The organism is Paenibacillus senegalensis JC66, from assembly GCF_000285515.1.
Lineage (GTDB): Bacteria > Bacillota > Bacilli > Paenibacillales > NBRC-103111 > Paenibacillus_L > Paenibacillus_L senegalensis.
Genome location: NZ_HE610958.1, coordinates 663519 through 721189 on the forward strand (window position 1 = coordinate 663519; position 57671 = coordinate 721189).

Below are 57671 nucleotides of genomic sequence, written 5' to 3' on the forward strand. Positions count from 1 at the left end.
CTGGGCACGCCGCACAAAAAAAAACGGGGCTGTTCAGAAAGCCTGCTTTCCTGGCTTTCTGGACCCCCTTCGTATTATTTGGGGCTGTCCATTACTTCTGGACAGCCCCAATTCGCTCCAGCACGCTGATACGCAATTATATGCGGTTTTTCGCATACATTTCGCATCGGGCACGCGGCGGCCATTGTATGCGGTTTTTCTGTGAACACTGACTGCTCCTCCTTAATAGCTTAAAGCCCTGCATTTGTACGATTTGTCATACAAATTTCGGGCAGTCGTACCTCAATCACATGCATTTGTACGATTTGTCATACAAATCTTAGGTAATTGCCCTTCAATCCCCTGTATTTGTACGACGTTTCATACAAATCTCCGGTATTCGCTCTTCAACCGCATGATTTGTACGAGATATCGTACAAAACGCAGGCAACAAGCGTGCGCAGCCCTCGAACCCCGCCAACCTTGGCTATTTTCATGCTGGAGTTGTGCTGAGAATTCAATGGTATGACGGGCTTTCGCATACCACACACGTCGGCGGCGGCCATTGTATGCGGGTTTTCGCATACATTGCCGCACACAGCTCGCTAAGAGCTTCGCGCAGGTATTCTTAATCCAAATCGTCAGCCAGCCGGATTCCGCTGAACTGCCAGCGCTTATGCGGGTGAAGATAGTGCCGGTAGCTTGGTCTTACATGACCTTCCGGGGTTATGCAAGAACCTCCCCGCAATACCATTCGGTTGCTCGTATATTTGGCGTTAAAGGTGCCCATTTCTCCATGCGTTCCTTTATTGCCGGGATACGGCATATGGGGGCTCATCGTCCATTCCCACACATCACCGTATCCTTGCTGGAGCAGTTCCCCGTGAGTGCTGCAGCAGGGAGCCGGGTGGTAGAGACGGGAATCGGCAAAATTGCCTTTTGTCTCCTGATTGGCAAAAGCCAGCTCCCATTCCGCCTCGGTCGGCAGCCTCTTGCCGGCCCAGCGGGCATAAGCGGCCGCCTCATAGTAGCTGACGTGACAAACAGGCTCATTCAAATCAATTTCCCGCATACCGCTTAATGTAAAATAGCACCATTTTCCATCCTTCTTTTCCCAGTAAAGCGGCGCCTCCCATTTTTCCTTCCTCACCCACTCCCAGCCCTCATCCAGCCAAAAACGGGCCTGCGAGTATCCCCCGTCCTCTATAAACTGCAAATATTCACCGTTCGTAACCGGCTGCGAGGCCAGACGATAAGCGTTCATCCATACTTTATGGCGGGGAGTTTCATTGTCGAAGCAAAATTGCATGCCCTCATATCCGATCTCCGCCGGGCCTTCTTCGAATTTATGCCAAGTCAAGTAAGGCAGGGCATGCGGTCCGCTTTCTTTTCGCGGCTGATATACGGGCCTCATCGGATCAACGGAAAAGTTGTATTTGATATCCGCAAGCAGTCGCTCCTGATGACGTTCCTCATGATGAATACCCAGCTCCATAAACGGCTTGATCCATTCGATCAGTCCATCATTAGCCTCTTCTAGCAGCTGCATAATATGCTTGTTCACATAAGCCCGGTAGCGCTTGATCTCTTTAACCGTCGGCCTGGCAAAAAGCGGCGGCAGCTGATCTGTCCTCGAAACAAGAGCCGAGCAAGAGCGGAACAAGGCTTCATAATCCCGGTGAAACGGGCGATATCCGGGAGCATAGCGTTTCAGAACAAAGGATTCGAAAAACCACGTGGTATGAGCCAAATGCCACTTGGGAGGACAAACATCCTTCATGGCCTGAATGACGTAATCTTCAATTTCAAGCGGGGCAACCAACTGCTCCGTTGCCTCACGGACCAGGGCAAAACGGTTCTGCATCCACCTCTTGGGCCATTCTGCGGAATCGCTGCCTTGCGCAATCTCCATGTTGCTACCTCCTGTCTTTGCTATAAGCGGATAGGAACCGCCGAACCGCTTTTTTCTCGCTTTTTACACTATTGTGCCGCACCAGGCGTTCAAGCCGGGCGATATGGTAAGCATAATCATACATTGCAGCAGCAATTAGGATCCGGCCGGTGAACTGCTGATCCTCAGGGTCCCATGAACCTGGCAGGATCCACTCTTTCTCTGTATTGCTGCTGTTCTTGCTATCAATCGCCAATCCCGCAAATCGGAGCAAAGCCCATTCATGCTGCTTAACCAACCGTTCCAATTGACTTTCCAGACGATTATCCGGACAGTCACGGTGTAGGATCGAGCTTTCATGACGCCGAATGACCTCCAGCAAAGCGAGCCCCTTACGGAGCGTCTCCAGCATTTCCTTATAGACGACCAGAAGCCGAACCCTGCTCAGTTTGCCTCTGTTCAGCTTTTGTCTCTCTTCCTCGAAAATCGTATATTTGTCTTCCAGCTTATGCAGCGACCTTTTAAGTTCTTCCTGCTGCTTACGAAAAACAGGCTCTTTCATCATGTCTGTAAGCGAGGCGCGCATAAGGAGGGAAAATTTATTAAACACATCGTTAACCTGCTTAAGGAATCTTTTCTCATGCTGCGGCGGGAAAAAAGCAATGTTCACCAGAAAGGCGGAGCCAATCCCCAGAAGGATAACCAAAAGCCTATTCAAGGCGAACGTCCAGTGCACTGCAGCATCCCCTGCCACATCCATTACCGCTATTACGGTAACTAAGGTCAATCCGATGGTAGATTCCATTTTCAGCTTGATACAAATCATAATGACTACAATACAAACCATACCAATCGCGATTGGTTCGTTATTGAACACCATTCCGGCCATTAAAGCCAGACTGGCGCCAAGCAGGTTAGTTTGCAGCTGATCCCGAATATGCCGCCAGGATCGGTATATAGACGGCTGCATCGTAAAAATCGCTGCGACTGCTGCAATAATTGCTGGAGTCCATTCCAGCAAAGCACATAAGTATAAGGCAAGCGTAACCGCTACACCTGTTTTTAGCACTCTGGCACCTAGCTCCATCTACGACTAACCCTCCTACTCCCATATTACACGCTTTGCCGTTCACATTGCAAAACAGTGCCCAAACCCGGCACCCACAGTTCTCTGCTGCCATTTCCGTACTTATGCTGAGGACGCACACGAAACAGCGCAGCCGACAGTCGGCTGCGCCAGTTGAAACATCCTTATAAACAGATGGTGGATAAGTTAAATCCGGCTGGTGGATGCATTAAATCTTGATGGTCGATAAGTTAAAACTGGATGGTGATTCGTTAATCTTCAGATTTATCCTCGGCCTTTTCTTGAATAGGATCAGCAACCAGTCCCTCTTCATTAAGCTGCTGATTGGTTTTCATGCTGTCCATAGATCTGCCCAGCTTCTTCATTTCTACAAAATCGGGTGCCATAGAACCGTTAGTGACTTCATCAATTCTTTTCTTAGTCCCGTACTGCATGTCCCTTTCATAACGGGCAACCGTCTTCAAGTCTTCATTTTTATATAATTTGCTCATAATATCAGCCTCCTCCATCGTACAGTCCAGCTTTTGGCGTGTTTAATCTTCTTACCCAGCTTCAAGGCTATTTAATCAAATTTTCAGTTAGCGCTCCCAATCCTTCAGAAAAAATCCGACGCCAATACGATACCCGAATGTATAAAATTTGAAATGGTTAAGCACTCTAAGTAGTACATCCTCAATGACCAGCTCTATTGTGGTCAAATTTCGAAACTGAAGGCGGAGGGGTAAGTATGAAGGGATTAAACCTGCTGGCCTGGACTCTATTGATAATAGGCGGATTAAACTGGTTGTTAGTGGGCCTGTTTCAATGGGATTTGGTTGGAGGCATCTTCGGTGGGATGGATACCGTAATGTCGCGAATCATCTATGTCCTAGTGGGATTGGCAGCTATTTACTGCATCGGCCTCTATAATCGCATTGCGGACGAGCAGCGCCAGTCAGCACGCTAACAACGGAGTCTAAAGCTGGACAATGGCAGCAGCCAAAGAAGGGGCTGTCCATCAGTCAGTGTAAACTGACTGATGGACGGCCCCATTTCACTTCTGATTGCGCTGCGGAGGCAATTGTATGCGTTTTTTTGCATATCATTCGCATCCGCGCCCCGCTCGGCGGCAAACGTATGCGGTTTTTCTGTGAAAATAACCCCCCTCGTCTACTCACCGCATGATGAGCAATCTCGGGTAATCGTACCTCGATAACATGATTTGGAGCTTGTACGAAATTGCGTCTGAAACATTGACTGCAGTTGACTGCAGCTCCTTCGTAGCTTAAAGCCCGTGCATTTGTACGATTTGTCATACAAATCTCGGGCAATCGCCCTTCAATCCCAGGCATTTGTACGATTTGTCATACAAATCTTGGGTAATTGCCCTTCAATCCCCTGTATTTGTACGACGTTTCATACAAATCCCCTGTAATCGCACTTCAACACCATGAATTTGTACGACATTTCATATAAAACGCAGGCAACAAGCCCGAACATCCCGCGAATCCCGCGAGCTCGCGAGCCTCAACGAATCCCGCCAACCTTGGCTATTTTCATGCTGGAGTTGTGCCTGAGAATTCAATGCCATGACTGTTTTTGCATACATTTCGCATTCAATTTCGCATACAACTTCACATACATTTCGTATCGGGGCCGCTGCCACGAGGCCGCTGCCTTTGCCCGCTGCTTATTCTAACTATCGGACTGCACGGCCACTTTTCGCACAGTCCCTTCTTTCACAGTCCCTTCTTTTTTGCAGCGTTCCGGGATTATCCTTCGTCCAATACTTCAACCGAACCACGGCTTTGCCGGAGAATCCTCACGATATCCTTATATTCCTCTTCCTTCACCTCTGCGGAAAGGACATAGTTAAAGTCCTCGACAGACATTTCTTCAACTTCTTCCTCATCATAAATCTCATGGGGATCCCGCTCGTCTTCCAGCATGTTGTAAGCTGCTACAGCACCGATCCCTCTTTCGCCTGCAACACCGGCTCCCATTCCTGTGGGGGAAGAATAGCCGGACGTGGTGCCTGCAGCATAAGGGAAAAGCAGAATACCCCGTGTGTCCAGCGTGCCGTCAAGCTCTCCGACTTCCAAATTTTTGGTTTCAAAGGTCATCAGTTTAATTCTTGCACTTTCCGCATCATCTTCCGTTTTAAAGTATGCCTGGATAATTTTGCTCATTATAGTTCCCCTCTCTGTAAGGATTAATGACCAAAGTTCTTACTATTGTGTTACCCAAAAAGAGGATCGCGTAATCATCAGCAGGCGAACTTACGGTCAATCGCGAGGCTGGATTATTCTGACGATGACATACGGGAAGAACGGAATAAAGCGGATTCCCGCCACTTGCGGTACCAGGAATATCCAAGAAGCCCAAGCATAAGAGCAAGCTCCAGCATAAACACCGCCCCGTCCCAAAAGACAGCACTCTGCCATGGCGCTGCCAACTTGGGCAGACTCAAATAGACAGCATGAACGGTCTGCGGGAGCAAATACCCGATAAACAGCAGGAAGCTGACCAGAAGACCGCTCAAGTAAAACAAGGCATAACGCCGTACAGCTGGTTCTTCTCCATGAAAAATCACTTCGTCCTTAGACGGAGCGAAGGGCAAGTAACGGCTAAGCCAAGCCTTGCTGCTCTCCATCAGATTGTAAACCCCGGTGGCATTTTCAATTACGTAGTACAAATCCGTTTTCATAAAAAACAATAATTGATATCCTAAATTAATAAGCACACACAGTCCAACCAATGCCCCGACATGGTCAACCCAAGGCAGTGCCTGTCCCCATAGCAGCCGGGCCGCTGTAGCAGCAAACAGCAGCACAATATCGAAGCACATCCCCCCCAGATACGGGATATAACGCTGCTTGGCCGGCAGTCTCCACACCCCGCTCATTTCGGTCTCGAACACGACGAGAAACAAGCGGTGTCCGATACCCAGGCGGGAGGTCACTCCGCGGGAGCGAACAGCCAGGAAATGGCCGGATTCATGAATGAGCACGATAAGGAGTGAAAGAACGAGCCACATGATGGAATTGGCCACCATCCATTCACTTACGAACAGATCCGTATAATGGGGAAACAGCCACGGCCTGGCTATCCACAGAGCGAATGTGGCTAGCATCATGGCTCCATAACCGGCAAGCGCCAGCGGGCTGAAGAGGAGCCGGGCCAGAAAGCCTGTGAAGGGTGAGGGCTCCTGGGCTTGCGAGGGTCCCCGCGCTTCACTTGTCCGCCGCAAAGCGCTTCCGTTTATAGCTGTCACAAGCTCCAGCTCAATAAGCTGCCTGGCAAAGGACAGCATATCCACCTCTTCTTCCGGGTAAAGCTGCTGCAGCTGACTCTCCACTTCCTGCAGGGTTAAGCCCTTCTCCAGCAAGCGAATGGCCTCAATACAGAGGAAGGGCATTTCATAAAATTCTCCCGATACGGTATCCTCAACGATATAATGCTTTCTTTTCTCATGCAGCTTCAAGCTGCTTAAGGTTAGTTTGCTGCTCGAGCTTAACTCCATGATTGACCTCCCCCATCCGCCGGACTTTTGAACAAAAGCGCCTGAATAATTGTCGCTTAAAGCCAAGATAAAAAAAGGATGCTACCAACCATTAGCATCCTTTTTTTACCTCTACATTATCATTATCTCTTCCAGGCACACCACCAGCAAGTCAATTTAATTTTGCTCAATTTACGAATTTTCATCTCTATCACCTCCCTCCCAGGGTTTCCCCAAAGATAAAGAGAACTATGTAAATCGGTTATTTCTTGCGGTGCGCAGGACTATCTGCGTAGTATTGAGCAACCCAGAGAGGGAAAACTTCCGTAAAAACCTTGACCATCTCCGGATCAAACTGAGTTCCGCTCTCTTTAACTATTCTTTTGTAAGCGACATCCAATGACATTGCGGGCCGGTAGGACCGGTCTGTAGTCATCGCATCGAAGGCATCTGCAATCGCGGTGATTCTTGCCAATAGCGGGATTTGCTCTCCGCTCAGCCCCTCGGGATAGCCCTTGCCGTCCCAGCGCTCATGGTGATAGCGGATCACATCGATACTGTCGCCCAAGCCTTCAATATGCTGTACGGCATCGGCCCCCAAAGTGGGATGCTGTTTTATAATTCCGTATTCCTCGTGAGTCAGGCTGGATGATTTGGTCAATATGCTGTCAGAGATGTGAACCTTGCCAATATCATGCAGCAGACAGGCGTAATAGTAGCTCTTTAATTCTTCTTCACCGAAAAGATTAAGCTTCCGCGCAAAAATTACCGCATAATTGGCGACCCGCTCGCTATGTCCTCTGGTATAAGGATCCTTCAGCTCCAGCGCTGCAATGATACCGATTACAATGCCCTCCAGTTGGCTGCTAAGCGATTGCCGGATTGCCCCAAGATAGGTCTGAAAGCGGTGCAGCAGTAAAAAGGAAACTACCGAAAGACAAGCAACAATCAGAATAGGCAGAAGCACCTCGGGATTTTGAATCACAAGTCCAACGATTAAGTACTTCAAAAGAGTACCGATGGAGACAAGCCAGCAAAACGTTTTGTTAATGAAAATTGCAGAAAAAATGACCAGAAACAGCTCGAAGATATTACCGCTGCTGTATTCACTGCCATCGGCATAGATGATAATTTCACCAATAGTGTTCGTAAAGGTATATACAATAAAATATATGTATTTAATCAGATCGGGACGATTGATTTTGAATAACCGCCAGGCTACAAACAATAACAGAAACCGTATGACATATTCACCAAAGCTTACACTGTTGTTCTCAAACCCATACCGGGTATCTGTGATAAAAAGCGGAAGGAAGTAGTAATACACCAAATCGTAAGTTACATTGATAGCATAAAATAAGATCAAAAAAAGCTTGGCGGCTTGACGCTCCTGATTAAGCAATGCACTGCCGAGAAATCCCTTTTGCATATGTATATACCTCTTTAGGCCTAGAAGTAGAAAAGATTAGCTTCTGCACATTGTTCAATATTCGGCATAAGAATTGCTTTTTCCTTCCGTATTTTTCTAATAAAACTATCATCTTTGCTAAATATTTTTGAAATACGATGGATTTTGTCGGAATAGGGGGAAAAACAACCGAGGCAATGGAAAAGGACCCGCCCGTAATCTCTGGAAGCGAGTCCTTCATGCTGTATTTAACGTCCTGTCACGTCTAGACTAAAGAAGCTTCATCTTGTCGAGCCAGAATGGCTCTGGCTTTTTCTACATCATTTTTGTGAACCATTACCCGGTACTGAGCTGTTCCCGGGTATTCCCCTCCCGGAGCCATGCCAACCGCAGCACCTTGTGTATCCATGGATTTAAGCTTACAGCGTACACCTTCATCCTTCAACAAATTGTATTTATATTGTGCTGCCTCTGCCTGAGGACCTGTTCCTACAAACAAGGTGGTCCAGGACTGTTGAATCCTCCAAATAACCAGACCAACGACTGCAACAGCAAGTAAAATCCACACCCAAGCCATAGTTACACCGCCTTTTATAAGGTTAGTTTAAAAAGCCCTCCCGTTAAGCCCGGGAGCCTTTTCCTCTCAGAACCTTAACTCGTCTGGATAGCGCACATTCCAGTACTGCAGGTTCTTGTTACGGTCATCAGCTTTAGCTTCGATAAGTGGAGTTAAAGGTTCTCGAGTAAGATTACCCCCGCAGACCTTGGCTGAAACACGTTGGCAGAGAAATAATAGCAGGCATTCGAACGATTTTTATAAATTCCGTTGCCAGTACCCGATCATGGAAAAATAAACGGCCTCCCTCCCCCGTTTTGTTTGTCTATTTTAACCTCGCCAACCAAGCAAACATCGCCTGGCAGACCCACGTTATATTATTCATATGCTTTGGCGTCTAATCTAATAACCGGTGTCCGCCTTGACGAACGGATTCGGCCATTCCATAATAGCGGCGTAATTAAGCGATTCCGCATCCTCCAAATATTCGGCTGCTACTCCAACAGGCTGTCTCCCGCAGCGCAGCAGAAACGTAATGACCGGGTCCTGTATGCTTCCCGTGATCACTTCGTTCAAATATTGCTCAGCACTCATCTGGCTAGCCATTTTGTGGTACCCGGACATTCGCCCGCCGCCTACTAGGCGCTGCAGCTGCTGATGAATAACCAGTTCATACATCGATTGCATCAAGGACTTCCCAAGCCCCAGCTTTCTTCTGGACGGTCTTACGCTGATATCTACGACGTACAGGCTGTTGCCTGCAAAATCGTGATTGCGAATATAGCCGTTGTCCGTCACTTCCGCCCACGTATGCTGCCAATGATCGCGATCGAAGTTCACCTTCAAGGCAGTCATGGAGCCAACCAGTTCCCCCTCGACTTCCGCACAAAGCGCCCCTTCGGGAAATCGGGTCACGTGCTCGGTCAGCTGCTCTTCATTCCACCACAGCTCCGAAGGAAACGGCGGGGGAAAGCACTCCCGCTGAATATCGATTAGTTGGGCAAAATCTTCCTTCCCATAGTTACGGATAGTCACTTTTACGGGTCTCTTCCCCCTGCCCTCATAGGCAAAAAAGCTTTTGCAATATCGATCCATGATACTCTCACTCCCCTTCCATAGTCACACCGGAGCAGTCTCTTCCCAAGTATAGCAAAACGGGACGCCGCAGCGTATGGATGTTTTTCTTTTGTTCCGCGACAGCTTCTGGTAAAGTAAAATAGACGCTCTATCGATTACTGAAACGTTTTGGAGGAACTTTGATTATGAACAATCCTGTAAGCTTGCACTTTAATCTGGCCATTGAGCATATAAACCGGGGGGCACTAGGTGCCGCGTCCAATCTCTTTTACCGGACCATGCTGCTTGATTCCAATCACTACAAGTCATGGGTAAGCTTAATATTTTGCCTCGGGATTATGAAGGATACCCCTGCCCAGCAGGTCCTTCTAGCCCGCTATGCATTGCGGCCGCTGCCCTATGTGAAAGACTTGATCGGCTCAGCTTTGAAGGCCTACCGCTACCAGCCTCATGCCTTGGCGGAATGGTTGAAAATCTACTCGGAGAAGCCGGAGTGTGACAATAAAGAAGCGCTTGAGACCATCATCGCCGACATTGAGCAGATGCTGGCGCGCAACGAAGAGCAAAATTCCCAGGAGAAAAAACCTCCGATTCTCTCTATTGAAGAGATTTCCAAGAAAAAAATTTACCTGGATTGGATAGCCGAGAAGAAATCGGAAGAGATTTTCAACCTGGTGGAGCCTATGCTGGAGCGCCCGGAACAGATGCTCGCGGGCCTGCAAATTCTTACGTTTTTTCCCGGACTTCGGGGAGAGAAAATGCTTAGAAGAGTGTGTCGTAATGAGGAGGCCAGCAACAAGGCCAAAACGCGTGCACTGATCAATCTGCACTGGCATGGCGTTAAAGGAAATGCGAAAATGACCAAATTCGGCGATTCCTTCGTCGTGAATTTAGAAAAGCCAGAGCCCAGGCTTGAAGCCGTACTGCCCAAAGGATTCCAGGCACTCATAGATTGGGTTGTAGTATGGCTTGCTAAGGAACAGGGGATTGCCACGGAAGAGGATTTGCAAGCAGCAACCGCAGGCTCCGCAGCGATATCCGCTTCACTCCGGCAGCAGATTGATGCCACCCTGCCGCCGGTCATTCAAGCTTCCGCAGAGTCAATCTTAAGAGAAACCTATCTGCATTACTATCCCCGCATCCCTCCTATCGTTAATGAAATCGAGGAGTGGGGGGCAGCGATCCTGCATATTCTTGAGGCGTTTTCACGCAATTGGGGACAGCCGTGGAAATATCAGGTGCCTGAGCTGAACAACAGTGCTACCGTCAAACGCGAATGGCTGTTGAAATCTCTGGAAGTCAAAAAGCAAGAGCCTGCAGGACAAGCCGCTCAGCAAAGCGGAGAGCCTCACGTTTCCGGGGATGAAGCTAACGAACAGCCAAATGAAGCGGAGGCCAGCGATGCTATTCATTCCGCTGGAGAGCAGGAAGCCGATTCATCCGAACGGTAATTTTTATAAAGCATTTCACCTAGAGCCTTTAAGCTTCGCCGCCGGCTAATTCATCGTTTCCAGATGACAGCCGGTTCGCGAAGTTTTTTTGTCTGCACGTTTAGGATAAGTTCTATGAGAGTTTTACCAGCAAGATCTGCAGGCCGAACGCTTAAAGGGGAAAATTACCTTGCGAGGAATCGATTTCAATTTGCGCAAAAAAGTGAAATAAGATAGACTATGGAGAAACAGAACATACGTTCTTTTCGATTCGTCATTATTTCACTACTGTACTGGAGGGGACATTTATGTCCAGCCGTATTCAATACGAACCTATGTCAGCCAAGCAAATTCTTAATCCGGTAAGCGCTGCCTCCATGCCTTTTTCCTGGTCCATTAATCCATATCGCGGCTGCCAGCACGGCTGCAGCTTCTGCTATGCCCGCAGCACCCACAGCTTTCTAGGCGTTCAAGCAGATGATTCTTTTCAGAACCATATCTTCGTCAAGGAAAACGCTGCTGAAGTGTTGGAGAAGCAGCTAGCCGCCCACGCCCGCTCACGCAAAGGCCTAAAAGGGCTAGGTAGTATAGCCATCGGCACCGCCACTGATCCTTATCAGCCGGTAGAGGCCAAAGCGAAGCTGACCCGGCAAATGCTGGAGCTATTGGCCCAGTACCGGGTTTCGGCATCGATTACAACCCGCTCTCCGCTCATTCTCCGGGATTTGGACATCCTCAGGCGCATTCCGGGACTGACTGTCAATATAAGCATCAACACTTTAAACACGAAGGTATGGAAGCAGACGGAGCCGGCTACCCCGTTCCCAATTAAACGGCTGGAGACAGTCAGGGAGCTTGTCGGTAACGGAATCGACGCGGGCATTTTCGCTGCGCCTCTGCTTCCGTATTTGACCGATTCAGAAGAGGAATTGGAACGCTTGCTGTCCACAGCCGCCCGTTACCGCCCCCAGTTCGTGGTGCCATCTTTTTTACGCTTAAGCACATCCGAAGTAAAAAGCTGGTTCTTCCTTATGCTGGAGGAACACTTTCCTGAATTGCTGCAGCGGTACGCTAAGCTCTACGCACGAAGCGGAACTGCTGAGCATAGCTATCGCGATCAGGCGATGAGACGGGTGCAGCGGCTCATGCAGCGCTACGGGCTAACGGCCCGGTTCCGCCGTGAACCGGAAGCCGGCTCCGCGGAGGATGGCGCCGGTGCGAAAGCCGCTGAGACCCGGACTGAGCCGGTCCAGCTCAGCTTTCCGATATAAGACCGCTCCCAGGCTGTACGCCCTGCGCGATCGCTAATTCCTCGCCGGCTTCTTCCGGAAGCGCCCAATCAACAGGGCTCATTCCGCATTGCTCGAGGAATGCATTGGCCCGTGAGAACGGTCTGCTCCCGAGGAAGCCACGATGCGCGGAGAACGGGCTCGGGTGGGGGGAGCGGATGATGCCGTGCTGCTTAGCCGTTATCCGGGCTGCTTTTTCCTGGGCATATTTGCCCCAAAGGATGAAGACCATCGGCTGCTCCCGCTCATTCAACACCTCAATGACCCGGTCGGTAAACACCTCCCACCCCATACCTTGGTGTGAGTTTGCTTCTCCCCGGCGCACCGTAAGCACTGAATTAAGCAGCAGCACCCCTTGCCCGGCCCATTGGCCGAGATAACCGTGCCGGGGAATCGGGCAGCCCAGATCGTCATGAAGCTCTTTCATGATATTCTGCAGAGACGGTGGCGGCTTAATGCCCGGCCTCACCGAAAAGCTTAATCCGTGGGCCTGACCCGGGCCATGATAGGGGTCCTGGCCGAGCACAACCACCTTCACCTTGTGATAGGGAGTTAAATGCAAAGCCGAATAGATATGATGCATATCGGGATAGACCACCCGGCTGCTGTATTCCTGTTTCAAAAATTGACGCAGAGACTGGTAATAGGGCTTCGTAAATTCATCATTTAATAGCGGAGCCCAATCATTCGTTAAAATAGCCATGCTTCATCATCCTTATTATTAATGCAGTTAGCTTTTTACTAGAATTGTAACATAGTGGGCGGCAGAGGTCTTCCCTATAGAGGACACTTTCCCCTTTGAGCTATGGAATACTTCTACCTGGCAGGGGAGTTATTTTCACAGAATGCTCGGCGTAAAGTGGAGGTAGAAAGCGTGTCCGGTCACCTCAAGGGCAATCGGTCGTTCCGACGGTTCTCCTTACGGGGACTGGACAAGGTTCACGTTGACAAGGTTTTCGTTGAGTTTGGGATTGTGGCATTGGCCCACAGCCTACTGAAAATAGCAGGCATCCGCCTCGCTACTATCTTACAGTAACAACATGACAAAAAAAGCTGGACGGAAAACATTATGTTTTTTCCGCCCAACCTTTTATTTTGGTGAACTTATGGAACAGCCCTATTCGATATGGATGCTGCCATTATAAATTGGTCTGGTTAATCGCTTAGAGCAGTTCTTTCCGCAATTGCTCAGGGGATTTCGGAGACAGGTAGCCGAATGGAACATCGAATACCGTCTTGGCACCGGCTTGTCCTTCCTGAGCGAATTTATGGACGGCTCTCGCATAGGCTACCAGCACGCTGGCTGTGAACTCCGGATTGCTGTCCAGCTTCAGGCCAAATTCGATAATTTGCGTATGCTTGCCCCCGCCTGTTTTGCCGGAACGAAGCACCAGTCCTCCATGAGGCATAGCAGAATGCTCCTCTTTTAATTGTTCGGCAGAAATAAAATGAACGATGGTTTCATAATCGGAGAAATAATTAGGCATCGTTTTGATCTCTTGCTCAATACGCTGCAGATCAGCACCTTCCTCAGGAACGACGTAACACTCGCGAATATGCTTGTCCTTTGTTTCCAAAGTCGGGTTAAGTCCCGCCCGCACCTTATTCACAGCCTCATCGCTCGGAATCGTATACTGGACTCCGCCGGCGACGCCAGCGACTCTGCGGATTGCATCAGAGTGGCCCTGGCTGACTCCTTTGCCCCAGAAAGTATACTCCAGCCCTTCAGGCAGCACAGCCTCCGCCAACATCCGGTTCAGGGAGAAGAGACCCGGATCCCAGCCGGTAGAAATCACGCTAACCGTCCCGGCTTGCTTTGCGGCCTGATCAACTTTGTCGAAGTATTCCGGAATCCGCGCGTGAGTGTCATAGCTGTCCACTGTGTTAAACATGGCAGCAAACTGCGGGCCCTGCTCAGGCAGATCGGTTGCGGAGCCTCCGCACAAAATCATCACGTTGATCTCATCACGATAGTCTTCTGCTTTCGAGATATGAACCATTTTAGGATGGCCGCCCGCTTCTTTGGGCTCCCTTCTGGTAAAAATCGCGGTCAATTCCATATCCGGATTCTGTTCAAGAGCCAATTCTACTCCCCGTCCCAGGTTCCCATAGCCTACAATACCTACTTTAATTTTAGAAGTCATCTCTATTGCTCCCTCTCCACATAAGAATTGATTGGATTAGCTCATAAAGAATATTATAGCAGGAAAGCTAATTAGATAACATGCGTTGTTAGAGAAATTGAGCTGGTAAGCTTTGCTTCCTCTGGATGAACAGATCCTATAAAAGCTGCAAAGATTTTTTCTTTTCGTCTGATAGCTGTTAATCTAGTCAAGCATTTAAGAGTTTAACGATTAGGATAAAGTTCCTGACAATATGAAACGGGTCTTTCACGGGCAGAGCGACAACTTTGTTTAGCGGTTCACCGCTCCGGTCCCGGATTTGAATCCATTCGCGAATGCTTTCATCGCGGTTAGGGAACGTTCTAAAGCAGTATTCTTCGAACAGCCCATACCATTCCATGAATCTTTCCTCGCCGGTCAGCTCATAAAAAAGCAGCAAGCTATACAGCGCTTCGGAGTGCGGCCACCACAGCTTCAAATCCCAAGTTTCCACAATCAGCTTCTCATAAGCATCTCCGCTTTTTTCACCGCTAGGCTGCCCGCCCTCAAGATCAACAAACCGCAGCAGCCCCCCGTATTCCTTATCCCAGCCAAGCTCTACTGCTTTAAAGGCAACCTGCGACAGCTTTTGGATTATCTGTTCTTGCTGCTGTTCCTCCCAATGCTCTAGGCTGTGAAGCTGGAACCACAAGGATTCGAGAGTATGCCCTGGATTAACGTGTCGGCCGAGCAAGGTTTGCTGTTGTTCGGAAGCAGCCGCCGTTTTGAGCTCAATGATCCTTCCATCTACGGTTGTATGCTCATAAAGAATCCGTTCCAGCAGCGCTTTTACATCATATCCGGCGACAGCCGCATAATCCGAAGCAAACTGCTTCGCCGCTGCCTCCAATTCCTGTGCCACATTAAGCTGAATCATCGATAAGGAGTGGGAAGCGAAGCCTTCCGGAATCGGATAGGGCTCTGTCCTGAAATTCCCGGACGAAATCCGCCGCTTAATCGTTTCATAAACATCTTTGGCTAATTCAAAAGCTTCCGGCTTCCCGAAAACACCGGCATACTTGTTAACCCCAAGAACCAGAAAATAATCGGCATAGACACTTATGTCTTCCTGTCCTTCTATAGGCCGCCCCTCTCTGGTAAGCGCATATAAAGCATGGAGATCTTCCGTTAATGTATAAGTTTTCAAGTATTGATAAGTCTGATCGGCAATTTCTCGCAGCCGGGCGGCATCCAATTTCACGATCCCTGAATCAGCCAAAACGTACAGCTCGCTAACCATCCATAGAAAGCGGCCCTGTGACCAAGTGTATTTGGTCGTACTGACCAGCTCTGATCCCTCATTGTTAAAGCAAGTATATACCCCGCCGTATTCTTCATCCAATGCCTTCTCCCAGAAAGGCCAGAAATTCGCTTCCAATTCATGTGCATAGAAGGCGGCAAGCTTATCTTTATTCATCGCGCTACACTCCTCGTTTCTCCTCGTTTATAATACGCTTGCTTTTACTCCCAACCTTTCATTAATAACTTTCGTAATGATGTATTACGGCATGGGCCGCACCTAGAGATTGGGAAAAGGGTTTATCGTTAAACCATAGTGCGGTTCTGGAATAAAGCAAGGTCAAAGCATTTTCGCTTAAATGTCTTTTTACGGCATCCTGAAAAGCGGAATATACATTATATGGACTGTCAATAACAATTTTATCAGGGTTTAGCAGATGGATGACATTAACCAGGGAAATACCGAGATACGTTCCATATACAGCCATCTCCACTTCCATTCGCTGTTTAAGTTCTTTTTCGGATAGCGGCTGGCCATCAGTTATTTTCAACCAAGAGTTATAAGTTTTCAGACCAATCATTCGCTCCAAGCAGCCCTGCTGTCCGCAGCTGCACACAGGGCCGCGGGCATCTACCGATATATGGCCAATCTCCGCTGCAGCTCTGCCTGTCTCCCACCATTGGGCGCGTTCACCCAAGTAAGCGCCCCCGATCCCTTCGCCTACGCGAATATAAAAAAGACTGCCTCTCTTCCCATCTGCTAGCTCAAGCGAGCACAGTGAAGCCATGTTTACGTTATTCTGAATAATGATCGGGAGATCTATCGATTCACGCAACAGTTCATAGAGCTTTACATTGTACCATTTCAAATTTGTCGATTCACTGACGATCCCTTTGAAAGGATCGACAACTCCGGGCACACCGACACCTATTCCCAAAATCGCATCATACCGTGTTTTTAAATCATTCATCTTCTCTACTATAATGGCAGACACTTCCCTGCCGCTTTTCCACGGATTCGTGAGCGTGCCTTCCTCTAATATGTTTAGGAAATAGTCGGTAACCATATACTCGATTTTATTATGGTACAAGGTGAATCCAACCGCTTGAAACGCTTGTTGATTCATTTCTATCAGAATGGTAGGCCGCCCTGCCCTTCCCGGATCCTCTACCCCGACTTCCTTTATTACCCCTTCTTTAATAAAGTGATCGACAATAAGCGACACTGTATTTCGGCTAACCCCCATCTTCTTGACCAGATCTTTTCTAGAAGTGCGCTTTAGCCGCCGAAGCAAAGCCAGCAGCTTCTTCTGATTTTGTTCTCTTAAAATGCGTGGGCCTTTCACCGACACTTGTCCTCACCACCTAAATCAACCAATTCCCACAAACTTCTTTCCCTTAGTTAATGATACCTCATTTCCCTTATTAAAGTTTTAGCAAAAAAAACCGCGAGGGATCTGGAGATGCTCCCCCCGCGGTTTGTCATCCATTCCCGAATCATGTACAGCTTGAAGGGAAGGATGAAATTGTTAATTAGAGCCAGCCGCAGGCTCTTCCTTCTTGCTAACGGCTTCAAGCATATCTAAAATTTCCGGCTTCACTTCTTTATCTCTGGACAATAATCCGGCTCCGATGTAAATGATCGCAGAAGTGAAGACAGGAGCTCCGACTTCAGCAGCCAAAGGAACATCGATGAAATACTTCGTTATCACAAACATTGCAAGTCCTGCGATGAGCGAGGAAATAGCAGCTTTGGAGCCACTATGCTTGAATGCTGGAATTAATCCCAGCAGCATCGGAATCGCAATCGGACCAACGAGGGCACCGAACCAGGAAATTAAGAGCCCCAATACACCGCCAAAGTTTTCCGAGAATATCCCGATTACCAAAGTGATCGCTGTAAAAATGAAGGTCGTAATACGTGCGACGTTCAACGATTTGCGCTGCCCCATGTCTTTAAATTTCTTAAAGCAAATCGGTAAAATATCCCTGGTAATGACCGCTGAAATGGTGTTCGCATCCGAAGACGTCATCGACATCGTTGCAGCAAACAACGAAGCCAAGACCAGCCCTATCAGACCCGCTGGCAATAATTCTTGAGTCAGAAGCGCATACGACTGGGTTGGGTCTTCCAAATTAGGCAGAATCAGTGGTGACGCCCACATCGGATAAAACATAATTAAAGGCCAGATCAAGTAAAGGACGGCTGACAAAATGCCCGCTTTTCTGGCATCCCCGCCGGAAGGTGACGAAATGTAACGGGTAGCCAGGTTCCAGGTTCCCCCGTTATAGCTGAGGAACACGATGAATACATAAACTAAAACATAGGTTAATGTATACGGATCGTTAAAGAACTGACTGTTCTGCTCGGGCAATTGGTCCCATATTCCCATAAAACCTTCAAACCCGCCGCCAAAGCGGTTCAAAACGATAAAGAACATTACAAATCCGGCAATAATGGTTACGGCAAATTGAGCCACGTCTGTCCAGATGTCAGCCCACAGCCCGCCGATCGTAATGTACACCAGCGAAATAATACCGGAGATTAGAATACCGTAAATAATAGGAATTCCGGTAAACACATTAAGCAATATCCCGATTGCCGCCCATTTAGCCCCTACATCAAGCAGCTTAAGCAGCACTCCGCTCCATGCGATCAGCTGCTGGGTCGGGACATTATATCGCATGGCCAAATATTCAGTAGGCGATTCAATTTTAAGCTTGGTGCGCAATCTGGACCAGCGAGGCGCCATAATAAACGCACCTGCCAGGACCGCAATGAAAATAGGCAGTGCCCACCATACATATAAGCTAAATCCGTGGGTGTAAGCAAGACCGGCATAAGCAACAAAGACAGCGCCGCTGTATCCGGATACATGGTGGGAAACCCCGGATAGCCACCAAGGCAGCTTGCCTCCTGCCACATAGAAGTCATCGGAGCCCTGTACCTTTTTGTACGAGGCAAAGCCGATAACGACCATTAGAACAAAAAAACAAGCAATAGTAACCCAATCTAATGTGTTCATTTTTAATTCCTCCTGCTCTTAGTTGACATCACGTGTAAGTAACCGCTTTCTTTGTATGCAAAAAAAATAGATCCGCTGCCTCCTTCAATTATTCATATTATATGATTAATTTAAAAAACCACATATTTTTCGTTCACGCAATTGGCAAAATCTAATTATAGACAAAAATTAGACCGCGTATGCAGAAGTTTGGGTAAAAAGAATGGACTTCAGCACTGCACAGGTATCAGTACCGAAATCCGCTTCATTCTTTTATTCTATATTGTTTCATTCCGTATTATTCTTACCAACTCCATCCGAGTCCTTCAATTGCTCCAGCTCGATGGTGATCCTTTCTATCATCTGGACAAATGACGCCAATTCCTGGGAGCTCGTAGATTGGTTTTTGGCATACAGGGAAGTCTGTTCCGACTCCTGCTCTACTTGCTGCAGAGATGCGCGTATCGAGCTGAGCTTCTCCTGCACCTGATCAAGCGATTCCTTAGAGCGGGCGGCAAGCTTACGCACCTCATTGGCTACGACTTCAAATCCCCTGCCTTCCTCTCCTGCTCTGGCTGCTTCAATAGCCGCATTCAGGCCAAGCAGATGGGTTTGATCTGAGATCTCCTGCATCATCTCCCCCATCATATGTATATCTTGAATTTCATGATTCAAGCTTTCTAGCAATTGATTCGCTTTTTCCTGTGAGTCTACCGTATTATTAGCCATCTCCGCGACAGATTGACTGCTGCTGCTTAGTTCGACCATCATGGCGACTAGGTCCTGCACAGAGGAGCTTATTCCTTGAAGCAGCTTCTCCTGCCCCTCGGCTAGCTCTTCCACTCTTGCTTTTTCGGAAATCTGGTACGCCTCCAGTACGAGCTGCGAATCCAGGTTAAACATTTTGGTCAATACATGAATAACTGGCACCCACTCATTAGGGAGCACTTTCTTGAAATGAGCAGCGGCTATGTCCAGATACAGAGCATAGGTCCCCAGATACCAGTCACTGGTTAAGCCGATTCGGGAATGAACCTGACCGATATGAAGCCTTTTCTCGATAAACTCTTCATCGATAACTCCGGAAGCAAGTGTCAGGAAATACCACCGCTGAGTTTCCTTCAGCCTGTCCACATTACTATGCCGATCAATAATATCCTTTAATTGCGGCTGTCTTAATATTTTATCATAGAGCTCATCCACGAGCTGATCGACAATGCGTTTGAACTGTTCTTCCTTGCTCTGCAGCAAAGCCAAGTCTTCCTCTGTAATTCCAATATAATCAAGCTGACTCCTGCGCTCATCCGTTAGCTGTATCATTTAAGTTCCCCTTCCCACCCCGTGCTAGTAGATCATCTATTAATATATCGGAGTTTACCACGTTAATTTTTATGATTTTGTGATATTTGTCACAGTTATTTTTGTTCTGCTTTATTCATTTATCAGCTTCATCAGACCCTGCAAATGCTGCAAAGTGACAAATGGGCTGGAATATTGCCGGGATCGATCTATCATGCTCTGAAAAAGATGGAAAAAGAACATTTAGTAGAGCTGGATTCTGTGGAGCAAACCGGCCATAGCTCCAAGGCGATCTATCGAATTACCCCACAGGGCGAGGAAGAGTTGAAAAAACTGGTTTTGGAGTCGCTAAGCTCTTCTTCTATGGCCTTCCCTGCCGTTCTATATTCAGGACTGTCTTTTCTGGAGCAGATACCGACTGATGAGGCCATAGCTGCCCTGGAAAAGCAATTAGCAGAAGTGAAGCGTGAATATGCTGAATTGATGGACGGAGAACGGCAAAAGACCGCAGCCGTCGGCGAGCTTCCCATGCACGTGCGGCTCTCCTTTGACAATATGTACGATCAGTTTGAGCTCCACCTAAGCTTTTTAAACAAGTTGAAAGCGGCATTATCTGAACAGCAAGCTACGCAAAGAGCCTGGGAAGTAAGTGACAATCATTCGCCGGAGAAGGAGGATTCCTGATGAACAAAGCTCTGTTGACCGAAACCTTGTTGGAAGCGGAAGGGCTGATTAAGCGCTATGGAAAACGCACGGCAGTCAACGGTATCGGACTGGAAATTAGGAGAGGGGAAGTCATAGCGGTCATTGGACCGAATGGGGCAGGAAAATCCACTACTCTGGATATGCTATTGGGTCTAAAGCAGCCGGACGAAGGGCGCATTGCCTACTGGTGCAAAGACTATCGCAGCCAGGTAGGGGTGCAGCTGCAGAACACCCCCTTCTTTCCCGGGCTTACGGTCACGGGCAACCTGAAGCTTTTCGCAGCCTTTTACCGGCGGCGGGCTTTTGCGAGAGCAGAGCGAGAAGCTGCTGTGCTGGGCCGGTTGGCAGGAAGCAGCACAGATTGAGGCTGCACGTTTGTCCGGAGGCCAGCAAAAGCGTCTCGCCATCGCACTCGCAATGGTCCATGAGCCTAAGCTGCTTTTTCTCGATGAGCCCACGGCAGCTTTGGACCCGCGAGCAAGAAGGGAAATCCATGCATTGATTCGCCAATTGTCCAGTCAAGGCACAGCTGTTGCGTTTACTTCTCATGACATGGAAGAGGTTGGGCGGCTGGCAGACCGGATTGTGTTAATTCATCAAGGAGTCCTTGTTGCGGAAGGCTCCCCGGAGGAGCTTTGCCGCCGCTATCAATTCGATTCGCTCGAAGACCTGTATATGGCAAAAACAGAGGAGGCTGCCATATGACAAGAACTATATTTGCAGCTATGCTAAGCTCTGCGCTGAAGGATAAAATCACGCTGTTCTATTCCCTCATTTTCCCGCTAGTCCTTTTTATCGGTCTAGGCATATATTTGGATACACCGGAGTATCAGGAAAGGCAGCCTTCACCCTCCTTATAGTTGCACTGGCGGTCGCCACCTTTCGCTGGGACAGCAAGGAAGCACCTCTCCCTTGCAAAAAGGGCTGTCCGAAAAGCGGCCGTTCAGCCCGATAGCTAGAATAAGCAAACCCCAAGCAGCCAACCCGAGGCCAGCGGCCCCGAGGCGAATTGTTTGCGAAAGTTTATGTGTAATTGTTTGCGAAAACAGTCATGCCATTGAATTCTCAGGAACAACTCCAGTATGAAAATAGCCAAGGTTGGCGGGGTTCGTGGGCTGCGCGGGCTTGTTGCCTGCGTTTTGTACGATATGTCGTACAAATGCATCCGGTTGAAGTGCGATTAGCGGAGATTTGTATGAAATGTCGTACAAATACGGGGATTGAGGTGCGATTACCCAAGGTTTGTATGACAAATCGTACAAATGCAGGGGATTGAAGGGCGATTGCCCGAGATTTGTATGACGTATCGTACAAATGCACGGGCTTTAAGCTACGAAGGAGCTGCAGTCAACTGCAGTCAATGTTTCAGACGCAATTTCGTACAAGCTCCAAATCATGTTATCGAGATACGATTACCCGAGATTGCTAATCATGCGGTGAGTATACGCGGGGGGTTATTTTCACAGAAAAACCGCATACAATCGCCGCTGCAGCGGGGCCCAAGGCGAATTCTTTTCCTATTCTTTTCCTATTCTTTGTCTATTCTTTGTCTATCTTAGGCATCCATATCCGTACGGACCTCCTGCATAAAATCGCGGGCAATCTTTTCCCCCTCCGCTGCGGAAGGCAAATTGCTGATCAGGCAGGAGCCTGTTGTGTACACATGAATAAGACTGCGCTTCTTCTTGAGCAGCACTCCTTCGCTTTGCGTCAGCTCCAGGCCGATCCCGTGGCTGCGGCAGTATTGCACAAACTGCTTTACCTGATCCCGCATCTCATCGGCGGGCTCGGCTCGCAGCGTATAGCTGTCGGTTTCCGAGCAATAACGCACGACGTGAACCTCTTTCAGCAGCTCGTTTCCAGTCTGTTCCGTTGCGGGGAAAGCTTCGGAAAATGCCAAGTCCATGGCAGCCTGGCGGGGATTATCCGCTTCATAGATCGAGCGGCCAATAATCCCGTAATCGGCACCAGCCTGTACCGCCGTCTCCAGCGTCCCTCCTTGGGCGCCAATTCCGCAGGCGATGATGGTCATATCCGGGCCGACCGTGTCCCGCAGCACTTGAATCCGGTCCGGTCGCGTCCCCGGAGCTTGAATGCCGAAGCAGTCAAGATAGGCAGCCATGCGGGCAAAGGGCTCCGAGAAGGAGCGGGTAAACTCCAGACCGCCGGGATGCGTCAGCTCGGTTACGACGAAGATGCCCATCTCTTCCTTGGCGACTTCTTGGATTTCCATGATGGCATCAGCGCCAATAAAACCATGGACCATAAGAGCATCCACACCGGCATCCTTCGCCATCCGCGCTATGCGGTTATTGGTCACCGGGGCATCGGCCACCTTAAAATCCGCGATCAACGGCAAGCCGTACTCCGTTTTAAGCTCGGAGATAAAGCCCAGCCCTTCAGTGAGTACAAGCGGATAGTTAATTTTGATGGCGTCCACAATATCGGCGCATTGCTCCATAACCCGATGGCTGCTTCGTTTATCCGGTGTATCCAAGGCGAGAATAATGCGTGACTTAGGTGGGTTAAGAAACGATTTGCCCATGGCGACTCCTTCTTTCCCTGATATTGTTGCAATTCCAAATCCAATCCTGCAAAAAGCAAACAATTCGTGCATGCTTCAAAGTCGCTTATTCCACATTAATGTTAAAAAAAACGATCCGCATGTTGAGTAAAACGATCCGCAGCTCCTGCGGCATTTTTTCACTTCTTCGACTAAACGACAACGCCGCCTATCAAGTCCCGGACACTCGTAATGCCATACTGACGCATGTAGGCTTGAATTTCATCCAATATATCTGTCAGTGCCGTCGGTTTGATGAAGCTGGCAGTGCCCACTTGAACGGCTGTAGCCCCGGCCAGCATCATCTCGATGACATCTTCTCCGTTCATCACGCCTCCACAGCCAATAATCGGCAGCTTCGTCACCTGGCTTACTTGGTAGATCATTCTCACAATGATCGGCTTTACCGCCGGGCCCGATAAGCCGCCCATGACATTGCCGATTTTCGGACGGCGGGTATGCACGTCAATCGCCATCGCGAGAACGGTATTAGCCACATTCAGTGCGTCTGCTCCCCCCTGCTCCGCGGCAAGAGCAATCTCCTGAATGCTCGTCACGTTGGGAGACAGCTTGACAATGATCGGCTGGCTTGTGGCCTGCTTCACTTGGCCTACCAGCTGGCAGGTGATCTCCGGATCCAATCCGAAGGCTTGGCCGTTGCCTTTCAAGTTAGGGCAGGAAATATTCAGCTCCAGGCCGGACACACCCGCCCTACTGCCGATCACCGCCGCCATCTCAGCAAACTCCTCTACCGAATCTGCCGATATGCTGGCAATAAGCGGCACATCATACTGCCGGTAATATGGAATCGTATGCTGCAAATAATAATCAATGCCTTTGCTCTGAATGCCAATCGAGTTGATCATACCTGCAGAGGTTTCGCACACTCTCGGTGTAGCGTTCCCTTTGCGCGGATGCTTAGTTATGCTTTTGGGCACAACAGCACCCAGGCGGTTAAAGTCAACTATAGTATCCATATCCTCGCCAAAGGCTCCGGAAGCCGGCATAATCGGATTGGACAGCGTTAAGGAGCCAATCCGTACCTCCATATCCAATGCGGGCAATGGAGATTCCTGCTGATGTCGTTTCGCATTCATGCCAGCACCACCTTATCGAGCGGAAAGACCGGGCCTTCCCTGCATACCCTGACAGTCCGGGTCTCCCCTTGATCCAGCACATCACATACACACGCAAAGCAGACGCCCATGGCGCAGCCCATGTGCTCTTCCAACGCGATTTGCGCCGGAATGCCTTTTTCCATTGAAATCTCCTGCATCAGCCTGGACAATCTTTTGGAGCCACAGGTGAAAGCCGCCTTAATCTCATGCTCTTGAAAAATATTATTCATCAGCAGCCGCACATCATCCACACTGCTGTTTCCGTCTTCCTCGGTAACTTTATATACCTTTGCTCCAAAGCCTTGAAGCAGCTCAGCAGCCAGGAGATCATTCCTTGACCTGGCGCTCAAGATTGCGACGCTGCGCACATTGTTGGCGGCAGCCTCCTGCGCTAGCGCCGCCAAGGTGGCGATTCCCACACCCCGGGCCAGAAGAAGAATCGTATCCCAGCCAGGCTCCAAGGAAAATCCGGTACCAAGAGGGCCCAGGAGATCAATCTTCTCCCCTGCCTTCATTGCCGTCATTCTTTGTGTGCCTAAGCCTTTGACGAGATAGAGGAACTCCAGCGTCTTCCGGTCCGGGTTGATCCGGTAAATGCTGAAGGGACGCCGTAAAAAAGGATGGAGCTGATCGCCGCAGCGGACATTAAAAAACTGTCCCGGCCGGACCTCGGTATTCAAGGCAGAGGCGTCTACGACCATATGCCAATAGCGGTCGCTGACTTGCTCGTTAGATAGTATCGTTGCCATAATCGCTTTCATGAAATCCTCTCCCATCTTTGCGGACACTGCTGTTCGGAACCGCAGGGCACAGCCCATTCAATCAAGGCTTCTTCCAGCAGCTGCGTTCCTTTGGCAATATGCTCTATGGAGGTATATTCTTCCGGATGATGACTCAGTCCGTTAGTGGAGGGAATAAAAATAAGACCGGTCGGGCAGAAGTCTGCCATGTTCATCGCATCATGCCCGGCACCGCTGTTCATATATAAATAGGATAACTCCAGCCGCCTGCAGTGATCAGCCAGCGAAGCCGCAGTTTCTTCGGCAAGAAGTACTGGCATTTCCTCGCTAATCACCCTGGAAGCAATCTCAAGCCCCCTTCTGTCCCTGATGCTGCCAAACAAAGCAGACAACTGCTGTACTACGGCCCGCTTGGATTCTATTACGGTCCCCCGTATATCTATCAGGAGCTGAACCGATTCGGGCACCACATTCATCGCCCCGGGCGACACCTCGCATACGCCAACAGTAGCCACCGTTCCCCTGTCAGCTTCAGACAAAGCAGCTCGCTCGACTCCCGCAATAATTTCAGCAGCCCCGAGCAATGCGTCCTTGCGCAGCATCATAGGCGTTGTGCCGGAGTGCGAAGCTTTGCCCTGGACAGTCACTTCCAGACGGGTTGGTGCAGAGATGGCGATAGCGATCCCGATGTCCTTCTGTTTATTTTCCAGTAAAGGGCCTTGCTCGATGTGGAGCTCGAAGAACGCTTTCAGCTCCTCCGGCTGTCGGCGTGCAGATTCCACCTTCTCCATGGATAAAGAACAGGTCTCCAGCGCTTCCCTGAAGGAAATCCCGTTTTTATCCTTCCAGCCTTCCGCCTCCGCCTTTACCCATTTTCCTGTCATCGCCTTGCTGCCAATCGTAGATACGCCGAATCTTGCCGATTCCTCACAAGCAAACGAAATAATTTCCAGCGGATGCCTCGTTACTACCTGCCGATCATTAAGGCTGCGAACCACTTCCAGAGCGGCAACCACACCTACAGTACCGTCATAGCGCCCTCCTTGCTGGACCGTATCCAAGTGGGACCCGCATGCCACGGCTGGCAGCTCCGGCTCCGCCCCTTGCCGTCGGGCGATAACATTGCCGCAGGCATCGATTCTCACATTCATTCCTTCTTGCTTGCATAGCTCTATGAAATAACGGTTCGCCTCCGCATGCTCGGGTGTATAGGCAAGCCGGGTTATGCCCTTGCCGGAAGCAGCACCGATTTGGTTAAATTGCTCTAATGTTTTTTCTAAACGGATCTTATTCATGGTTCTCACTCCATCCAAAACCTTACCTGTGTTTCTATTATACTTGGCTTGCGAAACAAGATCGTTGGCTTGTAGGACAAAAAAACCTTTGATTTATTGGCTCATAAGACAAAATAGAATCGGACTTGTTTACAAAACTCACCTACGAGACAAATCCGGGACGTGAGTTAAAGCTTCCGGAAAAGAAATCACCATCTACAAAAGATCTTTTCAATGAAGGAGTGAGGCTTGTCTCCATTGCCAGCTTAATGTAGATGGTGAGCTTGCTTGTTGTTTTACAAAACGATTTCTTGGCTTTCGTGCCAGTGCAGCAGCTTCTTTTCCAGGAAATCGGTCAACAGGTAGAGGATCAGCCCCGTGACGCTCAAGAGCAGAACAGCTGTTAAAATAAGGCCAATATTGTACGTCTCGCTTCCCAAAATGACAAGATAGCCGAGGCCCGCCTTGGCTCCAATCATTTCTCCAATCACGGCTCCTGTAATCGCGTAAGTGGTCGACACTTTAACGCCGGACATGATCGAGGGCAAAGAGAACGGAGCCTCCACCGAGATGAATCTCTGCCACGGATTGGCCTTGAGGATTCTTAACAGATCCCTCATGTTCTTTTCCACAGACCGGATTCCAATAACCGTGTTGACCATAATTGGAAAGAAGACGACGAGTATGACCAATGCGATCTTGGAGCTGGCTCCCAGCCCGAACCAGAGCAGAAACAGCGGCGCGATAGAAATTTTAGGCGCTGTTTGGGCCAGAACAACATAGGGAGTAAAGAGACGCTCTAACAGCGGACTCTTGGCCAGAATGTACCCCATAATCAACCCTAGCACGCAGCCAACGAGAAATCCGATAAAGATTTCATACAAGGTGGTGCCGATATGAGTGTGCATATCTCCAGCAGTCATATAGTTAATAAATTGTTGGGCGAACACACCCGGACCTGGAAGGGTATGAGCCGGTACGTTAAAGAGGGATACATAGCCCTGCCAGACGGCCAGAAACAACAGGAAGGTTGCGACGGCCAGGGCTACTTTGCGCCCATATTTACTCATCAGTCATCACCTTCATTACTGTAGTTTCGGAATAACAAAGTCTTCCGCCTTCAGATCTTTGTTAATGACCTCATACTCCTTCAGCGTATCGATAGTTACCTGCCATTTTTCCAGCTTGGAGGCGCCGTATCCTTCCTGCTCAGTCACTTCACTCTGCCACAGGTAAGGAATAAACACTTCATTAAAAATTTCTTCCGTTAAATCTTCTCGGCCTTCAAAAGAAGGAGCGTATTTCGCAATCGACATCTCAATCGCTTCTCTGGCATTACCGTTAATAATATAGTCAAGTGCTTTATTCAATGCGTTATTAAAGCAGATAACCGTCTCTTTATTGCTTTCCAGATAACGGTCCGAAGTTACCACTACGTTACCGAAGGATGGCAGGAACTCATCGGAACGGAATTCCTCAACCTCAACCCCGCTGTTGCGCAGTTCAACTGTTCTCAGCATGGAGAACGTAATCGCATCGACTTCATCCGCTACGAGAGCGTTCACGATCGATCCGGTTCCGACAATTTTCGTATTGACATCATCGATAGACATTCCATTTTGCTCAAGCAGCACCTGAAGCTGAATATAGTTAGGACTTCCGAAGCTGGTTACGCCAATTGTTTTCCCTTTGAGGTCAGCCGGTGTGGAAATGCCTTTATCCTTTTTGAAAATGGTAGCTCCCAATCCGTTCTGGTAAGTCGTGTGAACGACTTTAACCGGGATATCCTGAGCTCTTGCCGTAATAACAGAGTCTCCGTTAGGAAAACCAAACTGCACATTGCCCGCTGCTACGTTTTTGACAATATCCGCTGCAGCAGCATACAGAAACTCAACTTCCAAGCCTTCTTCTGCAAAAAAGCCCTGCTCATGCGCCACATATAACGGTGCGTAATAAGGAACAGCAGCGCCATCAATCTGGATGGTTACGGTTTTTTTATCGCCGCCTCCCTCGCCTTCAGGAGTCCCGCCTCCATTGCCGCCGTTTGTGCCATTGCCTCCGCCCTGGCCCCCACCGCCGCATGCCGCAACAATTAGAGCAAGAAGGGCAATCGGCAGAATGAACTTCATCCATGTCTTCGTCAACTTAAACATCCCCTTTTTTTAATATAATTTTGTTAATGGCGTGTAAGGCCACTTTACACAGATTCAACTGGCTTTCTTCATAATCGACAAGCCACTGATTGGTGATCCGGTTGCAGTGCACGACGCATAATGTCCCTGCGTAAGCGCCCATTACGGAAGCCAAGGTCAGAATAGTCTCGGATTCCATCTCCAGGTTAAGCACGTTTAATGCTTTCATTTCCTCAATAATGCCAGCGCTGTAATTCAGACTGTTAACCGGTCGGCCCTGTGCATGATAGAAGGACGAGGTTGTTGCCCCAATTCCGAGATGATAGGCGAATCCCAGCTCTTCACAGCTTTCTACGAGTGCCTGTACGATTTCATAATTGGCAACAGCCGGGTATTCAGGTCGCGCATAATGGTTGGACGAGCCTCCCATACGTACACTTCCCGTGTTGATGATGAAATCGCCGCATTCAATCCCTTCCTGTATCGCAGCGGTCCCGCCAATCCTCAATAAATACTTGGCTTTCAGCTGGAGCAGTTCCAGAACTGCAATCTCAGTAGAAGGTCCGCCAATTCCGGTTGAACAGACGGAGATGGAATTCCCTTCATACAGTCCGGTTCCTACCTTAAACTCGCGGTTGGAGCCGACAATCCTATAGTCATCGAAGTGGCTTTGAATCAAGTCGACCCGTCCGGGATCGCCCGGAAGCAGCACATAAGGAGCAACTTCCCCTTCAGCTATACGGAGATGCGGTACCTTGTCCCCTTCGTACAAAGGAAAATCCGCGTTGATAAATGTGTGACTCACTTTCCACAGCTCCTTTGATCTCTAATCGTTTAGGCTAGGATTTGATTTGTTTGGAATCGTGCCAGAAGAGGAGTCTGTTCTCCAGCAAACTGATCAGAGCATAGAAGATGACCCCGATAAGGATGGTATAGATGATGGTGGCGAACAGCATTGGTGAATTGTACGTCGTACTGTTATAAATGAGCAGAAAGCCTAGGCCGTTTTCTCCCGAAATCCACTCTGCCACAATAGCGGCGATGACCGCCTGGACCATCCCTACCTTTAATCCGGCAAAAATTTGCGGAAGCGAATGTGGCAATTCTACCTGAAAAATTCTTTGCCACCAATTCAGTCCGGTAATCTGCATTAGGCATTTCATATTGTAAGTGATGCTTTTCAGGCCAAATACAGCCCCCAGCATGACTGGAAAGAACACCATGGATATAATCAGGACAAGCTTGGATACAAGACCTAGACCAAACCAAATGACAAACAGAGGAGCCAAGGCGATTTTTGGTGCGGTTTGCGCCAGCAGGATATACGGCATCAGCGCATCCTCGATTACTTTAACCTTTCCTATCAGGTAGCCGATCAGATAGCCAAGCAGTGTGCCCAGCACGAATCCGGCCAACACTTCACCGGAAGTAACGGAGAAGTGAAAGAGAACATTCTCTCTGACCAGCATTTCATAGAAAGCCACACCTACATCTTTGGGGGTAGGCAGAATATAAGCCGGGACATCAAACCATACGATGTATAATTGCCATACAAGCACTAGCAATCCAATGGCAAATACATACTCGCCAACTGTTCGTACTTTGTTCATCAGCCCAACACTTCCCTTAGCTTTTTAACGTAGGTAGTAAACTCCGGAGTTTCCTTAACCGTTACTGTACGCGGGCGGGGCAGGTCTATATCCATGACTTCATCTATTTTGCCTGGACGGGGCGACATTACGATCACCCGATCGGACAAGAAAACGGATTCGGCTATACTGTGCGTAACAAACAGGATGGTTTTCTTGGTCTCATTCCATATGCGCATCAGCTCGATGCCCATCTTGTCTCGGGTCAGGGCGTCCAGCGCACCGAATGGCTCGTCCATCAGCAGTACATCCGGATTGTAAGAAAGCGCTCTGACAATGGACACCCGCTGCTTCATTCCCCCGGAAAGCTCGCGCGGGTAAGCATTTTCAAACCCTTTCAATCCTGCCAGCTCCAACAGCTTGTCCAGATTTGCCAGATTCTCCTTGGAGTCCATCTTTTTCACTTCCAGCGGGAACTTCGCGTTTTGGTAAACCGTCTTCCAAGGAAGCAAAACAGAATCCTGAAATACAAAGCCGATATGGTCCGCCGATTTGGCCCAGTCAATCTTCCCAGAAGTCGGCTGGTCGAGATTAGCCAATATGCGCAAAAGCGTCGATTTACCGCATCCCGATGGCCCGATAATGGATATGAATTCGCTATTCTTCACATCAAGGTTAATATTGGTCAAGGCTTGGACTTCTTTGCCTCCACTGCCTCTATAAATTTTATTTACATCATTAATGCGAATCGCCGGATGTTCCATGGATTCAACACTCCTTTTTCTAGAAACACGTCAAAGTCCATTGTATACAACATAAATCGACACCGTATATGTCCATAAAGACAAAAACAAATTCGAAAAATTGTCCGGATCACTAAGCCGGCTTAAAATTAGAAAGCGGCATTTTTTTACAAACGGGCATGCTTATGCTCGTTAGTATGAACTCCTGTATCTGTTCATATGCACTTTACAATTGCGGCAAAAAGCTTGTCCCATATCGGGGAAGCCTGCAATAGAAGTTCTCCGCAATAGTAGCGCCCACGCCGGCCAGACTCGGGAGCACGCCCAGATTGCGTCCCTCGGTTATTCCTTTGTGATAGACGAGCAAGGGAACATACTCCCGGGTATGATCGGTTCCCGGATGAGTGGGATCATTGCCATGATCCGCCGTAATGATAAGCAGATCTGTCCCTCGCAATTGGCTGATCACATCCGGCAGCGCCTCGTCAAATTCAACAAGGGCTTGCGCATAGCCTTGAGGATCCCTGCGGTGCCCGTATAAGGCATCAAAATCCACTAAGTTGAGAAAACAAAGCCCCTGGAAATCGCGGTTCATCGTATCCAACAGCCGGCTCATTCCATCACGGTTGGATTTGGTCTTGATCTCTTCAGTAATTCCGGAGCCCGAGAAAATATCCGAAATTTTGCCGATGGCGATGCTGTCCCATTTCTTGGAGGCCAGTTCGTCAAGCACCGTCCGTGCAGGAGGAGTTACGGAGTAGTCTCGGCGATTCGCAGTTCTGGTCCAACTGCCCGCTTCCCCGATAAAGGGTCTCGCGATGACCCGGGCAACAAAAAACTGCGGCTGTCTAGTTAATTCGCGTGCCTGCTCACATATGCGATACAGCTCATTCAGCGGCACCACATCCTCATGAGCGGCAATTTGCAGCACACTATCGGCAGATGTATAGACGATTAGACTTCCGGTATCTACATGCTGCCGGCCAAGCTCATCGAGTATTTCCGTCCCGGAAGCCGCCTTATTGCCGATGATCTTGCGGCCGCTGAGGCTCTGCAGCGCTGACAAAAGCCCTTCGGGAAAACCTTCCGGATACGTTTGAAATGCTGTCTCCGATTTGACGCCCATCAGCTCCCAGTGACCGGTTAGGGTATCCTTGCCTGCCGATAGCTCCGCCATTTTGCCGTAATGAGCCTGAGGGTTAGCTGCGGGGGTTACTCCACGAATCTGTTCCCCGATAGAGCCAAGGCCCATCCTTTCCAAATGCGGAAGAGAGAGACCCCCGACATAGTCGGCGATATGGCCAAGAGTATGGGCTCCCCGGTCGTTATACAGGGCCGCATCCGGCAGCTCGCCAATTCCGACACTATCAAGCACAATAGTGAACACCCGCTCAAACCTCGGCTGTTTGTGTAGATTTGCTGTTCCTGGTGTCACGTCAATTCCCCCCTTTGTCTGGAACTTAACTGCTCCCATCCATTCACTTCAGGTTCACCTTGCTTCTTTGTAAACGCATTGGCCAGATACAAAAGTGGCGACAGCTTTGCCGCGCAGCTTCATGCCTGCAAAAGGACAGTTGGTGGATTTGGAATGAAACGCCTCCGGCTCTACCACCCATTCTTTGTTTGGATCAATCAAGGTGACATCCGCATTAGCGCCTTCCGATAAGGTCCCCCCGGGCAAGCTCATAATTTGGGCAGGCTCTATCGTCAGCTTGGCCACTGCGGCATCGACCGAAAGCTTCCCGGTATGCACAAGGTGAGTAAAAGTGAGGCCGACACAGGTTTCCAGGCCAACCATGCCGAACGGGGCCTGGGCCAAGGGAAGCCGCTTCTCTGCCGCCGTATGAGGAGCATGATCTGTGGCGATGACATCCAGTGTGCCGTCTGCAAGCCCACTCGCAACTGCTTCCACATCTTGAGCTGTACGCAAAGGCGGGTTCACTTTAGCCAGTGCGCCGAATTCCAGCACCTTCTCATCCGTGATAGAGAAATGATGAGGCGCTCCTTCCGCTGTTACGTGAACGCCTCGTCGCTTGGCTTCACGAATCAGCTGCACTCCCCTTGCCGTTGATACATGCTGGATGTGCAGCCGTGCTCCGGTTTCTTCTGCGAGGAGCAGATCTCTCGCAATCATCAGCTCCTCCCCCAAGGGCGAAATGCCGGGATCACCCAGACGGCGGCTGATCTCACCGCGATTTATCGCTCCAGCGGTCACCAGCCGGTGATCCTCGCAATGAGAGCTAATCGGTACTCCCAGTCTTGCTGCAGTTACAAATGCTTCATAAATAATTGAGCTATCGACTACAGTTCGACCGTCATCCGTGAAGGTAACCGCCCCGGCATGAAATAGCGCTTCCATATCTGTCAGCTGCTCCCCTTGTATCCCGCGGGTGATCGCGGCTGACGAATAGACATGGACAACAGCGCTCTTCCTGCCTTCCTCTAACACAGAAGTTAGAGTTTCAGCGGTATCGATCGCCGGCTTCGTATTCGGCATGCAAACTACCGAAGTAAATCCCCCGGCTGCAGCTGCCAGGGAACCGCTGGCAATCGTTTCTTTGTCAGGATAGCCCGGCTCACGGAAATGCACGTGAATGTCGATTAGTCCAGGAACGACCAGCAGACCGGCAGCATCAATAACGTGATCTGCTGCTTGAATCTCCTCAGGCAGATGACCGATGCGAACAATTTTGCCATCCTCCATGAGCAAGTCGGCGATTTGATGATACCCTCCGGCAGGATTAATCAATTCCCCGCCTTTTATAAGCGTTCTCATGGGACCCCATCCTTCTTCTGTTCTGTGAATATAGGCATCGTATCAAGAATAAAACCGCATGGAAATGTCCATAAAGACAAAAAAAACAACCAACTTTCGTCTTCCTGAACAAAACAAAAGGAAGGCGATTCATGTTTTGGTTGTTTTACGTTTTATATCCTTAATTTTCTACCTTATAATTAACTTTTCATGTGAACTTCTCAGGGAACACTCCGATTTTTTACCAGATCCTGCTTAAGTCTAAACTTGTGTATGAAGAAGATGATACAACTTCATGCCGATATGCAGCCGCAATCGGTCCTCTGCCCGATGAACACTACAGCCGGTGAGCTGCTCGATTTTTTGCAGCCGGTATTTCAACGTATTGACATGGACAAACATCGAATCCGCGGTTTCCGCTAGACTGCAATCCTTCGCGAAATATTGGAACAGAGTTTCCGCCAGCTTGGCATTGTTCTTTTCATCATAATCCACGAGCTTCCCCACAGTTTCATTAAACAACGCCTCCAGCTCCTTCCGGTCATGGAAGCGGCTAAGAATACGGTAAATCCCAAGATCGCCAAAGTAAATACTGCTGTTATTTCCCCAAACCGAACGGCCCAGCTGAATAGAGCGCACCGCTTCGCTATAGCCTTCTTGAATCCCCTGCAAGCCTGGATAAAACCTGCCGATTCCTATGGTGCAGGAAGCACCGGAAAATTCCTGGCACAGCTGCTTTCGCAAATAATCGGCAAACGTTATAATCTGTTCTCTTACTGAAGCGGATGGCGGGAGCGCCCCTTGAAAATCAGGCAGTTCAGCCAGTTGGATCAATACGATTACATGCTCTTTCCTTTGCCCGATTATCGGCTTCGCTGTACTGAAAACAAGCAGATCATGCACTTTTTGCAGCCATTTTCGTTTGAATTCCTGAGCCTGAACCGCGTCACGATCCACGTTATCGGCTTGCAAAGAAATAGCCAGCACCTGGTAATCTTTGCTGAAATCCCAACCAAACAAATGCCCGCGGGTAATCACCTCATCCTCATCCTGGGCATGGCCGGTTAGAACCTCGGACAGAAAATCGTCCTTGAACGCCTGCTCCACATCAAAACGCGTCTTAACCTTCAAAAACTCCAATGCCAGTAAAGGGATCATCCGATCAAGTATGACTAACTCCCGGCCCTCGAAAGGATGCTCCGTTGGCCAGCAGGTAACATATCCATACAGCTCATCGTTTAACATTAAAGGGGCTACGATACATTCCAGCGCTTGTCCGTTCAACAGACGGGCCATACGAATAGATCTTTTATTCATTCTGAGCTCATTTTTTTGAAGACGGGTTAGCGGAGCCGGTTCCCCAACGGTGATTCTTCTTTCCAGCACAGGCAGTTCGGATTCCAGCGTAATCCGGTTTCCGGTAATCTGCTCACAGGCCTCGATCATCGCCGGGATCCCCTTCCCACCCATGGCTAACTCCGTCACCCATTGAAAGAACACTTCAAGACGATGGTCTTCATGAGCATGATGACCCAAGATGAACTCCATGAGCGGTGTCATAATATCCAAGTACGAGATCTCTGCATCAATCTCGATAATAGGCAGATTAAGCCTGTTTCCTTCTTCAAGAATAACTTCAGGTATTTCATCCACGTATCGGCTCGTTTTGATGGCCAGAGCCGAGCTGCCAACTTCCTGCAGCTGGCCGACGAGAGCGCGTATGCTGTCTTCATCGTCTTTAATGGGATACAGACTGGTAAGCAGGAGGTCATGTCCCTTCAGCCATTGAATCACATCCGGCACTTCCATCACCGTAATATGATCAATTTCTCTGTCCAGTCCTTGCTCGCCTGCAACTACCCGGCATTGGACCAGCCCTCCAATTCCCATCGCTTTACGTACTGTAATTCCCATCCTGCTCATCCTTTCGTAGTCCGTACCTATAGGCTATGACCAGAAGGGGAATGGATAATCCTCCTCCGCCCGCACCATCCTTTAACCTTTGGAATCCTCCTGGTCAAAGCCTGCTTCCTTTATTATACCAGCGCAGGGCATCTATACATAATTGGAATCAACGTCTTTTATTGTATCACCAAAACAGGATTTAGAATTAGATGGCTCCAAGTAACTTCCCATATAAAAACACCAGTCCTTTTGTCCGGCGTTTAACTAACTAGTTATAGTTCTACATAAGCATTGGCAATTTCCGTTAAATCCTCTTAACAACTGAAATCATCTTTATGTGACTTAACTTCTAAGGTTTATATCGCTTTTGTAAAAAAGGTTGTTTATTTATTCGTTATAGTGTATATTTATACAATAAAAATTGAATTTAGTGCATATCTATAAGGAATACAGCACTTATTATAAGAACTAGGTGGGAGTGAGACATCATGAAGGCCAGACTGCTGTTGGAGGATGGAACGCTGTTTACCGGAAAAGCGTTTGGCAGCACCAAAGAAGCCATCGGAGAAATTGTATTTAATACCGGAATGACCGGCTACCAGGAGGTGCTTTCCGACCCTTCTTATTGCGGGCAGCTAGTTACAATGACATACCCGTTGATCGGAAATTACGGGTTCAATCCGGACGATTTGGAGTCGCTCCAGCCTTCTGTGGGAGGCTTGATTGTTCGTCAATACGAAAGCTTTCCAAGCAACTGGAGATCTCGCGGAAATCTGCAATGGATGCTTCAGGAATACGATATTCCCGCCATCAGCGGGATCGATACCCGCATGCTAACGCGTATCATTCGTGAGCATGGCGTGATGAGAGGTGTTTTGACGACGGGCAGCGAGAGTGTGTCCGAGCTCCTTGAGCGAATGCAAAACGTACCCGAGCCCCGCGATCAGGTCGCAGCGGTATCGACCCGCCAGGCGTACCGGATTCCGGGCAGCCGTGAACGGATCGTGCTGATCGATTACGGAAGCAAGCTTGGTATCGTAAAAGAGCTGACTTCACGGGGCTGTGATGTCACCGTAGTCCCCCATAATACTAGCGCCGAACAAATTCGCAAGCATGCGCCGGACGGAATTATGCTGTCTAACGGTCCGGGGAATCCGAAGGATGTGCGGCAAGCGGCCGCAGTCATTCAAGAGCTGCTGGGCGAGTTCCCCATCTTCGGCATTTGCCTTGGCCACCAGCTATTCGCGCTGGCTGGCGGTGCAGATACTACCAAGCTCAAATACGGGCATCGGGGAAGCAATCATCCCGTCAAAGCGCTCTCCACCGGACAATGCTGGATTACTTCGCAAAACCATGGCTACACGGTAGACGAAGCTTCTCTTGCTGGAACGGAACTGGAGATCACTCATATTAACAATAATGATAAAACGATAGAGGGCTTGAAGCACAAGCGCTACCCTGCATTTTCCGTTCAGTTTCATCCTGAAGCAGCGCCGGGACCGAATGATTCCAACGGTTTATTTGACGAGTTTTTACAAATGGTCCGTGACTTTTCCTCTAAGGCCGCAAGCAGCGGAATGTCCTCATCGGCCGTTGTTGCTAAGCCGCCGCAAGGCTCCGGGCTGCCTTCTGCAGAACTGCCTCTCTCTTCAGGGAAGACTGCTGATGAATTGGTTATAGCTGATCACCAGCCAGATACTGCCGATAATACAAGCAACTCGACTACTGCAAGTAAGGGAGCATTTCATTATGCCTAAATCAGCACATCTAAAAAAAATTCTAGTCATCGGATCCGGACCAATCGTCATCGGCCAGGCTGCTGAGTTTGATTATGCAGGCACTCAGGCTTGTCAGGCTTTACGCGAAGAAGGCATTGAGGTCGTGCTTGTCAACAGCAACCCTGCCACCATCATGACCGATTCTCATATGGCCGACCGGGTCTATATCGAGCCTATCACGCTGGAGTCTGTGAAGCGGATTCTGCTGCAGGAACAGCCCGACGGCATCCTGCCCACCCTGGGCGGACAGACAGGATTGAATATGGCGGTGGAATTAGCCAAGGATGGCATTCTAGAGCGGGAAAATATTGCGCTGCTAGGCACCCAGCTTGATGCTATTGAGCAGGCGGAAGATCGCGACTTATTCCGCGCCTTAATGAAAAAGCTTAATCAGCCCGTACCGGACAGCACGATTGTAACCAGTGTCGATGAAGCGATCTCTTTCGCCGATACGATCGGTTACCCGGTCATTGTCCGGCCGGCTTATACGCTTGGCGGAACCGGCGGGGGGATTGCCTCCACCAAGGAAGAGCTGCAGGAAATTGCCGGTGCAGGCTTGCGCAGCAGCCCGATCGGCCAATGTCTGGTTGAGAAAAGCATAGCCGGTATGAAGGAAATTGAGTATGAGGTCATGCGGGACGCCAACGATCATTGCCTGGTGGTCTGCAATATGGAGAACTTCGACCCCGTTGGAATTCATACCGGGGACAGCATCGTAGTGGCGCCAAGCCAAACGCTATCTGACCGGGAATATCAGATGCTGCGCCAGGCCTCGCTCACTATTATCCGCGCCTTGAAGATCGAAGGCGGCTGCAACGTTCAGTTCGCTCTAGACCCGGACAGCTTTCAATATTACGTCATTGAAGTGAACCCTCGGGTCAGCCGCTCCTCTGCGCTGGCTTCCAAGGCAACCGGATATCCCATCGCCAAGATGGCCGCCAAAATCGCCGCCGGTTACACCTTGGATGAAATGATCAATCCGGTGACCGGGCAAACCTACGTTTATTTCGAGCCGGCTCTGGATTATGTCGTCACTAAAATTCCGCGCTGGCCTTTCGATAAGTTCCCGTCCGCGGACCGCAAGCTGGGCACCCAGATGAAAGCGACCGGAGAGGTTATGGCGATTGGACGCACCTTCGAAGAGTCTTTGCTGAAGGCCGTGCGCTCTTTGGAAATCGGCATTTGCCATATACAGCTGCCGGAAGCCTCCCAGCTGGGCAAAGAGGAGCTGGAGCAGCGGCTTATGAGGGCCGACGATGAGCGTCTGTTCCTCTTGGCGGAAGCGTTACGGCGGGGCTATTCTCTAGAGCAATTGCACCAGCTGACGCAGATCGATCTGTGGTTTCTATTCAAACTGGATAAGCTCGTCCAATTCGAGTCCGTCTTGCTGGCGGAGAACCTGGATTCCGGCTTGCTGCGGGAAGCCAAACAGCTCGGCTTCTCGGACCGGGCAATCGCAGCAATCCGCAGCTCCGCAGACAAGAACCTGAAATACTGCACAGAAGAAGAAGTTCGTTCACTAAGGAAGCAGCACCAGATCCTTCCGGTTTACAAAACGGTCGACACATGCGCCGCCGAGTTTGAAGCTTCCACCCCCTATTATTATTCTTGCTATGAAATCGAGAATGAAGCTATTCCGTCCTCCCGGCCTAAAGTTATTATTCTAGGCTCTGGACCGATTCGGATAGGACAGGGGATCGAGTTCGATTATTCTACGGTTCATGCTGTTACCGCCGTACAGCAAATGGGCTATGAGGCTATCGTCATCAATAACAATCCGGAGACGGTTTCTACCGATTTCAATATGACGGACCGGCTCTATTTTGAACCGCTGTTTGTGGAAGATGTCATGAATATTATCGAGCATGAGCAGCCTGTCGGAGTCATTGTGCAGTTTGGCGGACAAACCGCCATACAACTGGCGGAGCCGTTGGTCAAGGCCGGCTTCCCCATTCTCGGAACGCCATGGGAAGGATTGGACATGGCGGAGGACCGCCGTAAATTCGAGCAGCTGCTCCGCAAGCTATCCATTCCGCAGCCGTTGGGAGGGACCGCTTTTACGGTAGAAGAAGCGGTGAAATTAGCCGAGGATATCGGTTTCCCCGTTCTTGTGCGTCCGTCCTATGTTTTAGGCGGAAGAGCTATGGAGATCGTACACAGTATCGACGAGCTAATGGCTTACATGAAGCAGGCGGCCAAGATCAACCCGGAACATCCGGTCTTGATCGACCGCTATATGCCGGGGATTGAAGCAGAGGTGGATGCAATCTGCGGCCCGGACGGAATAGCCATTCCGGGAATTATGGAACAGGTCGAACGTACCGGCGTTCATTCGGGAGATTCCATCGCGGTCTATCCGCCCCAGCGCTTATCCGCTGATGTAAAGCAGCAGATGACCGAGATCACTGCCTCCCTGGCAGAACATCTGCACATTATGGGTCTGGTCAATATCCAGTTTCTCGTTCATGAGGAAAAGGTTTACGTCATTGAAGTGAACCCCCGTGCTTCTCGGACCGTTCCTTTCATGAGCAAGGTGACCTCCATTCCGATGGCCAATCTGGCAACCAAGCTGATGCTTGGAAGCACTTTGCAGGAGCAAGGACTGCCTTTAGGGCTCGCTCCGGAAATTTCCGGTGTGGCCGTTAAGGTCCCTGTCTTTTCATTCGCCAAGCTGCCCGGTGTGGATTGCCCGCTGGGACCGGAAATGAAATCAACAGGCGAGGTTATGGGCCATGATCTTAACTTGCCGAAGGCGCTCTACAAAGGGCTGCTTGGAGCGGGAACCAGGCTACCCAAGCATGGCACGGTCATTGTTTCCCTGGCGGACAAGGACAAAGCCGAAGCAATTCCTATACTGTCCCGCTGGGCCAGCTTGGGGTACAGCCTGCTGGCTACACCCGGTACAGCAGAAGCGCTGCGTGAGGCAGGTATTCCGGTTCGTCAATGGGCCGAGTGGGACAAGGCTGCAGCCGGTTCCAGTTACCCGGATATCATGCGGCGGGTTCGCGGCGAGGAAGCCAAATTCTTGCTGAACACAGCTACGCTGGGCAAGAATGCCCAGCGTCAAGGGTTTCAGCTGAGAAGAGCCGCCATCGAAAGCGGCGTCGTCTGTCTCACTTCGTTAGATACGGCGAATGCTTTAGTCGAGGCGCTGGAAACGATCCATTTCTCCTCTTTCTCGCTGCCCGGGAGCGGACTGTTCTGCCAAGCAACCTAGGTTGGCAGCAGCAGACAGCTTAAACGGAATCCCTTACCTTCAGACTGCGCAGCCGGTTAATAGCTGCAGCCAGCTCCTGTCTTCTTGGCAGCGCCAAATCTCCAGGATGCTGGCCGGGGTATTCCCCCAGTCCGTCCAGACCATCCTGCTCGATTTGCGCAAAGACCAATTGTATAATCCGGGCTAATGTTCTTTTGCCGTCCGTGTGCTCCCGGACGGCTTTTAGCATAGCTGCCAAAGCCCTCGTCTGGCTCGGATCTACAAGCTGCTCCAAATAGTTCAAATCCAGACTCTGATTTCCGGCTAAAACCTGCTTCAAGCCTTTTGCGTCAACCTTATCCCGGCCTTTCCGCTCAAAGCTGAAGCTGCCGGGCAGGGGAATCCGCTCCATTAAGGGACCGAAACGGCCCCCTCCTTCCTTCTGGCGTTCCTCTCCCGCCTCTGCAATCCTTTTGGCTTCCTCCGTCACTTCTACCGCCCGGTAATTGTCCATCATGAGCACACGATCAGCCACAGCAAAATAATCACCTGAGCCGCCTAATACAACAATCGTGGATACTCCATGTTCGGCGTACAGCTCCCTTACTCTATCGACGAATGGAGTAATCGGCTCTTTGTCTTTATGAACCAGCTGCTGCATTTTTCGGTCACGCACCATAAAATTGTTTGCGCTCGTATCCTCATCCATCAGCAGCAGACGGCTCCCGGCCTCCAGTGCTTCCATGATGTTGGCTGCCTGTGAAGTGCTGCCGCTCGCGTCTTCCGAGGAAAAAGCCGTAGTCGATCGCCCAAACGGCAGATTGGATATAAAAGGAGAAATGTTAACCTTTTGGATGCTTCTCCCGTCCTCTGCACGAATTTTTCCCGCACTATTCTCAGTCAGGACGAATTCACGGCCATCCCCTGCAACATGATTGTAAACTCCTCTTTCAATTGCCTGAAGCAGAGTGCTTTTTCCGTGATAGCCCCCTCCTACTATAAGGGTGATGCCCTCCGGTATGGCCATTCCGCGAATAGGCTCCTGGCGGTGAGGAACAGGAATTGCCCTTTCCAGCTCATCAGGGGATTGAAACGGTACTGTCGTGCTCTCTTGCAAAGGCAGTGAACTGATCCCGCTCTGTCTTGGCAAAATGGAATCATTAGCGATAAAAGCAACCAAATGGTGTGTCCGCAAATAATCGCGGATGGCCTGCTGCTGATCCGCAATTTGCAAATGACGGATCAGCTCTTTTTCTTCAAAATGGGACAGCGCCCTGCTCACCAGCTGCGGAATCCTGCTGCATAACAGTTCAATTGCCTGTCTTCCTTTCACCGTCCGCCCATCGGCGGGAAGCCCTGCGGACAGTCGCACATCTATGTACTCGGGCGTTACCCGCACAGCGGTCCTTGGCAGCACTTCTTGTCCTGGAGCGTCCAAGTAAATTTGGCCGCTTTTGCCGCTGCCTGAAGCCCGGGTGCTTCCTTCCCGCCGCAAGCTCGCGTTCACCTGCCTGGCCAAAAAATCCTCCAGCGCCGTATGCCGCCAAGCTTCCGCCAGCCACTCCTGCTGCAGGGCAATTTTCCTGCTCGGCCATACCACACGAATTTTGGAAGGCGACGCAAAAGGATCGGACTGAACATGGTCGATAAACAGCTCAAAGCCGTCACCCGTATAGCTGCCGGCTATCGCTTTATACGCTTTGTAGCCTTTGCGGTCAATACTCAGCAGTTCTTTCTCCAGCAGCCGGATATCCCGCTGTGCCTGCCTCCTATTCTCCGTCTTCATGCGGGATGCAGGCGAACCTTCCCTTCGTTCTGTTCCTCTCCAGGAGGCTCGTGATCCGCTGCTCTCTATCGAGGCACTGTGCTCAGTCCCTCTTGGCTCTATTGGCTCTATTGGCCCCCTCGCCTCTATTGGCCCTCTCGCCCCTCTTGGCCCTCTCGCCCCTCTTGGCCCTCTCGCCCCTCTTGGCCTTAGAATTCTCTCTAATATTCAGATAAAATAACGGGGGCTGCCAGGGTCAATCTCCACTTCCCTACCTCTGTATCGCGATGCAAAGCTGCCTGCAGATGCATCTCTTTTCCGCCGGCCTCTACAGATTGCTGCAAAAGCTTGGAGCTTAGAGAGACACTCAAAGAATTGGCGTCCTCATAACGATCCAGCTCACCGGCTTGAAATTCGCGTTTAACTATATGCAGCACAGAGTCACGATCCGCTGAATCGTCAAGCCATCCCTGCACTTGTGTTTTCCATGCTTCATGGATGCCTAGTCCCGACAGGCGAGGAGCCATTGCTGCTTGCCACTTATCAGCTTCAGCTGCAGCACCCAGAACTCCCTCCCAACGAACCGTCACATAAGTCGTACGCCCGTCATTCATACCTACCATTCTGACCGTTTGCACCGCTTGATGCAGTTGAAGCGTCCATTCGGCCGCCGGCCTTCCATGAACTGTGGAATAGGTATACGCTCCTGACCCCGCCACCCTTTGACCTTTGTCGTTATAGGTCATTTTAGCATGTATAGGAAGATCATGGGGAGGATGACCGGCTATTTGCTCTATAACCTTTTTAAACAAAGCCTCAAACTCATCCTGATTTTCGTAAGTTTGCCACACTGCTCCCTGATGCACCATTAAGCTCGCGCTTGATGGCATGATTTCTGAGGCCAGCTCCGTAATCACAAGCAAATCTCTATCATTATTATCTTTATCCGCGCTATTATCTCTATCCGCCGCCGTAGGAAAAGGAAGAATCATTCCCAGTAAAAGTAGAGTGGCACTGAGCCATAGTCCAATCTCCAGCTTCTTGTTTAAAGACATAATAAAAGCTCCTTCCCCCGTATTATTGAATAAAAAGTGTAATTCGAATAAAAGTATCATGGGATAAAATTGTGCTTCGATGAACAGTATTATTAGATAAAAAGTTCTACTAAGCTCTTTATCTAGTGTGAACAAATCTACCAATTCTATACTCCCTAATAGAAAAATAAAATAGAGTCCTATCCTGCTTCCGGCCTCGCATGGTGGTGCGGTCAATAGATGTAACTATGACCGTATAGGCTTTACGGTGCTTTTGCGGCGCGTCACGACGCGTTCGCTGCACGATTGCGATGTCTCAGGCGCATTCGCGGTGCGCTTGCGGTGCACTTGCGGCGGCGCGGCAAGTCACGGCGCATTCACGGCATGTTGGCTCACTTACAAAGCGTCACGGCGCCTCAAGGCGCGTTTCTGATGCTAACGCCCGCTATTAGGCTGTCGATTGACTATAAAAAACAGTATGCAGCGGGCAGTGAAGTCGTTTTGCAGCCTGCTTCAAATTCTAACGCTTGCCACTGTCCTTATTTGAGCAAAATCAGGGGGTTAAAAATCGTAACGCTCACCATTGTCCTTATTTTGCTTCAAACCGCGGTTTTACCGCCTGTTTGACACAAATAAGAGCGAGGGCGAGCGTTAGCACAGAACGTCTTGCTGATCAAAGCGCGTTGGACACAGCTTGCTATTTTCCTTATTAAACAGAATCGGTTTGTCAGCTTTGCAGTCGTACTTGTCCATTACTTTTTTCCTGTTAACCAGCTAAAGTAATGCCGAGTATTACTTTGTCGTATTTAGCAATATTCTGACCCTTTTAATAATATTTCAACCTTTATTGTCACCTTCGTTGTCGAATGATCCATTATTTTGTGGGAGCGAAGACTGTGACAAGCTTTATTACCAGCAAGTACGACTTGTATCAATATGTATGACACATCAGTATGTGTGTGACTAGTAACGGTATTGTATAACAGGTATCAGTGTGTGTCAGGCATCAGTGGTTATGCCAGTCATTCGGCAAGTAAGTTTTCTGTGTAAATAAAACAGCCCCACATGATGAGCAATCTCGGGTAATCGCACCTTAACCACATGATTTGGAGCTTGTACGAATTTCGTCTGAAACACTGGCTGGTGCTCCTTAATAGCTTAAACCCCGGCATTTGTACGATTTGTCATACAAATTTCGGTAATCGCACCTCAATCACGTGCATTTGTACGATTTGTCATACAAATCTTGGGTAATTGCCCTTCAATCCCCTGTATTTGTACGACGTTTCATACAAATCTCCGGTATTCGCACCTCAACCCCATGCATTTGTACGACGTTTCATACAAAACGCAGGCAACAAGCCCGCGCAGCCCTTGAGCCCCGCCAAACCTTGGCTTTTCATGCTGGAGTTATGCCAGTCATTTGGCCAGTCATTTGGCAAGCAATTTTCGTGCAATTTGATTAATAAGAAAGGAAATCATACAATGAAATTATGGGCAGTATTGGTGGACAGAATCTTCAACGATCTGACGTTATTATTGCCGATTTGTTTCCAAAAGAATTACTAAACTAGCATTCTGCTTACAGCAGCACAGAAACTAACTTTGCAATGACTTCCATTTTTACAATAATGATTCGATATGAAGGAGGAGAGTTCATGACGAACGCACAAAACAAGTACGAGCTAGCCACATTCGCCGGAGGCTGTTTCTGGTGCATGGTTTCCCCATTTGAGGAACTGCCTGGTATTCATCGAATCGTTTCCGGATACACAGGAGGGCACAAGGAAAACCCGACTTATGAAGAAGTATGCAGCGATACAACGGGGCATTATGAAGCGGTGCAGATCACCTTTGACCCGGAAGTATTTCCTTATCGCAAGCTGGTCGACCTGTTCTGGATGCAGATCGATCCTACGGATCCCGGCGGTCAATTTTACGATCGGGGTGAATCATACCGGACGGCGATTTTTTATCATAGCGAGCAGCAAAAGGAAATTGCCGAAAGCTCCAAGCAGGAGCTTGAGCAGAGCGGACGCTTTGACAAGCCGATCGTCACTCCTATATTGCCTGCCAAAACGTTTTATCCGGCGGAAGATTACCATCAAAACTATCACCACAAAAACCCCGGCCACTACAAAAGATATCGGATCGGGTCAGGTCGGGATGCCTTCATCGAAAGCCATTGGAGCGCAGCAAAGCAAAGGGATGAGCTTCGTTCCAAACTGACCCCGCTGCAGTATGAGGTTACCCAGAATAACGCTACCGAAAGAGCTTTTCAAAACGAATTCTGGGATCACAAAGAAGAGGGGCTCTATGTAGATATTGTCTCGGGCGAGCCGCTTTTCAGCTCCAGAGACAAATTCGATTCCGGATGCGGCTGGCCGAGCTTCACAAAGCCGGTTCAAAGCCATATTATCAAAGAAGAGCTGGATGCCTCGCACGGAATGATCCGCACTGAAGTGCGCAGCCGTTATGCAGACTCCCATCTCGGGCACGTGTTCAATGATGGTCCTGCTCCTACCGGTTTACGCTACTGCATTAACTCTGCTGCATTAAGATTTATCCCTAAATCAAAGCTGAAAGAGGAAGGCTACGGCGAGTTTTTAAGCCTGTTTGAAGAAAAATAAAAAGACCCCGTCACAAACCAATAGGACGAGCAGCCCCGGAATCTTTTGCTCCAAGCGGCGCTCGTCCCTTTCCTATTTTCCCTCAACCTTAATCATCCTTTTCCTCACTTCCGATTACGATGCCATAACTTAAAATAGACTACCCTACCTATAAATATTATCCGCAAGATTACACATTATAGAAAGAAGAACATTTGCAAATATTGGCTCCAGGCCAAATGCAAACAAGAAAGGTTCGGAGGTAGCCTAATGGACATCTTAAAAGACTTGGGGATGGTCACCTTGCGCATAATCACGATTTTCCCTTTAGTCCTCGGAATTACGCTGTTAATTGGCAAACGCTCCATTGCCAGCATGTCCGTCTTTGATTATTTGATCATCATCGCGCTTGGTGCTATTATCGGAGCCGATCTTGCCGATCCTACTGTCCCTCATATACATACTGCTTATACTCTGGTCATCATTGGTTTGCTGCAAAAATATGTCGCTGTATGGGTGCTGAGAAGCCGGAAGTTTGGCAGCTTAATCACCTTCGAGCCAACGATTGTCATTCGCAGTGGACATTTTCAGAACAAGAGCTTAAAGAGGATTCATTACTCAATAGATAACGTTCTCCAGATGCTAAGAGATAAAGGGATTTTTGAAGTAAGCCAGGTGGAGCTTGCAATAGTCGAAGCTAACGGTACTTTATCGGTTTAAAAAACAGCAGATCAAAGACCGCTCACACCTCATGATATGGGAATAAAAAGCGATCAGGCAAGCATCAGTGTTCCCGTCATTCTGGAAGGGCAGGTTGATGAACAGGCCTTGGCCCATATGAAGCTGACGCCAGACTGGCTGAAGCTCCAGCTGGATTTATTGGGGATAGATGATTTAGATAAAGTCTTTTATGCATCGGTTAATGATCAGCATAAATTGCATGTCTCTCCCAAAATATCGGAGGATCCTGACCACTACACGGTCCCCCACTAAATAACATCACTTTCCCGCGATCGGGTCGCTTGCAGGTCAGACCGCTAATAGGAATGCCAAAGCGAGCTGAAATCGATATTCATCAGCTCGCTTTTTGGGGGAAAGATCCTACCGAACCGCTACGCTAACTGTCCAAGCTGATCAGGAGACACCTCTCCAGCCAAGCTCTCCCCTCTTAAAAATTGTTCCAGTTCATTCAGTACGTATTCGCCTATTCTTCCTAAACCGTTATTCACTGCCCCGGCAATATGCGGAGTTAAGATCACATTGGGCAGGTGGCGAAACGGGTGGTCCCCATCTGGCGGCTCTGGATCCGTAACATCTAGGCAGGCAAATAACCGGCCTTTTTCCAGCTCATTTACAAGTGCGGCTTCATCAATAATGGTTCCCCGAGCTGTATTAATAATGATCGCATCATCCTTCATCAAGCTTAGCGTATCCGCATTGAGCAGATGGCGGGTAGCCGGTATCGATGGAGCATGAATAGATACAACATCACATACGCGAAGAAGCTCTTCCAGCGAGCATGGTTTGGCCACAGTGTGAAGCGGATCATCTGCTGATAAAGTTGGATCATAAACATAAATATCGACCTGGAAATTCCGCAGCAGCCGAATGTAATGTCTGCCTGCTCTTCCAGCTCCAATCACACCCGCCTTTAGCCCGTAAAGCTCCTTGATCTGCTGTTTGCCTTCATTCCATCCCCCTTGGCGGGTGCTGGCGCTAAGGTTCCACATATTTTTCAACGAGACGATCGTGAACCCGAGAGCCGTTTCGGCAACTCCAACCGCCAGAGCATCGGCTGAGCTGGATATCCTTATTCCTCTTTCCCATAGCTCGGGAGTTACGACCGGTTTGATACTGCCCGCAGCATGCAGCACTAGCTGTAGATTAGGGGCCGCATCAAGTACACTGGCATCCAGCTTGGGAGAGCCCCAAGAGGTTATAAGAATATCAGCATTTCGCGCCTGAATATGCATTTGTTCTCTCGTCAGATGCTCCTCCGGCCAACTGATTTCCAGCCCGCTGTGAAGCAATCGCTGTTTTTCCTTTTCCCTAAAAATGCGCTCCAGCACGTGTCTTTCCGCCATTAAGGCTAAATTCATAATGATCCCTGCTTTCCCCCTGGTTAATTGGTAAAACTCCCACCACACCGATCCCTTAATCGGCAAGCGTGTACGTCTTCATCCGTAAAACTGCCAAGCATTCCCCCTGCAGTTGTCTGCAGGGGGAATGCGAGAAAGCCATTGCCGTTTAGTTCGGAGAGAAGTTTTTGGCGTTCTCAAAGCCTCCGCCCTCTTCGATTTGTCTAGTATACGTTTCAAAAATCTCTCTTCCTTTGTGCTTCGTCAACAGTTCTTCCAGATACTCAGGCCATTTTTCCACATCTAGGTCGCCAAACACAATGTTTGCATGAGTCGCGTTCATTTCTTTGCGGTAATCAGCAATGTTAACTCCTGCCGGCGGTGTCACATAGGGCCCGCCTGTGTAAGGGACGTATTTGTAGCTGCTGATCTCCGCGATGATTTCACGGTCGCGGTCTGTCTCGTCAGGATTAATGATCTCAAGTCCTATAGGAGTCGTATCCGACACACGAGTGAAGAAGTTATAGATCTCCAGGAACTTTCCATTTTCTGCATTGATTTTGTTGATGACATCCGGTTTCAGCGTAACGGTGTTGCCATCCCTCGTATAGGATTCACCCTCTAGACCGTAATGAGTCAGCAGGAATCCGTCAGGGCTTGCAAGGAAATCAAGAATATCCATAATGCGTTTTACTTTATCCGGTTCATTCTCGGCCAGCTGTACAGGAATAACAAACCCCAATGAGCCTTGCGGTGCGCTAGTAATTCCCTTTGCGTCCGGGAACGGGTTGAACGGCACAATTTCGGCCTCCGGGTTGATTTGTCTCGCCCGTGAGACTGCACTGGTTTCTATGCTTTCCAGCGCAAAATCCCGTCCGCCAGCTTTTACGATCCCGACCTTACCTTCAATCAAACGGTTTAAATGATCGCTTCCTTTGTTCAGGAACCAGTTAGGGTCTACGACCTTTTCTTCGATTAAAGCCTTAATATCTGCCAATACCTTTCCGGTATCCGGATGGGAGCCGGCATCAACCAGCTTTCCTTCATCCACATACATCGAGGAATAGAAGCCGTGATGCACCCATTGCGGCCAGTCAAACCCTACATTGGCCCCATTACCCGAAGTGCTGAAGCCGTAAGTGTCGTGATTGCCATTGCCGTCAGGATCATCGAAAGTGAAAGCACGCATCACTTCCAGTGTTTCTTCGTAATTGGTCGGAATAGACAACCCTAAATTGTCCAGCCAGTCCTTGCGGATATACCAAGCTGTATAAGGCCGCAGGTTAAACGGTGTCGGCGCCCGAAGACCATCCTCCACACCTTCGATCGTATAGTAACCCTGAAGCTCGGTCTCACTGATCCACTTGAAATAGTTAGGCATCGCTTCCGGAGTAAGATAAGGCCGCATATCCGCAACAAGACCATCTTTGGCATACGTTTGTGAGTCCCGGCCGCCAACCACAGCCAAATCTGGAGCGGTATTAGAAGCGAACCTTACGTTCATCCGGTTGGTTGAATCCGGGCCGCTGGCCATATGAGTAACGGTTAGATTGACATTAAACTTCTCATCAATAACTTGTTTAACAAAATCTTTATCACTGCTCGGAATCGATCCCCCGCTACCCGTCGGCACAAAAAACTCGATGTCATACTTGGTTTCGTAAGGGTTAGCCTCCGGCGTATCCGTTGGCGCCGAGGACGGGTCGGAGGCCGATGAGCTCGGACTCGGACTTGCGGATGGAGTATTCGTTGAACAGGCAGCGAGTAAAGGAAGCAGGCCGAAGATTGCGGTCATCGTAACCGCGGCTGATTTTTTCATGGACATGGAAATCCCCCTTAATTCCTGATCAATTTTAGTTTTCCTGAAAAACCTGTACATCCCGTTGCAATCATAATCACCCTTTTATCGCGCCAAGCATAACCCCCTTGGTAAAGTATTTTTGTACGAAGGGATACACAAGGAGAATGGGCAGAGTTGTCGTTACGACCATTGCCATACGTATAGCCATTGGAGGCAGCTCTGCTTCCAACCCCTGTACCTGGCTCATCATCTCCATACTCATATTAGGCTGTTGAAGCATATCGCGAAGGATGACCTGCAGCGGATAGAGCCGCTCACTGGTCAAATACATAATACCGGCAAAAAACTCGTTCCAGTGGGCTACCGCATAAAATAAGCCAATAGTAGCAATAATCGCTTTGGACAAAGGAAGAACGACAAGATACAGAGTCTGCAAATCATTGCAGCCGTCGATTTTAGCCGCTTCCTGAATTTCAATGGACAAATTCTCAAAGAAGGTCTTCGTAATCAACAGATTAAACGTAGATATCAAGCCCGGTATAATCATCGCCCAGATGGAATCGAGCAGGCCGAATTCCTTGACAACCAAATAAGTGGGGATCAGCCCTCCGCTGAAAACCATCGTAAACACGATTAGGAACAGGCAAATCTTGCGTCCCGGCAGCTGCTTGCGGGATAGCGGATAAGCCAGCAGCATGGTAAACACCAGGTTCAAAAAAGTACCCACGACCGTAATGGTAGCTGTTACTTTTAAGGATTGCGGCAGCCGCGGACTATCGAATATGGCTTGGTAGGCGCTGAACGTCACTTCCGAAGGAATCATCACGAACCCGCCGTTTCGCACCGTCTCTTGCAAAGGAGTAATGGACATCACGAACACATAATACATGGGAAACAGGGTCAGCAAACCTACGATAGTCAAAATAATATAGAATGAAGCGTCTATAATCCGGTCTGAAGTAGATTTAATTTGCGTACTCATCGTTCTGCCCCCTCTACCAGATGCCTGACTCATCGAATTTTTTAGCAAGGCGGTTTGCTCCGAGCACCATGATCAGGCCGACTACTGATTTAAAGAAACCTACCGCTGCAGCAAAGCTGAACTGCATCTCTTCCAGTCCTCGTCGGAAAACCCATGTATCAATGATATCCCCTACCTCGTACACCCGGGCATTGAGGAATATATAGACTTGGCCAAAGCCGGCATCCAATATATTTCCCATGCGGATGATAAGAAGCAAAATAATGACGCTGCGGATACCAGGCAGAGTAATATGCCAGATCTTGCGCCAACGGCTAGCCCCGTCAACGACTGCCGCTTCATAGAGACTGGGATCTATAGAGGTTAAGGCAGCGAGATAGATAATCGCTCCGAAGCCGACTTCCTTCCAAATCTCTGTAATGTACAAGATCGGTCGGAACCAGCTCTTCGATGTAAGAAAGTCGACCGGCTCCCTGCCAAAAAACTTTAACATCTCGTTAATAAGCCCATCCGCGGGGGCGAGGAAGGCTAGCGCCAAACCGTAAATAATAACCCACGACAGAAAATGGGGCATATACGAGATCGTCTGGATCGTCCGCTTAAACCATCGTGAACCAATTTCATTAAGGATCAAAGCAAGCAAAATATCAGGAACCATCCCGAAAATAATCTTGAAAACACTAATGACGATCGTATTGCGCAGCAAAATGAGAAACTCATGGCTGGAAAAAATGACCTCAAAGTGTTTAAATCCAACCCATGGGCTTCCGAAGATTCCCTTCATAATGTTGTAATCTTTGAAGGCGATTACAAGACCCGCCATCGGCAGATACTTAAAGCACAGGTAGTAAAGCATACCCGGAATCAGCATCAAGTACATCCATTTGTATTCTTTAAAGTTTTTCACAAACCGCTGCTTCAAGGTACGTTTCTTGATTGGGGGGCCGCCAATCGGCCCCGTCCCGGGCACAGCCGACTGTCCAGCAGATACATTCTCCATCTCTTCACACTCCCTGCATCTATAAAGCGCTTTCATTTGTGTAGTTTGATTATAGCGTGATTCCCTCTTCTGCTTGTAGGTCCATAATTTTATATTGTGTGCACTATTTGCAGAATCTGAAGTCCAAGACGCAAAAAACAGCCGGGCTCGGCACTCTTCCTGCCCGGCTGTGTAATACTTTAATTTATTACTTTCTCGCATTTTCTCACAATGTGCACGAAAACAGTCATGCCAGAAATTGATAGGCATAAATAGCAAGAAAGCAGTTCGAAGAGGTAGCTATTTGAATTCTCAGGCACAACTTCTGCATGAAAATAGCCAAGGTTGGCGGGGTTCGAGGGCTGCGCGGGCTTGTTACCAGCATTTTGTACGAAATGTCGTACAAATGCATGGGTTGAAGTGCGAATACCGGAGATTTGTATGAAACGTCGTACAAATACAGGGGATTAAAGGTCAATTACCCAAGAATTTGTATGACAAATCGTACAAATGCATGGGATTGAGGTGCGAATACCCGAGATTTGTATGACAAATCGTACAAATGCAAGGGCTTTAAGCTATTAAAGAACTGCAGCCAATGTTTCAACGAGTTGTGCCAGAACTGGAAGAAGGCTTGACTGTTTTCGTACAAGTTATGTGATTGAGTCGAATATTGAAGGCACGCGGAATACAAGAAACTTGTACGAAACGTCATACAAAATGACACTGCACTAAAGACTTGATCATCTATCATGATGGTGCAATTCCAGCCAAGTTACATTCCCGTAAAGTTACACTCCAGTAATCTACACTCCAGTAAAGTTACACCGTTCTTTTGTACTGGGTTGGCGTGTAGCCAATCCATTTTTTAAACATTTTGCAAAAGTAACGGTAATCCGTCAAGCCAACCGCTTGAGCGACTTCATAAATTTTCATATTGGTGCCTTCCAGCAGCTCTTTCGCTTTATGAATGCGGATCCGGTTGATGTAGTCCGATAAATACTCCCCGGTTTCCTGCTTGAACATTTGCCCGAGGTAAGCCGGGTTCAAGTGCACCGCTTGCGCTACATCGCTCATTTGCAGCGGCGTATGATAATGCTGCCCTACATATTGGCGGATCAGCCGGATTTCACGCCTCACTTCCTTGCCGCTCGCCCCGATCTGCGGAAGCAGCATATGCTCCTTAAGTCTTTCCCACCATTCCATATATTGCTCGCGGCTGCAGACAAGATCCAGGTTAAATCGCAGCAGCTTGCCTCCGGCAGCGGATAAAGCCGTACCGTGATCGATTACCCATTGCGCCACATCCAGCAAAAATTGCGGGGAATAAGCTGGTTCACGCATAACCAGAAGGCGGTCCAGAAGCTCCTTGAGCTTCCCCTCCTCCCCTTCACGCAGGGCACCGGTAATCGATGCCGCCATCTCCAGCGTATGTGCGCGGTCCGGCTCCGCATAGGGAAGAGCCGGGGATTGGCGGTCGCCTTTCTCCGTATAGTAAAAGCGGTCCAGCAAACGAGTCTGCCCCTCTTGAATGAGGGGAATTAGCCGCTCTCTTCCAGACGCAAGCTCGGATATATGAAACTGGCAGCGGACACCCAGACATGCCTCAGAGGCGGACGCTATCCGGGAGGCGAGCTCCCGCAGGCGAACCTGAAAATCAGCGAACCCGTCCTTAGCCGGACTAGAAGCTATCACGATGAGGCGGGTCGCCTTTCCGGGAAAAGCTGCTGCCTGTATCCGCTGCTCCCGAGCCAGCTCCTCAACCTTCTCTGCGAACCTTACTTGCCCCTCCAGAATTTCTTCCAGTTCCTGCAGGCCGAGCTTATTCCAGGGGAACAAGTCCCATAACAGCGAGATAACTGCATAATTCGTCCCTTCAAGATCGACCCATTCGCGGAACAGCAGGGCTGCGCGGTCTTTTTCCGGTCCTTCCTGACTAGAGAGCACCATGCGAAGCAAGTGGCTGCGCACGGCCCAATCTCTGGCTAACGATTCATGGGCTGAAGATCCTGCTCCACCACGGATGCCTTTTGTCCGTTCTTCCCATTCCGCAGCGACCTCTCTGCAGGCTTCTATAATTTGCTCCCTGGTCAGCCCTATCTTTAACAAGTAATTTTTGGCTCCCAGAACAACCGCCTGGCGGGCGTAGGCGAATTCGTCATGTGCGGTAAGAAAAATCAACTTCACTTGAGGCCAATGCTCGCGGACATAAGCCGCAAATTCCAGGCCGTCCATAACCGGCATCGTAATGTCTGTAAACACAAGATCCGGCAGCTCCTGCTCCATCATGGCAATCGCCTCACGGCCATTATGAGCCGTACCCATACAGCAAAAACCTGTTTCCTCCCATGGAATATGCTGGCTGAAGTGCTCCCGAACAACCTGCTCATCATCCACGACTAACACACGCAGTTTATCGCTCATTGCCGATTCCTCCCTAGTGAACAGAACTTATTCTACGCATGGCAGTTTAATTCGGACCAACAGCCCTTCCCCGGGATCGTTTTCAATTTTCAAACCGTAGGCCGGTCCATAGTAAAGCTGGATTCTTTCTTGAATATTCCTTAATCCCAGGTTATTAAGCCCTTTGAAGTTGCGGTTGTCCTCATGCTTTTCGAATAGACGGCGGATATCCTCCTGACGCATCCCCGGCCCGCTGTCGCTTACCTCAACTATGACCTGCCGCTGAGCGTTGATTTCCGCAGTGACAATAATATGGTTGCTTTGCTCCGAGGAGTTAAGTCCATAGAAAATGCTGTTCTCCACTAATGTAATCAAGGTTAGCTTAGGAATAGATACCCGTCTTAGCAGCTCATCAGGGATGACAATGTCAAGCTCAAACACGTCCCCGTAGCGGAGCTTCATCAGATCCGCATAATTCTGCAGCTGCTCCGCTTCCTGCTCAAGAGGTACAAGATCACCGACCTTATCAATCGAATATTTCAAGAGCCCCATGAGAGCTTTAATTAACGGGCCTATTTCTTTGGCGCGGTCTGTTTCACTTAACCAATAAAAAGCGTTTAAGGTATTGTATAAAAAATGCGGCTGGATCTGCGATTGCAGCACCTTAATTTCCTGTACGCGCTTTCGTTCCTCAGCTTGCCGCAGATCATCGAACAGCCCTTTGATGTTAACCATCATTTTATTAAAGTGTGTAGAAATAATAGAAAATTCGTCATTCCGCTTCAAATCGATGCGGGCATCAAAGCGGCCGAGGGAGCTGGCATTCATCTGGCGGATTATGCTCTTGATCGGTTTCTTAATATATAGAGCCAATCGATAGGAAATAAAAGCCGACAGCGATACCCAAGTGACGAGCAATAGCAGGAACTGCTTCTGCAGAAGAGACAGCAGCGGATAAGCGTTAGCTTCGTTAATGACGGCAAATACTATCCAGTCCCAGCGGTTATTGTCGCTTTTCAAAATCCGATAGCTGCCCTCGGCCGTTGTAACTGTGTTAAAATCGTTGCCCGTCTCCGCCATCGCTTCTCCCAGCACATGAATCATCTGATCTCGCTGAAGCTTCTGATCATAGTTGTCGATAGGGACATTGGAGGCGACGAATTTACCCGAACGGGAAAAGATATAAATATTTTGCTCCTTGCTCTGCCCGGACACCCCCAAGTGAGCGAAAGAATCCACGTTCAGCTCGAGGACAACCGTTATTTTACGATTCCGGTTATCATCCGGACTGAATGATTTCGCGACCGTTACCGCCCGGCCAAATCCCGAATCAAACGGATCACTCCACCAAAATCCCCATTGCTCAGTTTGTCTCGCTACTTCCTGGACCAAGTCCCGGGATAAATAATGCCGGTAAAGCTGAGGCGCGATATGTTGAATCTCTCCCCCTTCTATCACATAGGCTGCATTAATTTCGTTGGAGTTTAGAGAAAGGAAGCTGTTCATTAAGAGGGCATAATTCTCATCATTCAGCAGCTCGTAAATATCCGGGTTAGAAAAGTAGAGCAGTTGGGACTGTATATTCAGCATATACCACTTCAAATAATCTTCCACCTGTACAACAGAGGCCTGCAGGGATGCTTCCTGATTGTCTTTGATCAATACATAAATTGTCGAGTAAGCCAGCATGGCGATGGCCGTCATGCCTATAAGCACGGATATAAAGGTGTTCAGAAAAACTTTGGTGCTGATGCTTGTAAATAAAGGCTTGTGACGGATTTTGTTATTCACTCTGCTTATGAAGCGGTGGAATCTGTTGATCAGCCTGTTTACGACCATGGTCTCGCCCCAATTCTGCCAAATACAAAATGACAACGCTTCCAAAGCAAAAGGCCAATACCTTTTCTTTTTGAGGCAGCTACTTTTTCGTCATTATACAAACCTCTGCTCAAAAAATCCAGCTGTATAATTATAGAATTCGTGTTCAAATTATAGATTGGCGAAGCCGCTTGTTAACCCGGCAGCATCCCTATCGTTCAATAAAGTTAATGTATGAGTTGAGCTTGCCGGATTTGCATTGCTTTTTTTCGTTGAGATTGCGAGATTGCTTGCTAAATATTGCGACTTTGAACGTTTCGGTCATTTATTACCAAAATTTCTATCACCACACAGTAACAATACATAGCCCATCGCTGTTTACAAGAAAATATATAGCTCTTGCCCATTCTCGCAGTCATCATACTATTAATATTATCGTTTCGATCATAATAAAATGATTGATTCAGTCAAAATAATCAGTATAATGGAATTATAGGATTGATCATAAACTAAAGGAGTCGATAGACATGTCCGCTTTAGGCAAATTAACTTATCCGGAAATTTCATCCCAGCATGAAGCTATACAAAAGGCATGGGAACAGCTTCAAAGCCAACAGGATTGGGTGCAGCAATATGTCGGGAATGCAAGCTATGACGAGGTTGTTTTCATTGGTTCGGGCTCTTCGTATTACCAGGCTCAAGCTATGGCGGCCACGTACCGCAAGTGGATTGGCCGTGTAGCTACTGCGCATCCTTCATCCGATATTTTTTTGATTCGCGACACGGCAGTCGCCCGGGATCGTAAAATTTTGCTGGTCGGCGTATCCCGCTCCGGGGAATCCAGCGAAGTCATCCTGGCTCTAGAGTCCGTTAAAGATCTCGATAATTGGGACGTATGCGGGATCACCTGTTACGAAGACAGCAAGCTGGCCCAAATCAGCGACTGCCTGGTCTCTCCTCTTGGTAAAGAAAAGAGCACCGTCATGACACGTTCTCTGAGCAGCATGACTTATATGATGCAGGCCGCCATTGCCATGGCATCCGGCCAGTCCAAGCTGGTAGAGGAAATGGAGGAGGTTGCCCGCCTGAATGAAGCTGTGGTAAAGAAAGCGGACACCTTCGTTCAGGATTTCCTTAAAGACCGCAGCTTCAGCAATCACATCTATCTCGGTATCGGCGCCTATTACGGGCTAAGCCAGGAAGCTTGTCTGAAGCTGAAGGAAATGTCCTATGTATGGACCGAAAGCTTCGGGACTCTCGAGTTCCGCCACGGTCCCAAATCCATTGTAGACAAGAATTCTTTCATCTGTTTCTTTGTTTCGGAGCAAGCCCGCTCCTATGAATTAAAGGTTGCCCGGGAGATGCAGGAATATGGCGCAACAGTACTGCTGATGGTGGCTAAGGCCGGAGAAGACACAGCTTTTGCCGATGCCGTCTTTGAACTGGGCGGAGAGCAGCTCAGCGATGAAGCCCGCAGTGTTCTTTACCTTCCCCTGGTACAATATTTCGGTTATTATACAGCTATCCATTTATCCATCGATCCTGACAGTCCGCGCAACCTGACACAAGTCGTCAAGCTGTAGGAAACATGAACACTAATGCAGTCCTGTGCTTGTGCGGCCTGTGATTGCGCAGTCCTGTGCTTGTGCAGTCCTGTTGTGCGGCCTTGTGCTAGAATTTATAGGATTGCGATGGTCTTGCTAAAGGGTGAAAATTCGCTATGGAAGATAAACTAAGCAAAGGGGAGCGCCGGCGGCTGCAAATTCTCGAGCTGATTCGTGACCAGGGAGCCATTACGGTT

The 57671-nt window shown here is 49.1% G+C and carries 46 protein-coding genes and 2 pseudogenes (1 of these 48 only partly in view); 14 read left to right on the forward strand and 34 right to left on the reverse strand.

Annotated elements, in window-relative coordinates; all coding sequences use genetic code 11:
* Nucleotides 1-607: 607 nt before the first annotated feature.
* The 3 genes from egtB to PSHG_RS27355 form a co-directional block, all read right to left on the reverse strand.
* A complete protein-coding gene (gene egtB, locus PSHG_RS11370; protein ID WP_010272817.1) occupies nt 608-1891 on the reverse strand; it encodes an ergothioneine biosynthesis protein EgtB in 1284 nt (427 codons plus the stop codon).
* A gap of 4 nt (nt 1892-1895) precedes the next feature.
* Nucleotides 1896-2957 carry an FUSC family protein gene (locus PSHG_RS27350; RefSeq protein ID WP_010272818.1) on the reverse strand — a complete coding sequence of 354 codons (1062 nt, stop codon included), beginning with the start codon at nt 2955-2957 and terminating at the stop codon, nt 1896-1898.
* 251 nt (nt 2958-3208) lie between these two features.
* The gene (locus tag PSHG_RS27355; protein ID WP_010272819.1) at nt 3209-3448 is read right to left on the reverse strand and encodes a hypothetical protein; all 240 of its coding nucleotides are present in this window, start codon (nt 3446-3448) and stop codon (nt 3209-3211) included.
* Nucleotides 3449-3684: 236 nt separating this feature from the next.
* Between PSHG_RS27355 and PSHG_RS11385 the strand changes: the two genes are divergently transcribed.
* Complete coding sequence (locus PSHG_RS11385; protein WP_010272820.1) at nt 3685-3903, forward strand: DUF378 domain-containing protein; 219 nt, start codon at nt 3685-3687, stop codon at nt 3901-3903.
* An 805-nt stretch (nt 3904-4708) separates the two neighbouring features.
* Here the strand turns inward: PSHG_RS11385 and PSHG_RS11390 are convergent.
* From PSHG_RS11390 to PSHG_RS11410, 5 genes are all read right to left on the reverse strand, one after another.
* A complete protein-coding gene (locus PSHG_RS11390; protein WP_010272821.1) occupies nt 4709-5125 on the reverse strand; it encodes a hypothetical protein in 417 nt (138 codons plus the stop codon).
* A 113-nt stretch (nt 5126-5238) separates the two neighbouring features.
* The gene (locus PSHG_RS27360) at nt 5239-6459 is read right to left on the reverse strand and encodes a hypothetical protein (protein ID WP_010272822.1); all 1221 of its coding nucleotides are present in this window, start codon (nt 6457-6459) and stop codon (nt 5239-5241) included.
* 241 nt (nt 6460-6700) lie between these two features.
* Nucleotides 6701-7867: an HD-GYP domain-containing protein gene (locus PSHG_RS11400; RefSeq protein WP_010272823.1), complete on the reverse strand. Its 1167-nt coding sequence runs from the start codon at nt 7865-7867 to the stop codon at nt 6701-6703.
* 244 nt (nt 7868-8111) lie between these two features.
* Nucleotides 8112-8423: a putative signal transducing protein gene (locus PSHG_RS11405; protein ID WP_010272824.1), complete on the reverse strand. Its 312-nt coding sequence runs from the start codon at nt 8421-8423 to the stop codon at nt 8112-8114.
* A gap of 381 nt (nt 8424-8804) precedes the next feature.
* Nucleotides 8805-9497, reverse strand: a complete 693-nt coding sequence (locus PSHG_RS11410; RefSeq protein WP_010272826.1) for a GNAT family N-acetyltransferase — start codon at nt 9495-9497, stop codon at nt 8805-8807.
* Between the two features lie 167 nt (nt 9498-9664).
* Between PSHG_RS11410 and PSHG_RS11415 the strand changes: the two genes are divergently transcribed.
* Nucleotides 9665-10930 (forward strand): hypothetical protein, encoded by a 1266-nt coding sequence (locus PSHG_RS11415; protein WP_010272828.1) that lies wholly within the window; start codon nt 9665-9667, stop codon nt 10928-10930.
* Between the two features lie 287 nt (nt 10931-11217).
* Entirely contained in the window at nt 11218-12180 is a 963-nt protein-coding gene (locus PSHG_RS11420; protein WP_010272830.1) for an SPL family radical SAM protein, read from the forward strand.
* On the opposite strand, the gene PSHG_RS11425 is transcribed toward PSHG_RS11420, so the two are convergent.
* Nucleotides 12164-12901 (reverse strand): uracil-DNA glycosylase, encoded by a 738-nt coding sequence (locus PSHG_RS11425; RefSeq protein WP_010272832.1) that lies wholly within the window; start codon nt 12899-12901, stop codon nt 12164-12166. The genes PSHG_RS11420 and PSHG_RS11425 overlap by 17 nt on opposite strands.
* Before the next feature lie 117 nt (nt 12902-13018).
* Here PSHG_RS11425 and PSHG_RS31470 point away from each other — a divergent pair.
* A pseudogene (locus PSHG_RS31470) lies at nt 13019-13198 on the forward strand (transposase); the annotation flags it as partial.
* 163 nt (nt 13199-13361) lie between these two features.
* On the opposite strand, the gene PSHG_RS11435 reads toward PSHG_RS31470, so the two are convergent.
* The 5 genes from PSHG_RS11435 to PSHG_RS31860 all read right to left on the reverse strand — a co-directional run bounded on the left by PSHG_RS11435 (nt 13362) and on the right by PSHG_RS31860 (nt 19924).
* Nucleotides 13362-14342 carry a diaminopimelate dehydrogenase gene (locus tag PSHG_RS11435; protein WP_010272835.1) on the reverse strand — a complete coding sequence of 327 codons (981 nt, stop codon included), beginning with the start codon at nt 14340-14342 and terminating at the stop codon, nt 13362-13364.
* A 187-nt stretch (nt 14343-14529) separates the two neighbouring features.
* A complete protein-coding gene (locus PSHG_RS11440; protein WP_010272836.1) occupies nt 14530-15777 on the reverse strand; it encodes an AGE family epimerase/isomerase in 1248 nt (415 codons plus the stop codon).
* Nucleotides 15778-15838: 61 nt separating this feature from the next.
* Entirely contained in the window at nt 15839-16951 is a 1113-nt protein-coding gene (locus PSHG_RS11445) for an ROK family transcriptional regulator (protein ID WP_010272837.1), read from the reverse strand.
* Between the two features lie 177 nt (nt 16952-17128).
* The gene (locus tag PSHG_RS11450; protein WP_010272838.1) at nt 17129-18625 is read right to left on the reverse strand and encodes a sodium:solute symporter family protein; all 1497 of its coding nucleotides are present in this window, start codon (nt 18623-18625) and stop codon (nt 17129-17131) included.
* Between the two features lie 267 nt (nt 18626-18892).
* Nucleotides 18893-19924, reverse strand: a complete 1032-nt coding sequence (locus PSHG_RS31860) for a protoglobin domain-containing protein (protein WP_010272839.1) — start codon at nt 19922-19924, stop codon at nt 18893-18895.
* A 117-nt stretch (nt 19925-20041) separates the two neighbouring features.
* Here PSHG_RS31860 and PSHG_RS27365 point away from each other — a divergent pair, with 117 nt between their 5' ends.
* From PSHG_RS27365 to PSHG_RS30540, 4 genes are read left to right on the forward strand one after another with little or no spacing between them, the layout of a single operon-like run.
* On the forward strand, nt 20042-20587 hold the full coding sequence (locus PSHG_RS27365) for a PadR family transcriptional regulator (RefSeq protein WP_262362333.1): 546 nt from the start codon (nt 20042-20044) through the stop codon (nt 20585-20587).
* Nucleotides 20587-20973 (forward strand): ATP-binding cassette domain-containing protein, encoded by a 387-nt coding sequence (locus PSHG_RS30530; protein ID WP_157213449.1) that lies wholly within the window; start codon nt 20587-20589, stop codon nt 20971-20973. The genes PSHG_RS27365 and PSHG_RS30530 overlap by 1 nt, the downstream gene beginning before the upstream one ends.
* Nucleotides 20912-21313: an ATP-binding cassette domain-containing protein gene (locus tag PSHG_RS30535; RefSeq protein WP_157213450.1), complete on the forward strand. Its 402-nt coding sequence runs from the start codon at nt 20912-20914 to the stop codon at nt 21311-21313. Before PSHG_RS30530 ends, PSHG_RS30535 begins: the two co-directional genes overlap by 62 nt.
* Complete coding sequence (locus tag PSHG_RS30540; protein ID WP_010272842.1) at nt 21310-21468, forward strand: hypothetical protein; 159 nt, start codon at nt 21310-21312, stop codon at nt 21466-21468. Before PSHG_RS30535 ends, PSHG_RS30540 begins: the two co-directional genes overlap by 4 nt.
* A 695-nt stretch (nt 21469-22163) precedes the next feature.
* On the opposite strand, the gene pyrF is transcribed toward PSHG_RS30540, so the two are convergent.
* The 12 genes from pyrF to PSHG_RS11530 all read right to left on the reverse strand — a co-directional run bounded on the left by pyrF (nt 22164) and on the right by PSHG_RS11530 (nt 35436).
* Nucleotides 22164-23153, reverse strand: a complete 990-nt coding sequence (pyrF, locus tag PSHG_RS11475; RefSeq protein ID WP_010272843.1) for an orotidine-5'-phosphate decarboxylase — start codon at nt 23151-23153, stop codon at nt 22164-22166.
* 170 nt (nt 23154-23323) lie between these two features.
* Nucleotides 23324-24268: a dihydroorotate dehydrogenase gene (locus PSHG_RS11480; protein WP_010272844.1), complete on the reverse strand. Its 945-nt coding sequence runs from the start codon at nt 24266-24268 to the stop codon at nt 23324-23326.
* Entirely contained in the window at nt 24265-25050 is a 786-nt protein-coding gene (locus tag PSHG_RS11485; RefSeq protein ID WP_010272845.1) for a dihydroorotate dehydrogenase electron transfer subunit, read from the reverse strand. The genes PSHG_RS11480 and PSHG_RS11485 overlap by 4 nt, the downstream gene beginning before the upstream one ends.
* Complete coding sequence (locus PSHG_RS11490; protein WP_010272846.1) at nt 25047-26324, reverse strand: Zn-dependent hydrolase; 1278 nt, start codon at nt 26322-26324, stop codon at nt 25047-25049. Before PSHG_RS11490 ends, PSHG_RS11485 begins: the two co-directional genes overlap by 4 nt.
* 275 nt (nt 26325-26599) lie before the next feature.
* Entirely contained in the window at nt 26600-27373 is a 774-nt protein-coding gene (locus PSHG_RS11495; RefSeq protein WP_010272847.1) for an ABC transporter permease, read from the reverse strand.
* Between the two features lie 15 nt (nt 27374-27388).
* The gene (locus tag PSHG_RS11500; RefSeq protein WP_010272848.1) at nt 27389-28447 is read right to left on the reverse strand and encodes an ABC transporter substrate-binding protein; all 1059 of its coding nucleotides are present in this window, start codon (nt 28445-28447) and stop codon (nt 27389-27391) included.
* Between the two features lies 1 nt (nt 28448).
* Nucleotides 28449-29240, reverse strand: coding sequence for a nucleoside phosphorylase (locus PSHG_RS11505; RefSeq protein WP_010272849.1), 792 nt, complete (start codon nt 29238-29240; stop codon nt 28449-28451).
* 34 nt (nt 29241-29274) lie between these two features.
* The gene (locus PSHG_RS11510; protein ID WP_010272850.1) at nt 29275-30045 is read right to left on the reverse strand and encodes an ABC transporter permease; all 771 of its coding nucleotides are present in this window, start codon (nt 30043-30045) and stop codon (nt 29275-29277) included.
* Nucleotides 30045-30788, reverse strand: coding sequence for an ABC transporter ATP-binding protein (locus tag PSHG_RS11515; RefSeq protein WP_010272852.1), 744 nt, complete (start codon nt 30786-30788; stop codon nt 30045-30047). Before PSHG_RS11515 ends, PSHG_RS11510 begins: the two co-directional genes overlap by 1 nt.
* A 205-nt stretch (nt 30789-30993) precedes the next feature.
* Nucleotides 30994-32202 (reverse strand): phosphopentomutase, encoded by a 1209-nt coding sequence (gene deoB / locus PSHG_RS11520; RefSeq protein WP_010272854.1) that lies wholly within the window; start codon nt 32200-32202, stop codon nt 30994-30996.
* A gap of 54 nt (nt 32203-32256) precedes the next feature.
* Nucleotides 32257-33543 (reverse strand): dihydroorotase, encoded by a 1287-nt coding sequence (locus PSHG_RS11525; protein ID WP_010272855.1) that lies wholly within the window; start codon nt 33541-33543, stop codon nt 32257-32259.
* Nucleotides 33544-33783: 240 nt separating this feature from the next.
* Nucleotides 33784-35436 (reverse strand): PucR family transcriptional regulator, encoded by a 1653-nt coding sequence (locus tag PSHG_RS11530; RefSeq protein ID WP_010272856.1) that lies wholly within the window; start codon nt 35434-35436, stop codon nt 33784-33786.
* A gap of 479 nt (nt 35437-35915) precedes the next feature.
* Between PSHG_RS11530 and PSHG_RS11535 the strand changes: the two genes are divergently transcribed.
* Both PSHG_RS11535 and carB read left to right on the forward strand, forming a co-directional pair.
* Complete coding sequence (locus tag PSHG_RS11535) at nt 35916-37184, forward strand: carbamoyl phosphate synthase small subunit (protein ID WP_010272857.1); 1269 nt, start codon at nt 35916-35918, stop codon at nt 37182-37184.
* Nucleotides 37177-40422, forward strand: coding sequence for a carbamoyl-phosphate synthase large subunit (gene carB / locus PSHG_RS11540; RefSeq protein ID WP_010272858.1), 3246 nt, complete (start codon nt 37177-37179; stop codon nt 40420-40422). The genes PSHG_RS11535 and carB overlap by 8 nt, the downstream gene beginning before the upstream one ends.
* Before the next feature lie 19 nt (nt 40423-40441).
* Here carB and PSHG_RS11545 read toward each other — a convergent pair whose 3' ends face one another.
* Nucleotides 40442-42187 (reverse strand): ABC-ATPase domain-containing protein, encoded by a 1746-nt coding sequence (locus PSHG_RS11545; protein ID WP_010272860.1) that lies wholly within the window; start codon nt 42185-42187, stop codon nt 40442-40444.
* A gap of 200 nt (nt 42188-42387) precedes the next feature.
* Nucleotides 42388-43221 (reverse strand): YwmB family TATA-box binding protein, encoded by an 834-nt coding sequence (locus tag PSHG_RS29345; RefSeq protein ID WP_010272862.1) that lies wholly within the window; start codon nt 43219-43221, stop codon nt 42388-42390.
* Nucleotides 43222-44858: 1637 nt separating this feature from the next.
* Here PSHG_RS29345 and msrB point away from each other — a divergent pair.
* On the forward strand, nt 44859-45830 hold the full coding sequence (msrB, locus tag PSHG_RS11555; protein ID WP_010272864.1) for a peptide-methionine (R)-S-oxide reductase MsrB: 972 nt from the start codon (nt 44859-44861) through the stop codon (nt 45828-45830).
* A gap of 273 nt (nt 45831-46103) precedes the next feature.
* A pseudogene (locus tag PSHG_RS31865) lies at nt 46104-46802 on the forward strand (DUF421 domain-containing protein).
* A 119-nt stretch (nt 46803-46921) separates the two neighbouring features.
* Here PSHG_RS31865 and PSHG_RS11565 read toward each other — a convergent pair.
* From PSHG_RS11565 to PSHG_RS11590, 6 genes are all read right to left on the reverse strand, one after another.
* Nucleotides 46922-47908, reverse strand: a complete 987-nt coding sequence (locus PSHG_RS11565; protein ID WP_010272866.1) for a hydroxyacid dehydrogenase — start codon at nt 47906-47908, stop codon at nt 46922-46924.
* 148 nt (nt 47909-48056) lie between these two features.
* Entirely contained in the window at nt 48057-49706 is a 1650-nt protein-coding gene (locus tag PSHG_RS11570) for an extracellular solute-binding protein (protein ID WP_010272868.1), read from the reverse strand.
* Between the two features lie 76 nt (nt 49707-49782).
* A complete protein-coding gene (locus PSHG_RS11575; protein WP_010272869.1) occupies nt 49783-50670 on the reverse strand; it encodes a carbohydrate ABC transporter permease in 888 nt (295 codons plus the stop codon).
* 13 nt (nt 50671-50683) lie between these two features.
* Complete coding sequence (locus PSHG_RS11580; RefSeq protein ID WP_010272870.1) at nt 50684-51670, reverse strand: ABC transporter permease; 987 nt, start codon at nt 51668-51670, stop codon at nt 50684-50686.
* 801 nt (nt 51671-52471) lie between these two features.
* Nucleotides 52472-54073, reverse strand: coding sequence for a response regulator transcription factor (locus PSHG_RS11585; RefSeq protein ID WP_010272871.1), 1602 nt, complete (start codon nt 54071-54073; stop codon nt 52472-52474).
* A 27-nt stretch (nt 54074-54100) separates the two neighbouring features.
* Nucleotides 54101-55891 (reverse strand): sensor histidine kinase, encoded by a 1791-nt coding sequence (locus PSHG_RS11590; protein WP_010272872.1) that lies wholly within the window; start codon nt 55889-55891, stop codon nt 54101-54103.
* A 506-nt stretch (nt 55892-56397) separates the two neighbouring features.
* Here PSHG_RS11590 and PSHG_RS11595 point away from each other — a divergent pair.
* Together PSHG_RS11595 and PSHG_RS11600 are read left to right on the forward strand one after the other, a co-directional pair.
* Nucleotides 56398-57453, forward strand: a complete 1056-nt coding sequence (locus PSHG_RS11595; RefSeq protein WP_010272873.1) for an SIS domain-containing protein — start codon at nt 56398-56400, stop codon at nt 57451-57453.
* A 137-nt stretch (nt 57454-57590) separates the two neighbouring features.
* Nucleotides 57591-57671, forward strand: partial view of a DeoR/GlpR family DNA-binding transcription regulator gene (locus PSHG_RS11600; protein WP_010272874.1) — the beginning only. The gene runs 702 nt beyond the window's last position; the window shows 81 of its 783 coding nt (coding positions 1-81); the start codon lies at nt 57591-57593; the stop codon falls past the right edge of the window.

Coding starts and splice junctions, on each gene's coding strand:
- PSHG_RS11385 (WP_010272820.1), top strand. CDS start 3,685: ATGAAGGGATTAAACCTGCTGGCCTGGACTCTATTGATAATAGGCGGA.
- PSHG_RS11490 (WP_010272846.1), bottom strand. CDS start 26,324: ATGAATAAGATCCGTTTAGAAAAAACATTAGAGCAATTTAACCAAATC.
- PSHG_RS11515 (WP_010272852.1), bottom strand. CDS start 30,788: ATGGAACATCCGGCGATTCGCATTAATGATGTAAATAAAATTTATAGA.
- PSHG_RS11480 (WP_010272844.1), bottom strand. CDS start 24,268: ATGAATGCGAAACGACATCAGCAGGAATCTCCATTGCCCGCATTGGAT.
- PSHG_RS11530 (WP_010272856.1), bottom strand. CDS start 35,436: ATGGGAATTACAGTACGTAAAGCGATGGGAATTGGAGGGCTGGTCCAA.
- PSHG_RS11510 (WP_010272850.1), bottom strand. CDS start 30,045: ATGAACAAAGTACGAACAGTTGGCGAGTATGTATTTGCCATTGGATTG.
- PSHG_RS11420 (WP_010272830.1), top strand. CDS start 11,218: ATGTCCAGCCGTATTCAATACGAACCTATGTCAGCCAAGCAAATTCTT.
- PSHG_RS30540 (WP_010272842.1), top strand. CDS start 21,310: ATGACAAGAACTATATTTGCAGCTATGCTAAGCTCTGCGCTGAAGGAT.
- PSHG_RS11575 (WP_010272869.1), bottom strand. CDS start 50,670: ATGAGTACGCAAATTAAATCTACTTCAGACCGGATTATAGACGCTTCA.
- msrB (WP_010272864.1), top strand. CDS start 44,859: ATGACGAACGCACAAAACAAGTACGAGCTAGCCACATTCGCCGGAGGC.
- PSHG_RS11545 (WP_010272860.1), bottom strand. CDS start 42,187: ATGAAGACGGAGAATAGGAGGCAGGCACAGCGGGATATCCGGCTGCTG.
- PSHG_RS27350 (WP_010272818.1), bottom strand. CDS start 2,957: ATGGAGCTAGGTGCCAGAGTGCTAAAAACAGGTGTAGCGGTTACGCTT.
- PSHG_RS11425 (WP_010272832.1), bottom strand. CDS start 12,901: ATGGCTATTTTAACGAATGATTGGGCTCCGCTATTAAATGATGAATTT.
- egtB (WP_010272817.1), bottom strand. CDS start 1,891: ATGGAGATTGCGCAAGGCAGCGATTCCGCAGAATGGCCCAAGAGGTGG.
- PSHG_RS11580 (WP_010272870.1), bottom strand. CDS start 51,670: ATGGAGAATGTATCTGCTGGACAGTCGGCTGTGCCCGGGACGGGGCCG.
- PSHG_RS11390 (WP_010272821.1), bottom strand. CDS start 5,125: ATGAGCAAAATTATCCAGGCATACTTTAAAACGGAAGATGATGCGGAA.
- PSHG_RS11400 (WP_010272823.1), bottom strand. CDS start 7,867: ATGCAAAAGGGATTTCTCGGCAGTGCATTGCTTAATCAGGAGCGTCAA.
- PSHG_RS11415 (WP_010272828.1), top strand. CDS start 9,665: ATGAACAATCCTGTAAGCTTGCACTTTAATCTGGCCATTGAGCATATA.
- PSHG_RS11565 (WP_010272866.1), bottom strand. CDS start 47,908: ATGAATTTAGCCTTAATGGCGGAAAGACACGTGCTGGAGCGCATTTTT.
- PSHG_RS11435 (WP_010272835.1), bottom strand. CDS start 14,342: ATGACTTCTAAAATTAAAGTAGGTATTGTAGGCTATGGGAACCTGGGA.
- PSHG_RS11495 (WP_010272847.1), bottom strand. CDS start 27,373: ATGAGTAAATATGGGCGCAAAGTAGCCCTGGCCGTCGCAACCTTCCTG.
- PSHG_RS11450 (WP_010272838.1), bottom strand. CDS start 18,625: ATGAACACATTAGATTGGGTTACTATTGCTTGTTTTTTTGTTCTAATG.
- PSHG_RS11590 (WP_010272872.1), bottom strand. CDS start 55,891: ATGGTCGTAAACAGGCTGATCAACAGATTCCACCGCTTCATAAGCAGA.
- PSHG_RS11585 (WP_010272871.1), bottom strand. CDS start 54,073: ATGAGCGATAAACTGCGTGTGTTAGTCGTGGATGATGAGCAGGTTGTT.
- PSHG_RS27360 (WP_010272822.1), bottom strand. CDS start 6,459: ATGGAGTTAAGCTCGAGCAGCAAACTAACCTTAAGCAGCTTGAAGCTG.
- carB (WP_010272858.1), top strand. CDS start 37,177: ATGCCTAAATCAGCACATCTAAAAAAAATTCTAGTCATCGGATCCGGA.
- PSHG_RS11595 (WP_010272873.1), top strand. CDS start 56,398: ATGTCCGCTTTAGGCAAATTAACTTATCCGGAAATTTCATCCCAGCAT.
- PSHG_RS29345 (WP_010272862.1), bottom strand. CDS start 43,221: ATGTCTTTAAACAAGAAGCTGGAGATTGGACTATGGCTCAGTGCCACT.
- PSHG_RS11405 (WP_010272824.1), bottom strand. CDS start 8,423: ATGGCTTGGGTGTGGATTTTACTTGCTGTTGCAGTCGTTGGTCTGGTT.
- pyrF (WP_010272843.1), bottom strand. CDS start 23,153: ATGGGCAAATCGTTTCTTAACCCACCTAAGTCACGCATTATTCTCGCC.
- PSHG_RS31860 (WP_010272839.1), bottom strand. CDS start 19,924: ATGATACAGCTAACGGATGAGCGCAGGAGTCAGCTTGATTATATTGGA.
- PSHG_RS11535 (WP_010272857.1), top strand. CDS start 35,916: ATGAAGGCCAGACTGCTGTTGGAGGATGGAACGCTGTTTACCGGAAAA.
- PSHG_RS11525 (WP_010272855.1), bottom strand. CDS start 33,543: ATGAGAACGCTTATAAAAGGCGGGGAATTGATTAATCCTGCCGGAGGG.
- PSHG_RS11440 (WP_010272836.1), bottom strand. CDS start 15,777: ATGAATAAAGATAAGCTTGCCGCCTTCTATGCACATGAATTGGAAGCG.
- PSHG_RS30530 (WP_157213449.1), top strand. CDS start 20,587: ATGAACAAAGCTCTGTTGACCGAAACCTTGTTGGAAGCGGAAGGGCTG.
- PSHG_RS27355 (WP_010272819.1), bottom strand. CDS start 3,448: ATGAGCAAATTATATAAAAATGAAGACTTGAAGACGGTTGCCCGTTAT.
- PSHG_RS11485 (WP_010272845.1), bottom strand. CDS start 25,050: ATGAAAGCGATTATGGCAACGATACTATCTAACGAGCAAGTCAGCGAC.
- PSHG_RS11410 (WP_010272826.1), bottom strand. CDS start 9,497: ATGGATCGATATTGCAAAAGCTTTTTTGCCTATGAGGGCAGGGGGAAG.
- PSHG_RS11570 (WP_010272868.1), bottom strand. CDS start 49,706: ATGAAAAAATCAGCCGCGGTTACGATGACCGCAATCTTCGGCCTGCTT.